This is a genomic window from Geothermobacter ehrlichii, from assembly GCF_008124615.1.
GTDB lineage: Bacteria > Desulfobacterota > Desulfuromonadia > Desulfuromonadales > Geothermobacteraceae > Geothermobacter > Geothermobacter ehrlichii.
Window position 1 is genome coordinate 1 of record NZ_VNIB01000017.1, and the last position, 57,332, is coordinate 57,332.

At 62.2% G+C, this 57,332-nt stretch carries 44 protein-coding genes; 34 read left to right on the forward strand and 10 right to left on the reverse strand.

The features are described 5' to 3' along the window. Positions 1 to 149 precede the first annotated feature (149 nt). Positions 150 to 1,124, forward strand: coding sequence for a reverse transcriptase domain-containing protein (locus EDC39_RS13925; protein ID WP_246140264.1), 975 nt, complete (start codon positions 150 to 152; stop codon positions 1,122 to 1,124). Positions 1,125 to 1,366: 242 nt separating this feature from the next. On the opposite strand, the gene EDC39_RS13930 is transcribed toward EDC39_RS13925, so the two are convergent. The 3 genes from EDC39_RS13930 to EDC39_RS13940 all read right to left on the reverse strand — a co-directional run bounded on the left by EDC39_RS13930 (position 1,367) and on the right by EDC39_RS13940 (position 4,586). After that, positions 1,367 to 2,023, reverse strand: a complete 657-nt coding sequence (locus EDC39_RS13930; RefSeq protein WP_148897006.1) for a HEPN domain-containing protein — start codon at positions 2,021 to 2,023, stop codon at positions 1,367 to 1,369. Positions 2,024 to 2,151: 128 nt separating this feature from the next. Beyond that, positions 2,152 to 3,021: a trypsin-like peptidase domain-containing protein gene (locus EDC39_RS13935; RefSeq protein WP_148897007.1), complete on the reverse strand. Its 870-nt coding sequence runs from the start codon at positions 3,019 to 3,021 to the stop codon at positions 2,152 to 2,154. A 416-nt stretch (positions 3,022 to 3,437) separates the two neighbouring features. Then, the gene (locus EDC39_RS13940; protein ID WP_148897008.1) at positions 3,438 to 4,586 is read right to left on the reverse strand and encodes an ATP-binding protein; all 1,149 of its coding nucleotides are present in this window, start codon (positions 4,584 to 4,586) and stop codon (positions 3,438 to 3,440) included. Positions 4,587 to 4,865: 279 nt separating this feature from the next. Between EDC39_RS13940 and EDC39_RS13945 the strand changes: the two genes are divergently transcribed. The 4 genes from EDC39_RS13945 to EDC39_RS13960 all read left to right on the forward strand — a co-directional run bounded on the left by EDC39_RS13945 (position 4,866) and on the right by EDC39_RS13960 (position 11,084). Then, positions 4,866 to 6,134 (forward strand): glycosyltransferase family 4 protein, encoded by a 1,269-nt coding sequence (locus EDC39_RS13945; protein ID WP_148897009.1) that lies wholly within the window; start codon positions 4,866 to 4,868, stop codon positions 6,132 to 6,134. Continuing rightward, positions 6,127 to 8,094 carry a glycoside hydrolase family 15 protein gene (locus EDC39_RS13950; protein WP_148897010.1) on the forward strand — a complete coding sequence of 656 codons (1,968 nt, stop codon included), beginning with the start codon at positions 6,127 to 6,129 and terminating at the stop codon, positions 8,092 to 8,094. The genes EDC39_RS13945 and EDC39_RS13950 overlap by 8 nt, the downstream gene beginning before the upstream one ends. A 403-nt stretch (positions 8,095 to 8,497) precedes the next feature. Then, positions 8,498 to 9,055, forward strand: a complete 558-nt coding sequence (locus EDC39_RS13955; protein ID WP_187426818.1) for a ferritin-like domain-containing protein — start codon at positions 8,498 to 8,500, stop codon at positions 9,053 to 9,055. An 88-nt stretch (positions 9,056 to 9,143) separates the two neighbouring features. Next, positions 9,144 to 11,084 (forward strand): aconitate hydratase, encoded by a 1,941-nt coding sequence (locus tag EDC39_RS13960; protein ID WP_148897012.1) that lies wholly within the window; start codon positions 9,144 to 9,146, stop codon positions 11,082 to 11,084. 91 nt (positions 11,085 to 11,175) lie between these two features. Here the strand turns inward: EDC39_RS13960 and EDC39_RS15395 are convergent, their stop codons facing one another. The 5 genes from EDC39_RS15395 to icmF all read right to left on the reverse strand — a co-directional run bounded on the left by EDC39_RS15395 (position 11,176) and on the right by icmF (position 18,059). After that, positions 11,176 to 11,313 (reverse strand): hypothetical protein, encoded by a 138-nt coding sequence (locus tag EDC39_RS15395; protein ID WP_187426819.1) that lies wholly within the window; start codon positions 11,311 to 11,313, stop codon positions 11,176 to 11,178. A 248-nt stretch (positions 11,314 to 11,561) separates the two neighbouring features. Then, positions 11,562 to 12,386: an amidohydrolase family protein gene (locus EDC39_RS13965; protein ID WP_148897013.1), complete on the reverse strand. Its 825-nt coding sequence runs from the start codon at positions 12,384 to 12,386 to the stop codon at positions 11,562 to 11,564. Between the two features lie 52 nt (positions 12,387 to 12,438). Next, complete coding sequence (locus EDC39_RS13970) at positions 12,439 to 13,554, reverse strand: oxidoreductase (protein WP_148897014.1); 1,116 nt, start codon at positions 13,552 to 13,554, stop codon at positions 12,439 to 12,441. Then, a complete protein-coding gene (locus EDC39_RS13975) occupies positions 13,551 to 14,741 on the reverse strand; it encodes a M24 family metallopeptidase (RefSeq protein WP_148897015.1) in 1,191 nt (396 codons plus the stop codon). Before EDC39_RS13975 ends, EDC39_RS13970 begins: the two co-directional genes overlap by 4 nt. Positions 14,742 to 14,825: 84 nt before the next feature. Continuing rightward, the gene (icmF, locus tag EDC39_RS13980) at positions 14,826 to 18,059 is read right to left on the reverse strand and encodes a fused isobutyryl-CoA mutase/GTPase IcmF (protein ID WP_148897016.1); all 3,234 of its coding nucleotides are present in this window, start codon (positions 18,057 to 18,059) and stop codon (positions 14,826 to 14,828) included. A 402-nt stretch (positions 18,060 to 18,461) separates the two neighbouring features. Here icmF and EDC39_RS13985 point away from each other — a divergent pair, with 402 nt between their 5' ends. From EDC39_RS13985 to EDC39_RS14030, 10 genes are all read left to right on the forward strand, one after another. Further along, on the forward strand, positions 18,462 to 20,237 hold the full coding sequence (locus EDC39_RS13985) for a sigma 54-interacting transcriptional regulator (RefSeq protein ID WP_148897017.1): 1,776 nt from the start codon (positions 18,462 to 18,464) through the stop codon (positions 20,235 to 20,237). Positions 20,238 to 20,549: 312 nt separating this feature from the next. Continuing rightward, positions 20,550 to 21,368 (forward strand): ABC transporter ATP-binding protein, encoded by an 819-nt coding sequence (locus EDC39_RS13990; protein ID WP_148897018.1) that lies wholly within the window; start codon positions 20,550 to 20,552, stop codon positions 21,366 to 21,368. Continuing rightward, positions 21,368 to 23,320 (forward strand): long-chain fatty acid--CoA ligase, encoded by a 1,953-nt coding sequence (locus EDC39_RS13995; protein ID WP_148897019.1) that lies wholly within the window; start codon positions 21,368 to 21,370, stop codon positions 23,318 to 23,320. The genes EDC39_RS13990 and EDC39_RS13995 overlap by 1 nt, the downstream gene beginning before the upstream one ends. An 84-nt stretch (positions 23,321 to 23,404) precedes the next feature. Next, complete coding sequence (locus EDC39_RS14000) at positions 23,405 to 24,298, forward strand: branched-chain amino acid ABC transporter permease (protein ID WP_148897020.1); 894 nt, start codon at positions 23,405 to 23,407, stop codon at positions 24,296 to 24,298. 3 nt (positions 24,299 to 24,301) lie between these two features. Next, entirely contained in the window at positions 24,302 to 25,369 is a 1,068-nt protein-coding gene (locus EDC39_RS14005; RefSeq protein ID WP_148897021.1) for a branched-chain amino acid ABC transporter permease, read from the forward strand. 86 nt (positions 25,370 to 25,455) lie between these two features. Beyond that, positions 25,456 to 26,700 carry an ABC transporter substrate-binding protein gene (locus EDC39_RS14010; RefSeq protein ID WP_148897022.1) on the forward strand — a complete coding sequence of 415 codons (1,245 nt, stop codon included), beginning with the start codon at positions 25,456 to 25,458 and terminating at the stop codon, positions 26,698 to 26,700. 197 nt (positions 26,701 to 26,897) lie between these two features. Next, a complete protein-coding gene (locus tag EDC39_RS14015) occupies positions 26,898 to 27,731 on the forward strand; it encodes an ABC transporter ATP-binding protein (RefSeq protein ID WP_148897023.1) in 834 nt (277 codons plus the stop codon). A gap of 233 nt (positions 27,732 to 27,964) precedes the next feature. Further along, on the forward strand, positions 27,965 to 29,203 hold the full coding sequence (locus EDC39_RS14020; protein WP_148897024.1) for a phenylacetate--CoA ligase family protein: 1,239 nt from the start codon (positions 27,965 to 27,967) through the stop codon (positions 29,201 to 29,203). A gap of 108 nt (positions 29,204 to 29,311) precedes the next feature. Continuing rightward, positions 29,312 to 29,899, forward strand: a complete 588-nt coding sequence (locus EDC39_RS14025; protein WP_148897025.1) for a DUF6125 family protein — start codon at positions 29,312 to 29,314, stop codon at positions 29,897 to 29,899. A gap of 15 nt (positions 29,900 to 29,914) precedes the next feature. Then, entirely contained in the window at positions 29,915 to 31,030 is a 1,116-nt protein-coding gene (locus EDC39_RS14030) for a CaiB/BaiF CoA transferase family protein (protein ID WP_148897026.1), read from the forward strand. 24 nt (positions 31,031 to 31,054) lie between these two features. On the opposite strand, the gene EDC39_RS14035 is transcribed toward EDC39_RS14030, so the two are convergent. Then, the gene (locus EDC39_RS14035) at positions 31,055 to 31,759 is read right to left on the reverse strand and encodes a Bax inhibitor-1/YccA family protein (RefSeq protein WP_148897027.1); all 705 of its coding nucleotides are present in this window, start codon (positions 31,757 to 31,759) and stop codon (positions 31,055 to 31,057) included. Positions 31,760 to 31,880: 121 nt separating this feature from the next. On the opposite strand from EDC39_RS14035, the gene EDC39_RS14040 reads away from it, so the two are divergent. The 7 genes from EDC39_RS14040 to EDC39_RS14070 all read left to right on the forward strand — a co-directional run bounded on the left by EDC39_RS14040 (position 31,881) and on the right by EDC39_RS14070 (position 37,576). Beyond that, on the forward strand, positions 31,881 to 32,696 hold the full coding sequence (locus tag EDC39_RS14040; RefSeq protein WP_148897028.1) for a crotonase/enoyl-CoA hydratase family protein: 816 nt from the start codon (positions 31,881 to 31,883) through the stop codon (positions 32,694 to 32,696). Positions 32,697 to 33,031: 335 nt separating this feature from the next. After that, complete coding sequence (locus EDC39_RS14045) at positions 33,032 to 33,619, forward strand: 2-oxoacid:acceptor oxidoreductase family protein (protein ID WP_148897029.1); 588 nt, start codon at positions 33,032 to 33,034, stop codon at positions 33,617 to 33,619. Next, positions 33,612 to 33,923 carry a 4Fe-4S binding protein gene (locus EDC39_RS14050; protein WP_148897030.1) on the forward strand — a complete coding sequence of 104 codons (312 nt, stop codon included), beginning with the start codon at positions 33,612 to 33,614 and terminating at the stop codon, positions 33,921 to 33,923. The genes EDC39_RS14045 and EDC39_RS14050 overlap by 8 nt, the downstream gene beginning before the upstream one ends. Next, on the forward strand, positions 33,916 to 35,127 hold the full coding sequence (locus EDC39_RS14055; protein WP_148897031.1) for a pyruvate ferredoxin oxidoreductase: 1,212 nt from the start codon (positions 33,916 to 33,918) through the stop codon (positions 35,125 to 35,127). Before EDC39_RS14050 ends, EDC39_RS14055 begins: the two co-directional genes overlap by 8 nt. Next, positions 35,124 to 36,032, forward strand: coding sequence for a thiamine pyrophosphate-dependent enzyme (locus EDC39_RS14060; RefSeq protein WP_148897032.1), 909 nt, complete (start codon positions 35,124 to 35,126; stop codon positions 36,030 to 36,032). Before EDC39_RS14055 ends, EDC39_RS14060 begins: the two co-directional genes overlap by 4 nt. Positions 36,033 to 36,053: 21 nt before the next feature. Continuing rightward, the gene (locus tag EDC39_RS14065) at positions 36,054 to 36,923 is read left to right on the forward strand and encodes an aminotransferase class IV (protein ID WP_148897033.1); all 870 of its coding nucleotides are present in this window, start codon (positions 36,054 to 36,056) and stop codon (positions 36,921 to 36,923) included. 68 nt (positions 36,924 to 36,991) lie between these two features. Beyond that, complete coding sequence (locus EDC39_RS14070) at positions 36,992 to 37,576, forward strand: cupin domain-containing protein (RefSeq protein ID WP_187426820.1); 585 nt, start codon at positions 36,992 to 36,994, stop codon at positions 37,574 to 37,576. A 98-nt stretch (positions 37,577 to 37,674) separates the two neighbouring features. On the opposite strand, the gene EDC39_RS14075 is transcribed toward EDC39_RS14070, so the two are convergent. Continuing rightward, the gene (locus EDC39_RS14075; protein WP_222862891.1) at positions 37,675 to 39,066 is read right to left on the reverse strand and encodes a malonyl-CoA decarboxylase; all 1,392 of its coding nucleotides are present in this window, start codon (positions 39,064 to 39,066) and stop codon (positions 37,675 to 37,677) included. Between the two features lie 173 nt (positions 39,067 to 39,239). Between EDC39_RS14075 and EDC39_RS14080 the strand changes: the two genes are divergently transcribed. The 12 genes from EDC39_RS14080 to EDC39_RS14135 all read left to right on the forward strand — a co-directional run. Further along, the gene (locus EDC39_RS14080; protein WP_148897035.1) at positions 39,240 to 40,808 is read left to right on the forward strand and encodes a sigma 54-interacting transcriptional regulator; all 1,569 of its coding nucleotides are present in this window, start codon (positions 39,240 to 39,242) and stop codon (positions 40,806 to 40,808) included. Between the two features lie 362 nt (positions 40,809 to 41,170). Continuing rightward, the gene (locus tag EDC39_RS14085) at positions 41,171 to 43,495 is read left to right on the forward strand and encodes an FAD-dependent oxidoreductase (RefSeq protein ID WP_187426821.1); all 2,325 of its coding nucleotides are present in this window, start codon (positions 41,171 to 41,173) and stop codon (positions 43,493 to 43,495) included. Positions 43,496 to 43,500: 5 nt separating this feature from the next. Further along, entirely contained in the window at positions 43,501 to 44,664 is a 1,164-nt protein-coding gene (gene porA / locus EDC39_RS14090; RefSeq protein ID WP_148897037.1) for a pyruvate ferredoxin oxidoreductase, read from the forward strand. After that, positions 44,661 to 45,557, forward strand: a complete 897-nt coding sequence (locus EDC39_RS14095) for a thiamine pyrophosphate-dependent enzyme (protein WP_148897038.1) — start codon at positions 44,661 to 44,663, stop codon at positions 45,555 to 45,557. The genes porA and EDC39_RS14095 overlap by 4 nt, the downstream gene beginning before the upstream one ends. Positions 45,558 to 45,738: 181 nt before the next feature. Then, positions 45,739 to 46,314, forward strand: a complete 576-nt coding sequence (locus EDC39_RS14100) for a helix-turn-helix domain-containing protein (RefSeq protein WP_148897039.1) — start codon at positions 45,739 to 45,741, stop codon at positions 46,312 to 46,314. Positions 46,315 to 46,333: 19 nt separating this feature from the next. Continuing rightward, positions 46,334 to 47,992 carry an AMP-binding protein gene (locus EDC39_RS14105; RefSeq protein ID WP_148897040.1) on the forward strand — a complete coding sequence of 553 codons (1,659 nt, stop codon included), beginning with the start codon at positions 46,334 to 46,336 and terminating at the stop codon, positions 47,990 to 47,992. A 1,174-nt stretch (positions 47,993 to 49,166) separates the two neighbouring features. Further along, positions 49,167 to 50,969, forward strand: a complete 1,803-nt coding sequence (locus tag EDC39_RS14110; protein WP_148897041.1) for a sensor histidine kinase — start codon at positions 49,167 to 49,169, stop codon at positions 50,967 to 50,969. Further along, on the forward strand, positions 50,966 to 52,336 hold the full coding sequence (locus EDC39_RS14115) for a sigma-54-dependent transcriptional regulator (RefSeq protein WP_148897042.1): 1,371 nt from the start codon (positions 50,966 to 50,968) through the stop codon (positions 52,334 to 52,336). Before EDC39_RS14110 ends, EDC39_RS14115 begins: the two co-directional genes overlap by 4 nt. 368 nt (positions 52,337 to 52,704) lie before the next feature. Further along, complete coding sequence (locus EDC39_RS14120; protein ID WP_407925440.1) at positions 52,705 to 53,727, forward strand: TAXI family TRAP transporter solute-binding subunit; 1,023 nt, start codon at positions 52,705 to 52,707, stop codon at positions 53,725 to 53,727. A 56-nt stretch (positions 53,728 to 53,783) separates the two neighbouring features. After that, positions 53,784 to 55,892, forward strand: a complete 2,109-nt coding sequence (locus EDC39_RS14125; protein ID WP_148897044.1) for a TRAP transporter permease — start codon at positions 53,784 to 53,786, stop codon at positions 55,890 to 55,892. 186 nt (positions 55,893 to 56,078) lie between these two features. After that, positions 56,079 to 56,657 (forward strand): TetR/AcrR family transcriptional regulator, encoded by a 579-nt coding sequence (locus tag EDC39_RS14130; protein WP_187426822.1) that lies wholly within the window; start codon positions 56,079 to 56,081, stop codon positions 56,655 to 56,657. Positions 56,658 to 56,895: 238 nt separating this feature from the next. Next, a partial coding sequence (locus EDC39_RS14135) for an electron transfer flavoprotein subunit beta/FixA family protein (protein WP_148897046.1) occupies positions 56,896 to 57,332 on the forward strand: 437 nt, incomplete at its 3' end.

A 57,332-nucleotide genomic window follows, 5' to 3' on the forward strand; every position in this document is an offset into this window, starting at 1 on the left:
CATAAGGCACCTCCTGAATAGGGGTTTGTGTGATCTTCCTAGCCTACCAGGATCGGCCTGGTAGGCAGGAGGTGCCTTTTTAGAGGATTATCAGGTCTTGAAATATAAGAAACTGACAATTCAAGACCTGACCCCTATCTCTCGTAAAGTTGGTCGTTGAGCCGATCTTCGAAGCGGACTTCTGCGACAGTTCCTACGGGTTTCGTCCAAAGAAGTCAGCCCATGACGCTGTCAATGATGTGGCGTACTCCATGAACAAGGGCTACACCGAAGTCATTGATGCTGACTTATCAAAGTACTTCGACACCATCCCCCACGCCAACCTTCTGGCTGTGGTCGCCGAACGCATCAGCGACGGTGCAATTCTGCACCTGATCAAGATGTGGCTTAAAGCGCCGATCATGGAAGTGGACAGGGATGGGACGAAAAGAAATGTCGGCGGTGGCAAGGGCAACCGCAAAGGTACGCCGCAAGGCGGAGTCATCTCACCGCTGCTCGCCAATCTCTACCTGCATATGCTGGACAGGATCTGGGAGCGGAACAAGCTGCAACAACGGTTAGGTGCCCGCATCGTCAGGTATGCAGACGATATTGTCATCCTTTGCCGGAGAAGTAAGTCCGGACGGGCCATGGCAGTATTGCGACAGATACTGGAGCGGATAGAACTGACCCTGAACGAGACAAAGACCAAACGAGTCAATGCCTACGAGGGAAAGTTCAATTTTCTTGGATTTGAAATCTGGATGGGCAAGAGCCGCAGAACCGGGGAATACTATGCCCACGTTCAGCCTTCGAAGAGAGCGATCAAGACGATCAAAGACCGTGTAACGGTCCTGACAAGAAGGGGGCGGACACTCGTGCCACTGGAAAGAGTGATCAACGAGGTCAACTCTGCACTGCGGGGGTGGGTAGGATACTTCCACATTCGCAACTGCAGCAAAACCCTTGAACACGTTCGGGGACACGTTGAACAGCGATTGCGGACCCACCTCAGCAAACGCCACAAGGTCAGAGATCGCAGAGCAGGATATGCTCGGTTTGGCAATGGAGTTCTGTACACGAAATACGGGCTCTACAAGGTGCCGACGACAGCGGGCTGGACGAGGGCGCATGCCCTGCGGTGAAGAACATCGGAAAGCCGTGTGCGGGAAAACCGCACGCACGGTTTGATGAGGGAGGGCTGGAGACGGAAACTATGGCCCGGCTATTTAGGCACCGGCAGACGAAAGGGCCGGAAACGGGTAAGCCGCGCCTGTGGTGAAAGGAACCAGCTCTCTACTCTACCCAGTTTTTGTGTTATGTCCCCGGAATTTACGCGTCACCCCGCCAAGGGCGGAAGTGCTAGGTGATAACTATCTCTGTACAGTTAGTGTATTTTTCCATGACGGTAAAGACGCCATGGCATAGTTTTTGTTCTCGCATAAATGAGTGCAATAGTTCGATTGTGCAATATTACCGCCAACCTCTTTATAAACTTTTGATAACCTTCCACATCCTTTTTGTATACCGACTTGCTTGACTCAACCCTATGGGCTATTTCACCTCGGAGATCTATTAAATCTTGTAACTTCTTCTTTGCCTTATCATTACTCATTCCAGGCCAATAGAATTCTCTGGAGGCCGATGTTAAGCCAATCAATTCAGAATAGAGCTTGTCGATATTCTTGCAGCTTGGCGTATTAAAACTTCCTTTTACGATATATTTATTAAGTATTTCATCCTTGTGGGCACTTAAAGCAGCTTTCCAGCCATCATCTGCTAACATCCATACATCTAAAGCACCTGCTTTGGCTATTCGTTTCCCTGCGACCGCTAAAACGTGATCAGGAAATATAGACGGTTCAGAAGCAACATTTAGCATGTACTCAAAAGCGTTTCTTGCAAGGTCTTCTACGTATGCCTCCCAACAAGCAAGAGTGATGATAATTGCACTTTTGTTGAGAACCTGAACATCCCGCTTCCTGCCAGGTCCTGCCCCTGCGACTATGGTGTGTATATCCATCAACCTGGCGACCTCACTCATGTTCTTTTGGATTCCTAGAACATGTGGGGCTGCAGGCCTTAGTCTCCTGCGGATTGCCACAATGACTTACCCTCCATACGCTAACGACAAAGCTCGCCTGCCGCTATGGAGCGCCAGCGAAATAGCGGTCAGGTGGAACGCCTTGTTCGGCCAAATTCTCCTAATATTTCATCAGCATACTGATGAACATCAATGTTGTTAATAGCGTCAATAACCAAATCGGATTTCCAGACATGACCAATCTCTAAAGACTCATAATCTTTTATTCCCAATTTCGTATTATGAACTATTTCTTCTAAGAATTTGTTTTTGCCAACCATTTGCATACTGGCATAAATGCCAATGAATTGCCGTACAACACCTGGCGAAACAGAGTTCCCATCCACGTTTTCATACATACCATTTGCTACTGCAAAAACTGGAGAACCTGACATGCCTGGAAATGCTGATACATCAACAAGAACTAAAGGTTTTTCTTCAAAATTTACACTTGGCTCGCTTGCTAAGGTGCCAGATTTCCATACAGGTAACGCATTTGCGGTGTCATAATACCCATAAGGATATCCAACTAATGATATATCAGTTGCAGGTCTAATTTTCATTCTTGGATTAGCCCATTCTTCTGAAAGACAAAAAACCTTGCAGTCTTTTGAACATTCTGCTGGTAGAGGGATTATTGCAAGGTCAGCTTCTGGATAGGTCATACTAGAAATCCATAACGGTCGCCCCGAAGGGGTAAATAGGGGAAGGACTGTATTTCTTACTCTACCTGTCTCTATTTCTGACTCATGAAACTGGAAAAGAATATTGTCCCCTATGGGAGGTTTTCTTTCATTTGGGGCCGACCCAGTTAACACATGATAGTTTGTTACTAAAAATAGGACTTGGTTTTCGTCATTTTTTTTAACGAAATAAAATCCTGTACCTTGCGAAACTACTTGTTCACCTTGTCGTAGAAAGATAGGTGTCGTTGAAAGCGATATGTGATCAATTATCATTGGTTTCCTCAGCCGAACTCTTTATTATCTCTCCCCATCCTTTATCCCGAATGGCAGACGCTAACTCCATTCCCAAACCACATCTGGCACCATTGGATGCCTTCGTAATCAATGTGTTAGACAATCTTGCACCCTAATTACCCTGTTATGTCTGCTCATCCATAGCAACGGATTCCAATATCTGTGCACTTTTGCAGTTCGGAGAAAAAACAAAAAGCCGCCCGGTTGGGTTTTTCCCGGACGGCTTTTGTTCTTTGTGTCATGTCCCCCTCCTATATAACGGCTTTTTGTTAGCGTCTTTTTATCGCATTGTCAAGGCTGTCATCGTCACACCAGTCGTTCCAGAAGTCCCAGAGCGAGGGCGCTGGAGGGACGTTGTTTAAAAGGTGAATTAACGGCCCCGCCCTCTGTCAGATTCAGCCAATCCCCGCCAGCTCCGCCACGTCCCGCAGGGGAAGCATGGTCACTTTTTCATCGACGGCAAACGGCTGCCGGCCGGGATAGACCACCCAGAGGTGTTCCAGCTCGAGATCTTTCAGGGCGCTACGCATCGAGCGGGTTATCTTCGGCGCTTCGTTGAACTTGAATTCCACTCCGTAACGGCGCCCGCCGCGGAAGAACAGCAGGTCGAGTTCGGCGCCGCTGTAGGTCGCCCAGAAGTAGGTGTCGGCCGAACCGATGCGGGCCAGTACCTGCTCCAGGGCAAACCCTTCCCAGGAGGCGCCAAGCCGGGGATGGCCGAGCAGCGTGTTGCGATCGGGGATACTGAGCAGGCTGTGGACGATGCCGGAGTCGCGCAGGTAGATCTTGGGGGCCTTCACCTGCCGTTTGGCAAGATTTTCGTGCCAGGGCTGTAACTGCCGCACCATGTAGGTTCCGGTCAGAATATCGAGATAGTGGCGAACGGTCTTGTCTGACAGGCCCATCGACCGCCCCAGCTCGGAAGCATTCCAGGTTTGCCCGTGCGAATGGGCAAGCATTGTCCAGAAACGCCGCATCGCCGCGGCGGGAATGTTGATGCCGAGTTGTGGGATGTCGCGCTCCAGGAAAGTGCGGATGAACCCTTCGCGCCAGGCCACGCTGTCTTCATCCGTCCCGGCGAGAAAGGAACGCGGAAATCCACCCCGCAGCCAGAGCCTGTCATGATCGGCAGCGGGGATTTCACCCGTGTGGAACCCGGCCAGTTCGACAAACTCGACCCGGCCGGCCAGGCTTTCGGAAGCGCTGCGAATGATTTCCGGCGATGCACTGCCGAGGATCAGGAAGCGGGTGGAACTGTCCGCCCGGTCAGCCAGGACCCGCAAGATGCCGAAAAGTTCCGGGTTGTGCTGAATCTCGTCGAGAACAACAAGTCCGTCAAGAGAGGACAGATAGAGTTCTGGATTCTGCAGACGGGCCTGATCGGAGGGCGATTCCAGGTCAAGATAGTGGACGGTTTTTCTTTCCCTGGCAATCTGCCGGGCCAAAGTGGTTTTGCCACATTGCCGGGGCCCGAGAATGGCCGTGATCGGTGATCGGTTCAGGGCCTGGTTGACGGCGGCCTTATATGGTGTCCTGGCAATCATGCGAAAAGATTATCATTGAAAATTCGGAGCGTCAATCCGAATTTTCAATGATAAGAAGCAGGGTCGGGTCTTGAATTGTAAGAAACTGATAATTCAAGACCTGCCCCCAGTCTTTGCTTCGTCAATGGCCATCGTCCCTCCTGTGGCGGGAATTGTAACCCCAAGCTATGGCCATTTACGCAGAATTCTTACACCCTCGTTGTAAAATTTCTTTTTTCATGTATTGTTTTATAAGTGCTTGAAAAATAATAGCTGTTGCTTTTTTCTACAGGATCTATCGTGACAACAAAGGCGAAGCATAAAAAACTGACAGTGCTGCAAGTAGCAACAATCAACAAGCCAATCAAACCGGATCTCGGTTATGGCCCAATAGAAACTGTTATTTACAATATTGATAAAGGACTTCGATCTTTAGGTCATCGGTCCATCGTTGCTTGTTCCGCTGATTCCTGTGTTACTGGGGAACAACACGTGACTGTTCAGCGAAGTCTCGGTGACTATGTGCGTGAAGGCACACAGGAACAAAAAAAAATCGTTAAGACGCACCTTTCGAGGGCACTGAAAAGGGCAAAGATGGGCGACATTGATGTCATTCACATGCATGGATGGTTGGATTACATTTATGACGGTATATTCAGTCCGCCTCTGCCAATCGTGATGACTCTTCATGTGCCCGCAAATGACAGTTTGATTAAAAAAGACCACTGTCAGCGGTTCAACACCATGCAAAACCCTTACATGCATTTCGTAGCAATAAGCGAATACCAAAAACAGCAATATAATGGCTTGATGAATATTAAGACTATCCATCATGGAATTGAAATACGAGACTGGCATTTTAAAGAGCAGCCGGTCAAAGGTAGCTATTTATTCACTATAGGCAGGATAACCCAGGTCAAGGGGCAGGATAAAGCCATAGAAGTTGCGAAAAAGACAGGTTTCAAGCTCATCATTGCCGGTTGTGTCCAGAACAAATTCGCAGACCAGGAGTTTTTCGAAAGCTTGAAGGGCTCTATCGACCTATTTGTTGACATTGGTAAACATCGTGTTGATAAGGACTATTATGAGAAGGTAATGAAGCCTTTACTGGACTGCGACAAACAGATTATATACCTCGGAGAGCTCAGCAGCGAGCAAAAAAAGCAATGGTATCTGCATGCATGGGCCACCTTGTTTCCTATACAGTGGGGAGAGCCATTTGGACTCGTTCTGATCGAATCAATGGCGTGCGGCACTCCAGTCCTGGCATTCAAAGAAGGAGCCGTTCCAGAAATTGTGGTGGACGGTAAAACAGGGTTCGTGATGAATTCTCTAGATGGCATGATTGGGGCAGTTGACCGCATCAACAGCATCGATCCTCGTGAATGTCAGAGGCACGTGCAGAATCATTTCTCCATTACAAGTATGGCCCAAAAGTATTCAGAGTTGTATCAGCAGATACTCGACAAGTATAAAACATCAGTCAACTTTGGCAGGTTACCGATCGACAATATTTCGAAACCTCTTCCCCCTGGCAATATAGCCTCGGAAGGGAACTACTATGCCTAAAGACATTCCGGTAAGCAACGGCAATCTCCTTTTTAATTTTGACTCGGATTACCGAATTCGGGATGTGTATTTTCCTTTGATAGGCCAAGAGAATCATTCAAAGGGACATCCCTTTCGGTTCGGGGTATGGGTGGATGGACGCTTCTCCTGGATAGGTTCGGAATGGAAAAGGGATCTGAGATATCATGATGACAGCCTCGTGACTGATGTTTTCCTGAAAAGCGACGTTTTGTGTTTGGAGCTTCGCTGCAGTGACGCGGTTGACTTAGACTTGAACGTATATATCAAAAAAGTCGAAGTGACAAACCTGGAGGGGAAAGATCGTCAAGTGAGACTCTTTTTCACTCACGACTTTCACCTTTATGGCAATGATATTGGAGACACGGCTTATTTTGATCCGCGAACCCGTTCCATCATCCATTATAAAGCTAACCGGTACTTTCTCATCAATTGTTCCGGGGCCGAAAAGGGGGGTGTCGAGCACTACGCTTGCGGGATCAAGGGGATGGAGGGACAGCAGGGAACCTGGAAAGACGCTGAGGATGGCGAACTTAGTGGACATCCGGTCGCCTGGGGCTCTGCCGACTCCACGATCGGAATACGCCTGCACGTGCCCCCAGGCGGGAGAGCAACGGCCTTTTACTGGGTGGCTGCAGGCACGGGGTACCATGAGGTAGCTCAACTCAACCAGGCTGTTTTGGAGAAGACGCCGACAGAGCTGATTAATCAAACGTCGGATTACTGGACAGCGTGGGCTCAAAAAGAGCCCAGGTACTTTGGGGATCTGCCCAAAACGGTCACCGACATTTTCAACCGAAGTCTCCTCGTTTTGAGAACGCAGATTGACAACCGGGGAGCAATCATCGCCGCAAATGACTCAGATATCGTTCGTTTTGGGCAGGATACTTATTCTTACATGTGGGGCCGCGATGGGGCCTTTGTCGCCGCTGCGCTGGCGAAGGCCGGCTACCTGAATGTATGCAGGAAATTTTTCGACTTTAGCGCCCAAGTTCTGTCCGAGGAGGGATATCTTTTCCAGCATTATAATCCGGATGGCTCGCTGGCCAGCAATTGGCACTCTTGGTTAGTGGATGGAGAGGAGGTTCTCCCCATACAGGAGGATTCGACAGCTCTGGTGCTCTGGGCGCTATGGATACACTACCAGTGTTCGAGGGACGTGGAATTCATAAGGCCTCTCTACAAGAAGCTTATTCAAAAGTCCGCCGACTTTTTGCTAGCGCACCGCGATTCTGAAACCTTGCTGCCCATCCCCTCCTTTGATCTCTGGGAAGAGCGTTACGGAGTGCACTCCTTTACCGTTGCAGCAGTGATTGCCGGCCTCAGAGCGGCGGCGAATTTTGCAAGACTCTTTCAAGATACCTCCTTGGCCGAGACATATGACACAGCGGCCGGTCAAATGAAGCAAGGGCTTACTGAGCACCTATACCACACTGGTCTAAAGAGGTACGCCCGCTCAGGTTACCGGAAGGGCAATGGCTATGAACTCGATGAAGTAATCGACGTCAGCCTTTTGGGACTCATAACTCTGGGAGTATTTTCACCCCAAGACCCGAGGATGATCGAAACGATGAAGGCCATACGCCAGCAATTATGGCTTAATACTCCTGTTGGGGGTTGTGCCCGGTACCAGGATGATGTCTATCAACGGCCAGGTGATAGCCCAGAGAATATCCCTGGCAACCCATGGTTTATCTCAACGCTCTGGTTGGGAGAATGCTTCATCGCTCGAGCCGAAAATCTTCAGGAGCTTCATGAAGCACTACCTTACCTCGAATGGTGTGCGAAAAATGCACTTCCTTCTGGTGTGCTTGCAGAGCAGGTGCACCCTGCAAACGGTTGCCCTCTTTCTGTTTCCCCGCTCACATGGAGCCATTCCGCCTACGTGTGGGCAGTACTGCAATACACGGAAAAGTTCAACTCTTTACAAAAAAGAGGCTAACGGGGTCACCTATTAAAAGGCTGTCCGTCTAAGAATAGGGACGTTGTTGCTTTGTTGCTTTAGCCTGCTACACTCCAACTTATGCTCCCCCGCAAAAATTCCAAAAAACCACCCCTCCTGCGCAGAAAAGGGGTCGAAAAGGGGTCGTGCTTGACAAATTGACAAAAGCGCCTTTTCCGCAATTGAGGTAGAACCTGCCGCTGGTCATTCCAGTCGCGCACGACCAATTGCACCACCCTGTTAATCACCAGGGCCGAATCGGCCCCGGTTCTTTTTTCTGACCGGAGAGCGGATTCCTTCCTTTCTTGCGCGCCGCCGCTTTACCAATCGTGGTATTATTGATCAAAGAATTGTGAGATAGACGTGGTGTCCTGCGGGCACCGACAGCAAGAAGGAGTCCATGATGAATCTGTATGCATACGCATTGAACATAGAAACCAGCGGCATCACGTTTTACCGGCAGATGGCCACCCGGGCGCAGGGCGAGGGCATCCGGAAGATTTTCACCCTGCTGGCCGAGGACGAGGAAACCCTGCTGCAGAAACTGCGACTGATCAACAAGCGTTTCCCCGAGTTTGCCAGGCTCGACTGTTCCGGTCTCGACGGGGATGACAATCCCTTCGCGCGCCTGAACGGCTCGAGCGATGCTCCCGCAGTCGCCAACGACCTGGAAGCCTACCAGCTGGGCATCGCCATCGAGCGGGAGATCGTCGACCACTACCAGCATCTCGCCGAGGCCGAAGGCGATCCGGACACCGCCCGCCTGCTCTTCTGGGTCGCTGCTCTGGAGCGCGTCGAGCTGAGAGAGATCGAGAGCCTGTTCGATTTTGTCAACGCCCCGAACGAATCGCTCGAGTGGGGCGAGTTCAGCAATCTCGACGAGTTCCACAATTTTGGCCGCTACGAGGATCTGCGACAGGGGGATCTCGATCTGCCCGTCATGCCCGAAGTTAAGCACTGAGTTTTCGCACGGCGGCATCCGGAACGCTTCGACCACCTGGCCCGTCACCTCGCCCGGGCGCCTCGCGCGAAGGGAAAGGGGGGCTTTCATGGCCCAGAACATCACGCAAAAAATTCTCTCCACCCACCTGGTCGAGGGTGAACTGATTCCCGGCGAGGAGATCGCCATCCACATCGATCACACGCTGCTGCAGGACGCCACCGGGACCATGGCGATGCTCGAATTCGAGGCTCTTGGAATCGACCGGGTCAAGGCGGATCTGGCCGTGCAGTACGTCGACCACAACCTGCTGCAGACCGACTTCAAGAACGCCGACGATCACAAATACCTGCGCACGGTCAGCGCCCGCTACGGCGTGCACTACTCGCAACCGGGCAACGGCATCTCGCATATCGTTCATCTCGAACGTTTCGGGCGGCCGGGGCTGACCATGCTGGGCGCCGACAGCCACACGCCCGGGGCTGCCGGCGTGTCCATGCTGGCCATCGGCGCCGGAGGGCTTGATGTCGCCCTGGCGATGGCCGGGCATCCCTACCATCTCCCCTGTCCCGGGGTCCTGGGCGTCAGGCTGACCGGCCGGCTGCCCGACTGGGTCAGCGCCAAGGACGTCATTCTCGAAATGCTCCGGCGCTACGATGTCAAGGGATGTGTCGGCATGGTGGTGGAATATTTCGGTCCGGGGGTGAAAACCCTCTCGGTGACCGACCGGATGACGATCGGCAACATGGGTACGGAGCTCGGAGCGACCTCCACGGTTTTTCCCTCCGACGAGCGAACGCGCCGGTTTCTGACGGCCCAGGGACGCGAGGACGACTGGCGCGAGCTGCAGGCCGACCCCGGCTGCGGCTACGACGAGCTGGACGAGATCGATCTTTCTCGGCTCGAGCCCCTGATCGCCTGCCCGACCTCGCCGGGAAACATCAGGACCGTGCGTGAAGTGGCCGGGACTCCGGTCGACCAGGTCATCGTCGGTTCGAGCGTCAACGGCAGTTATCGCGACCTGATGGTCACGGCCTGCATCGTTGACAAGCGCCATTCGGCGGCGAATCTGTCCTTTCACGTCAATCCCGGCAGCCGGCAGGTGCTGGAAAATGTCGCCGAAAACGGCGGCGTGATGATGCTGCTGCTGGCCGGCATCCGCATCCATCAGTCCGGCTGCCTCGGCTGCATCGGCATGGGCCAGGCGCCCGGAACCGGACAGGTCAGCCTGCGCACCTTCCCGCGCAATTTCCCGGGTCGCTCGGGGACCGAGGGCGATCAGGTCTATCTCTGTTCGCCGGAGACGGCGGCGGCGTCGGGCCTGAAGGGAGTGATCACCGACCCGAGAGATCTTGCGGCCGAGATGGACTATCCGCGGATCAGCGATCCGGAGACGTTCGTGGTCGATACCTCGTCGATCCTCTTTCCTGACGAGGAACGCTTTAGCACCGAGGTGGTCCGGGGGCCGAACATCAAGCCGTTTCCACGGCTCGAACCCCTGCCGGGAACCCTGGAAGGAACGGTCGTCATCAAGGTCGGGGACAACATCTCCACCGACATCATCATGCCGGCCGGCAGCAAGGTTCTGCCGCTGCGCTCCAACATCGAGGCGATCAGCGACTATGTCTTTTACCAGATCGACGAGGACTTTTCCCGCCGCTGCCGCGAACTCGGCGATACGGTCGTTGTCGGCGGCGACAACTACGGCCAGGGATCCAGCCGCGAACACGCGGCCCTGGCCCCGCGTTATCTCGGCGTGCGGGTGAAAATCGCCAGGAGCTTCGCCCGCATTCACCAGGCCAATCTCTGCAACTTCGGCATCCTGCCGCTGACCTTCAAACATGCCGAAGATTACGACCGGATCGAGCCGGGCGACCGACTGGTCGTCAGCGACGTTCGCCGGCTGCTGGAAAAGGGCGCGCGGGAGATTCCGGTCACCATCGGAAAGCGTCAGATTGTCACCCTGCTCGACGTCTCCGAGCGCCAGCGCCGCCAGCTGCTGGCCGGGGGGACGCTGAACGAGGTGCGCGACCGGCTGAGGACTGCCTGAAGGGGGAGGGGGCGTGAGGCGTGACGGGCGGCATGAAAAAACGGCCAACCAGCGAGTGCTGGTTGGCCGTTTCCGCTCAGGGGTTGCGGGTTCAGTTCTTCGTGCCCTGTCGCCTGACGAAGAACAGCCGGCGGATCCAGGGGTGTCTGCCGGTTGCCGGTGGCTGTTGTCCGTCGCGGGGCGGGGTGAGCAGATGGTCGAACAGGTCGTGATAGCCCATGTAGTCCATGATTTCCTCCTTTGTCTGCTGACCGCGGTTGTCGTCCCGTCGCCGGCTGCCGGCGGCGGGGGCGCGTACCCTCACGGGGAGGGGATGGTACGGGGGCGATTCTAGCGGTGCGGGACGGCGAAGGGCAGGCAGCTTTGCGCAGGATCTGCTGACGTACCGAGCCTGTACCGAACGGGGATCGGCACAGGGAGGGTCCGGGAGGATGCGGACGGGGCGAAGGCGAGGGTGTGCGGAGGACTGCAGCGGTTTCAGCCGGGCAGCAGCAGCCTTTCGGCGTTGCGATGGCAGATCAGCTCCTTAGCCTCCGGACAGAGGTCGAGCCGGCAGACGGCCTCGGCGTTCGCCCTGATTCCCGGCACGCCGGGAAAGTCGCTGCCGAAGAGGAACTTGTCGGCAAGCCGCGGCAGCGAGGGATAGAGCTGCAGCAGGTTCTGCGGCGGCAGTCCGCAGATGTCGATGTAGACGTTCCTGTGCCGTTTGACCATGAATTCGGCCTGCTGGTACCAGAAGCCGCGCCCGCCGTGCGCCAGGATGATGGTCAGTCCGGGAAAATCGGTGGCGACGTCGTCGTAGGTGTAGGGATCGGCGTAGCGCATTTTCGCGCCGGTGAAGATGGAGGTGCCGGCGTGCATCATCACCGGCATGTTCAGCTGCATGCAGCGCTCGTAGACCGGGTAGAGGTTGCGGTCGTTGACGTAGTGCTCGCAGTGGACGGGATGGATCTTCAGCCCCTTTATGCCGAGGGCGAGCTGCCGCTCGAATTCCTCCACCGGGTGGTGCAGCAGCGGGTTGATAAAGCCGAAGGGGATGAAGCGCCGGAAACGTGCGGCGATGGCGACGACCCGTTCGACCGGGTGGACGCCGGCGATTTTCGGGGCGTATTCCGGCAGCAGCACGGCGTGTTCGACGCCCTCCTCGACCAGGATGCGGTGCAGTTCGTCGTCGACCTGGTTGCCATCGTGGTCGTACAGCCGCTTCTGGTAGCGCGAGCCGAGCGACATCAGAAAGGTGAACGCCTCTTCGGTCCACTCGTGCCGGTCGCCGCTGTGGATGTGCACGTCGAAAATCTTCATTGGGCATTCCCTTTCCGGCTCCGTCGAAGGGCCGTTTCCGCCGGCGCGGGATTCAGCCGGCGTCTCTGTCCGTCCGCACGCAGCGCAGCCTCCCCCGGAAGGCGGTCTTGAAGCAGCCGTTGCAGGAGATGCAGGCGGCGACGGCCAGGCTCTCGCCCTGCCAGCGCCGCGCCAGGTCCGGCTCGCAGATGAAGGGACGGCAGAGGGAGATGAAGTCGGCGCTGCCGCAGCGCAGGATGCTTTCGGCCCGCAGCCGGTCGCGGATGCCGCCCACCAGCAGCAGCGGGCAGCGAACGACGGGTCGCAGCCGTTCGGCCAGTTCCAGGTTGTACGGCTGCAGCGGCGGATCGTCGGCGCGGCGCCGTCGGACCGGGGTGCGGTCCCCGGAGGCCGGGGTGCCGCTGCTGATCTCGATGCCGTCGATGCCGGCGGTGTCGAGGGCGCAGGCCACCTGCAGGGCGTCGTCGCAGCACAGGCCGCCTTCCAGGTGGTCGTCGAGACTCAGCTTGACCAGCAGCGGCAGCCGGGAGCCGACGGTCTGCCGGACGGCGGCGTAGACCTCGAGCAGAAAGCGCATCCGGTTGTCCGGATCGCCGCCCCAGGCGTCGGTGCGCCGGTTGCTGAGCGGCGAGAGGAACTGGTTGATCAGGTAGCCGTGGGCGGCGTGCAGCTGGATGGCGTCGAAACCCCAGCGGCGGGCGCGGTCGGCGGCGGCGGCGAAGGCGTCGATGACGCGGGCGATGTCGTCGGCGGTCATCTCCAGGGGGCGCTGCGGATACTGCTCCAGCTCGATGGCCGAGGGGGCGATCGGGGTGCAGCCGCAGACGTCGCTGCGGGTCTGGCCGCCGGCATGGCCGATCTGGGCGCAGATCCGGCCTCCTTCGGCGTGCACCGCGTCGACCAGCCGGCGCACCGCATCGGCCGGCGCCTCGTCCTTCAGGCTGAGGGCGCCGGGCAGCAGTTTTCCTTCCTGGGCGACGTAGGCGAAGCCGGTGATGAGCAGGCCGGTGCCGCCGGCCGCCAGGGCGCGGTGCAGCGCGATCAGTTCGTCGCCCGGCACCCCTTCCGGATCGCACATCCCTTCCCAGGTTGCCGAGCGGACCAGCCTGTTGCGCAGCTGCAGCTCGCCGAGCCGCGCCGGGGCGAACAGTTGTCGGGCATGAGTCACGACGGTTCTCCTTGCGCCGGCAGGGTGACGATCCGGTCGTCGGCCGGCGAAAGCCGGATGCCGCCCTCGGGGTCGACCGCCCAGGTATTTTCGATGCCGACCACGCCGTGACCGTCGAGCAGGAATTTCGGCTCGATGGCGATGGTCTGGTTCTGCTGCAGTGGCACGTCGAAGCCCTTGGCCAGCACCGGCATTTCGTCCAGCTCGAGTCCGACGCCGTGGCCGACGAACTTGGCCTGCTCGCCCGGAACGCCCATGAAGCATTCCCCCAGCCCGGCCTCGGCGGCGATACTGCTGGCCAGGTCGAACAGCTCCGAGGCGATGGCGCCCGGACGCAGGGCGGCGATGACCTGCCGCTGGATTTCAAGGGCGGTGTCGAAGGCGTGCTGGACGTCGGGATGGATGCTTCCGGGGACGAAAATCCGGCTCATGTCGACGATGTAGCCGTCGTAGACCGCGGTGTAGTCGACCATCAGCGGCATGTCCGGCCGGATGACGGCGGTCGAGGCACCGTGGGGGGAGGCGGCGCTCAGGCCGCAGCCGGTGACGGCACCGTCGAAGAATCCCGGCTGGTTGGCGCTGCCGCCGGCGACCAGCAGCCCCTGGAAGAGCTCCTGGTTGTAGGCGCGCATCCTGACGTAGCCCTCGCTGCCGAGCTTGCGCGAACGGCATTCGAACTCGGCCGCCAGGTCGACCTCGCGCATTCCCGGCTGGTAGAAATCGGGCACCTGGGCGAACACCTTGCTCAGCTGCTCGCCGGCGTGGCGGATCTTCTCGACCTCGAAGGGCGACTTGACCGAGCGCAGGTTGCGGTTGATGCCGGAGATGTCGACAAACTCGCGTTCGGGCAGCACCTTCTTCAGATAGTCGAGCTGGGCGATCGGCAGCACGTCGCAGGTCAGGCCGATGCGCTGCCCCGGCCGGCCGACCAGCTCGGTCAGCTGGCGGCTGGAGGGGAAGGGACGCAAATCGTCGATGCAGCTCTCCTGCCGGGCGCGGGTCAGGCTCTTGCGGATCAGCAGCAGCGGCTCGCCGCTCTGCGGCACCCAGAGCATGCCGTTCTGCCGGGTGCCGGCGAAGTAGTAAAGGTCGATCGGGTAGAGGATCAGCGCCCCGTCCAGCTCCTTGCGCTGCAGCTGTTGCTGGAGGTTGGCGATGCGGACCTGGCATTCGGTTTTCAGGGCCATGGGAACATCCTTTCGGGGGAGTCGGAAGTCAGAATTTGAAGCCTCTGCTGCATTCTGACTCCTGTCTCCTGGATTCTCAAGATGTTACATGTTTCTCCGGTACTGTCCTCCCACCTCGTACAGGGCGCGGGTCATCTGCCCCAGAGAGGCGACCTTTACCGTCTCCATCAGCTCGGCGAAGATGTTGCCGCCGCTGACCGCCACCTGCTTGAGCCGCTGCAGTGCCTCCGGCGCCTTGTCGGCGTTGCGCTGCTGGAAGGCGCGCAGATTGGTCAGCTGCAGCTGTTTCTCCTCTTCGGTGGAGCGGGCCAGCTCGCCCGGAATCTCGTAGCCCTCTTCCTCGACCCGCGGGTTGAGGTAGGTGTTGACGCCGATGATCGGCAGCTCTCCGGTGTGCTTCTTGTGCTCGTAGAGCATCGATTCGTCCTGGATCTTGCCGCGCTGGTACTGGGTTTCCATCGCTCCGAGCACGCCGCCGCGCTGGCTGATGCGCTCGAACTCGCACAGCACCGCCTCTTCGACCAGGTCGGTCAGCTCCTCGATGATGAAGGAGCCCTGCAGCGGGTTCTCGTTCTTCGCCAGGCCGAACTCCTTGTTGATGATCATCTGGATCGCCATCGCCCGCCGCACCGATTCCTCGGTCGGGGTGGTGATCGCCTCGTCGTAGGCGTTGGTGTGCAGCGAGTTGCAGTTGTCGTAGATCGCCATCAGCGCCTGCAGGGTGGTGCGGATGTCGTTGAAGGCCATCTCCTGGGCGTGCAGCGAGCGGCCCGAGGTCTGGATGTGGTACTTGAGCATCTGGCTGCGCTTGTTGGCGCCGTACTTGTCGCGCATCACCACCGCCCAGATGCGACGCGCCACCCGGCCGATCACCGAATATTCGGGGTCGAGGCCGTTGCTGAAGAAGAAGGAGAGGTTGGGCGCGAAATCGTCGATGTGCATGCCGCGGGCGAGGTAGTACTCGACGTAGGTGAAACCGTTGGCCAGGGTGAAGGCGAGCTGGCTGATCGGGTTGGCGCCGGCCTCGGCGATGTGGTAGCCGCTGATCGACACCGAGTAGTAGTTGCGCACATTGTTGTCGATGAAATACTGCTGCACGTCGCCCATCATGCGCAGGGCGAACTCGGTGGAGAAGATGCAGGTGTTCTGCCCCTGGTCTTCCTTGAGGATGTCGGCCTGCACCGTGCCGCGCACCGTCTGCAGGGTCCAGGCCCTGATTCTGTGGTACTCGTCGGCGTCCGGCTCGCGGCCGTTCTCCTTGCGGAACTTCTCCACCTGCTGGCGGATGGCGGTATTGAGGAACATGGCCAGGATCATCGGCGCCGGACCGTTGATGGTCAGTGAAACCGAGGTCATCGGATCGCACAGGTCGAAGCCGGCGAAGAGCTTGTCCATGTCGTCGAGGGTGCAGATGGAGACGCCGCTCATGCCGATCTTGCCGTAGATGTCGGGCCGCTCGTCCGGGTCTTCGCCGTAGAGGGTGATGCTGTCGAAGGCGGTCGACAGGCGCTTGGCCGGATCGTCCTTGGTCAGAAAGTGGAAGCGGCGGTTGGTCCGCTCGGGCGTCCCTTCACCGGCGAACTGCCGCTTGGGGTCTTCGGCGGTGCGCTTGAAGGGGAACAGGCCGGCAGTGTAGGGGAAGAAGCCGGGGGCGTTCTCCTTCATGCACCAGCGGACGATCTCGCCGTAGTCGGCGAAGTCGGGCAGGCAGACCTTGGGAATGCGGGTGCCGGAGATGGTGGTGGTGAACAGCTCGTTGCGCAGCTCCCTGTCACGCACCCTGGTCACCATGACATCCTGGCGGTAGGCCTTTTTCAGCTCCGGCCATTTCTCCAGCGTCTGCCGGGTTTCGGCGGACAGCCTGTCGCGGGTCTGCTCGATCAGCTCGTCGAGGCTGGCCGCCGGATCGGGCAGCAGCTTTTTCGCCCCTTCGAGCTGGAAGAGCTGGCGGGCGAGCTCGGTCTGCCGCTCCACCTGTTGCCGGTAGTTGCGGATGGTGTGGGAAATCTCGCCCAGGTAGCTGGTCTTTTCCGGCGGGATGATGCGCTGGGCGAGGCTGTCCTGGTCGCCGATCTCGATCCGGCTCTGCCAGCCGGTTCGGCACTTCTCGTTCAGCTTGTCGATCAGGGCGCGGTAGAGGCGGTTGGTGCCGGCGTCGTTGAACTGACTGGCGATGGTGCCGTAGACCGGCAGCTCCTCGTCGGCCGCCTCGAACAGCTTGCGGTTGCGGCGCACCTGCTTGCGCACGTTGCGCAGGGCGTCCTCGGCGCCCCGCTTTTCCATCTTGTTCAGGGCGACCAGATCGGCGAAGTCGAGCATGTCGATCTTTTCCAGCTGGGTCGGGGCGCCGAACTCGCTGGTCATGACGTAGAGCGAGACGTCGCAGACCTCGATGATGCCGGTGTCGCCCTGGCCGATGCCGCTGGTTTCGACGATGATCAGGTCGAAGTTGGCGGCCTTCAGAACGGTCATCGCCTCGCGGATGGCGGCCGACAGTTCGCTGCGCGAATCGCGGGTCGCCAGCGAGCGCATGTAGACGCGCGGGTTGTTGATGGCGTTCATGCGGATGCGGTCGCCGAGCAGGGCGCCGCCGGTCCGCTTGCGGGTCGGGTCGACGGAGAGGATGGCGATGTGCTTGTCGGTGAAGTCGTTCAGAAAGCGCCGCACCAGCTCGTCGGTCAGCGAGCTCTTGCCGGCGCCGCCGGTGCCGGTGATGCCGACCACCGGCACCTCCCTGGCCAGCTCCTTCACCCGGTCGTGGGCCGCCTGCAGCTCGCCGTTCGCTTCGGTGACCAGCTGCTCGGCGCAGGTGATCATGCGGGCGATGGCCTGGTGGTCGCCGGCGGGAAGCATCTCCAGGTCGCGGCCGATTCTCCGCGGCGGTGCGAAATCGCACTGCTGCAGCTTGTAGTTGATCATTCCCTGCAGGCCCATGCGGCGGCCGTCCTCGGGCGAGAAGATCTTGCAGATGCCGTAATCCTCCAGCTCCCGGATCTCGTCGGGAATGATGACCCCGCCGCCGCCGCCGAAGATCTTGATGTGGCCGGAACCGTATTCCTGCAGCAGGTCGTACATGTACTTGAAGAATTCGAGATGCCCGCCCTGGTAGGAGCTGACGGCGATGCCCTGCACGTCTTCCTGGATGGCGGTCAGCACGATTTCCTGCGCCGACCGGTTGTGCCCCAGGTGGACGACCTCGGCGCCGGAATCCTGCAGCAGCCGGCGCATGATGTTGATCGACACGTCATGCCCGTCGAACAGGCTGGTGGCGGTGACGAAACGTATGTGATGTTTGGGGCGATAGGGTTCCTGTTCCATGTCGCGGCTCCTTGCGGAAATTGATGAATTTGTCCAAACGACGTTTTAGCAACCTTTGTGCCACGCCCGTCGCCGGGCGGCCCGGATGCCGGGCCGATGACTCCGGACCGGTCCCCGGGGGGATGGCGCAAGGGGGCAATGTCGATAACGGGAGTGACGAATCTGTCTACTTTTGTTGACACCCGGGAGCTTCCTTGTTGAAAAATCTTGGAAAAATGGTGGCTTCTCGTCATGACGGCACAAGGGCAGGCTGGAGGCGGCGCCAGAGCGCGTCTGGTGCCGTTAAACATTTCTTTTGCGTTAAAATATAAAACACTGTATTATTTTTGTTCGCATCCGGGCGCGGGGCCCGGCACTGCCGCCGACGGTCGCCATTTTGCCTGTCGACTGGAGGAGTTGGTCATGGATTTCGTGTTGCAGGCCCGGGAAGCCGGGTTCGATGTCGGTTCGCTGGAGTTGCCGGCCGAGAGCTGGCTGGTCGTTCTCGACGAAGAGCAGCGCATCGTGCTCAGCAACGAGGATTCCTTTGCCTTTGTCGGCAAGCGGCCGGAAGAGCTCGTCGGCAAGCGCCTCGGTCACGTCATTTCTCTCGGTTTTCTTCTCCCTTTCATTGTCCGGGGGGTCAGTTTCCAGGAACAGCCGGTCTGGATCGACGGCGCCAAGTATTACTGCAATTACATGCCGTTCGGCCGGAACGGACAGGCCACCGGCGGCTGTTTCTGTCTGCTGCGCCGGGAGCAGGTGTCGGACGGACTGCTCGAGCTTCCGGGGCTTGTCGGCAGCCTGCCTGCCGGCGTCGACATGTCGGGTGACAGCCTGATCATGGTCAACACCGAGGGAGTGATCACCATGATCAGCCAGCCTTTCGCCGATGTTCTCGGCCTGGCGGCGGGAGAGATGCTCGGCCGGCACGTGCTGCAGGCCTATCCCAATTCCAATCCCTCGCGCCTGCCGTCGGTCATGGACAAGGGGCTGGCCGAAGAGGCCGAACCTCACCTGCTCAACGGCCGTCACGCCATCGTCAGCCGCTATCCCCTGTTCCGCGACGGCGAGGTGGTCGGGGGCTGGGGCAGGATTCTGTTCAGTGATGCCCGCGAGCTGTTCCAGATGGCGGAAAAGGTCCAGGCCTATGTCCGGCCGCCGGCACGCAGGAAGGTGTCCCGGCGAGGCGGCAACGCCCACTGCTTCAAGTACGACTGCAACAGCATCATCGGCCAGAGCCGGGTGATGAAGGATCTGAAGGAGCGTCTGTTGCGCATCGCCCGACGGCCGTCCAACGTGTTGCTGCTGGGGGAGAGCGGCACCGGCAAGGAGCTGTTCGCCCATGCCGTTCATGCCGCCAGCCAGCGCCGCTACGGGCCTTTCGTCCGGGTCAACTGCGCCGCCATTCCCGATCATCTGCTCGAGTCGGAACTGTTCGGCTATGTCGAGGGAGCCTTCACCGGGGCGCGCAAGGGTGGCCAGGTCGGCAAGTTCGAGCAGGCTGACGGCGGCACCATCTTTCTCGACGAGATCAGCGATATGCCGCTGGTGATGCAGGCCAAGCTGTTGCGCGTGCTGCAGGAGAAGGAGGTGACGCCCCTGGGCGGCACCGGCACCCGCAGCATCGACATGCGGGTGATCGCCGCCACCAACGTCGACCTCGAGGAGCGGGTGCGGGAGGGGCGGTTCCGCACCGACCTCTATTACCGGCTCAACGTCATCTCGCTCGAGATCCCGCCGTTGCGCAACCGGCGGGAGGATATCTATTTCATCGCCAAGCACCTGATCGACGACTTCAACGCCGAATTCGGCATGGCCATTCAGGGGCTGGACGACGAGGCGTGGAAGCTGCTGGAAAGTTACGACTTTCCCGGCAACGTCCGTGAGTTGCGCAACATCATCGAAAGTGCCTTCAACATGACGGACGGACCGCTCATCAGGGCCGCCGACCTGCCTCCGACCATCCGCCGGACCCGGCCGGGCGCCGCCGGCGGCAAGGCGGTGATTCCGGCTCGCGACGAGCTGCTGAGCGCCATCGGGCAGAAATCCCTCCAGGAAATCCTGGAGGAGATGGAGCGCCAGCTGATCGAGGCATCCCTCGAGCGGGTGGGTGGGAACAAGCTCAGTGCCGCCAATGTCCTGGGTATCTCCCGGCCCGGACTCTACAAGAAGCTGAACAAGTACAACATCCAGTAATGTCGGCAGTGCCCGCCGGTTTTTTGGGGTGAGATGTCGCTGTTGGTTTGGATTGGCGGAAAACACTGTTAACAAAGATGACAGACGATGCCCTCGATTATTGTTTGCTTCAATTAAGTATTGTTCTTTAATCTGTAAAAAGTTCTTTTAAAAACAACATGTTATCATTTATATGTGTGGCGTTTTCGTTTAAAAACAGTGTTTGGTATTCTGGTTGCAAAAGGGCGGGGCAGGGATTTCGTCCCATTTCGGGAAGAGTGCCGGTTGCCACCGGCGTCTTTTCCATCCCATTTCGACTGACGAGGAAGCCACATGTCTGAAACAGCCCCACTTCTCGAGGTTCGAGGCGTTTCGCTCTCCTTCGGCGGCGTCCACGCCCTGACCGATGTCAGTTTCCAGGTCCGCAAGGGTGAGATCTTCTCCATCATCGGCCCCAACGGCGCCGGCAAGACCTCGATGCTCAACTGCATTTCCGGTCGCTATCAGCCCAACCAGGGCTCGATCGTCTTCAAGGGCAAGGAGCTGATCGGGCTGCGTCCCAACGACCGCTGCAACCTGGGCATCGGCCGAACCTTCCAGAATCTCGCCCTGTTCAATCACATGACGGTGCTCGACAACATCATGGTCGGCCGTCATCACCTGCTGAAGAACAATTTTCTCACCGGATCTATCTACTGGCTGACCGGCGCCCGCAGGGAGGAGCTGCGACACCGGGCCGAGGTCGAGGACATCATCGATTTTCTCGAGATCGCCCATATCCGCAAGTCGGTGGCCGGCACCCTCTCCTACGGGTTGCGCAAGCGGGTGGAGCTGGCCCGCGCCGTCGCTCTGCGTCCCGACCTGATTCTGCTCGACGAGCCGATGGCGGGAATGAACCTGGAAGAGAAGGAGGACATGGCCCGCTACATCATCGATCTCAACGAAGAGTGGGGGATGACGGTGGTGATGATCGAGCACGACATGGGCGTGGTGATGGATATCTCGCACCGGGTGATGGTGCTCGATTTCGGCAAGAAGATCGCCGAGGGTCTGCCCGACGAGGTGATGGCCGATCCGCGGGTGCGCAAGGCCTACCTGGGCGAGGACGATGTGGAAGACGGCCGGGAGGCCCGGGCCGGGGAGGTCGCCTGATGAAAGTCGAATACGCCGATGTCAAGCGCTACGATACCTTTCCCAAGCTGCTGGCCTACAATGCCGCCAACTGGCCGGACGAGATTGCCCTGCGCGAGAAGGAGTTCGGCATCTGGAACGCCTTCACCTGGGCCGACTACCAGAAGATGGTGCGGCGATTCGCCCTCGGCATGCACAAGCTCGGCATCGGCCAGGGCGACGCCGTCGGCATCATCGGCGACAACCGTCCCGAATGGGTGGCCGGGGAGATCGCCTCGCACGCGTTGCGGGCGATGATCTTCGGCATCTACCAGGATTCCCTCAACGAGGAGGTCGCCTACCTGATCAATTACGCCGGGGCGAAGATCATTATCGCCGAGGACGAGGAGCAGGTCGACAAGGTGCTGGAGATCACCGAGCAGTGCCCCTGCGTCAAGCACATCGTCTATTGCGATCCGCGCGGCATGCGCAAGTACGACGATCCGCGCCTGCTCAGTCACACCGAGCTGATGCGGCTGGGGGACGAGCTCGACGCCGAGCAGCCCGGACTCTACGATGAGCTGGTCGCCGCCGGCCGTGCGGAGGATGTCGCCATCCTCTGTCCGACCTCGGGCACTACCTCCAATCCGAAGCTGGCCATGCTGCAGTGCGGGCCGATGCTCGAGCACTGTTTCGACTACCTGCAGAACGACCCGAAATACCCGACCGACAACTACGTTTCGGTGCTGCCCCTGCCCTGGATCATGGAGCAGGTCTATGCCGTGGCGCAGGCGCTGATCAGCCGGCAGATCGTCAACTTCGTCGAGGAGCCGGAAACGATGATGTCCGACCTGCGCGAAATCGGGCCCAATTTCGTGCTGCTGGCGCCGCGTGTCTGGGAGAGCATCGCCGCCGACGTCAAGGCGCGGATGATGGACGCCACCCCCTTCAAGCAGCGCATGTTCAACCTCGGCATGCGGCTGGCGGAAAAGGCGGCCAGGGAGGGCAAGGGGCAGTCGAAGCTGGCCTACTGGCTGCTGTTCCGGGCGCTGAAGGACCGTCTCGGATTCAGCAACCTGCGCTCGGCCGCCACCGGCGGCGCCGCCCTCGGCCCCGACACCTTCAAGTTCTTCCTCGCCATGGGAGTGCCGTTGCGCCAGCTCTACGGTCAGACCGAACTCGGCGGCGCCTACACCATCCACCAGGCCGACGACGTCGATTTCGATACGGTCGGCGTTCCCTTCTCCACCGCCGAGGTCAGGATCGACAATCCCGACGCCAACGGGGTCGGCGAGGTGGTGGCCCGGACCCGCGGCATGTTCCTCGGTTACTACAAGAACGAAAAGGCGACCGAGGAGACCCTCGAAGACGGCTGGATGCACACCGGCGATGCCGGCTACTTCAAGAAGGAGAACGGCCACCTGGTGGTGATCGACCGCATCTCCGACCTGGCCGAAACCTCAACCGGCAGCCGCTTCTCGCCGCAGTTCATCGAGAACAAGCTGAAGTTCTCCCCCTTCATCGCCGAGGCGGTCATCCAGGGCGACGGGCGCCCCTACCTGGCGGCGATCATCTGCATCCGCTACGAAATCGTCGCCAAGTGGGCCGAGCAGCGCGGCATCGCCTTCACCAACTACATCAACCTGTCGGCCCAGCCCCAGGTCTACGATCTGGTGCGCAAGGAAGTCGAGCAGGTCAATGCCACCCTGCCGGAGGCGCAGCGCATCCGCAAGTTCCTGCTGCTCTACAAGCAGCTCGACGCTGACGACGGCGAGCTGACCCGGACCCGCAAGGTGCGCCGCGGGGTGATCCGCGAAAAATACGCCGACATCATCAATGCCATCTACTCCGACCTGGAGACCGTCCATATCGACACCATGATCACCTTCCAGGACGGCACCAAGTCACGGGTGCAGACCGACGTGCGGGTGGTCGACCTGGGGCGGGATGGCGATGCGGGCTCGGTGGACGGCAGGCTGAAGTCGGCAGTGTGAATCGAAGGCACCGGGCGTTGGGCGTCGGGCCTCGGGTTCAAATCCCGGCGCCTTGCGCCTCGAACCTGATTTTTAGGAGTCTTTATGAACTTTGAACTTCTGACCCAGCTGATTGTCAACGGTCTGATCGTCGGCACCCTCTACGGGGTGGTGGCGATGTGCTTCGTACTGATCTACAAGTCGACCCAGGTGGTCAATTTCGCCCAGGGGGAGTTTCTGCTCATCGGTGCCTGGACCTGCTGGGCGTTGCTGGTCAAGTTCCACCTGCCGTTCTGGATCGGTTTTCCCGTTACCCTGGCCTTCATGGTGGTCTTCGGCATCCTGCTGCAGATGGTGGTGCTGCGGCCGCTCATCGGTGAGCCGATCATCTCGGTGATCATGGTCACCATCGGTCTGTCGATGTTCTTCCAGTCGCTGATGGGCTGGATCTTCGGGGTCTACGCCAAGCCGTTTCCGCAGGTGTTCGAGATCCAGTCGGTGAGTTTCCTCGGACTGCAGATCCAGACCGCCTACATCATGAGCCTGGTGATCTCGATCATCATCATGATCGGCTTCTACTACTTCTTCAAGCATTCCCGCCTCGGCCTGGCAATGCGTGCCACCGCCTTCGACCAGCAGGTGGCGCAGAGCCTCGGCATTTCGGTCAAGAAGGTCTTCGCCGCCGCCTGGGCCATCTCGGCCCTGGTCTCGGCCCTGGCCGGGGTGGTGGTCGGCATGGTCAACGGCGTCTCCTCGGCCCTCTCCTTCTTCGGCATCAAGGTCTTTCCGGTGGTCATTCTCGGAGGACTCGACTCGATCGTCGGCTCGATCGTCGGCGGCCTGATCATCGGCGTGCTGGAGAATCTGGCCGAGTTCGTCGACAGCCAGTGGCTGCACCTGGGCAACATGTACACCATCGCTCCCTTCTACGCCCTGGTGGTGATCCTGATGATCAAGCCCTACGGCCTTTTCGGAACCAAGGATATCGAGAGGATCTGATCCATGTCTTCTTCAGCTCATGCCCGGATGAACTGCGGTGAATTCCGCACCACCTACGAGCAGGACACGACCATCTTCCCGACTCCCCTGTCGCGGCGGATGGTGATCGCCGCCGTTGTCTTCCTCTGTTTCGCGCCGTTTGTGCTCAACGCCTATTTTCTCAACCTCGGCATCCAGATCGGCTACTATGCCGTCGCCGCGCTGGGGCTGAACATCGTCGTCGGCTTCACCGGGCAGATCTCCCTCGGTCACGCCGCTTTCTTCGGTTTCGGCGCCTTTGCTTCGGCCTGGCTCAACAACTCCACCGGCATTCCGGTCTTCTTCTGCATTCCCCTGGCGGGCATGATGACCATGGCTCTCGGCCTGCTCGTCGGCATTCCGGCCGGGCGCATCAAGGGACTCTACCTGGCCATAGCCACCCTCGCCTCGCAGTTCATTCTCGAGGACTTCTTCGCCCGCGCCGAGTGGTTCACCGGCGGCGTCGCCGGCGCCATGGCCAATCCCTTCTCCATGTTCGGCTACGAGTTCAACACCGACCAGAGCTACTGGTACGTGGTTCTCGTCTACCTGGTGGTGATGTTCCTCATGGCGACCAACCTGCTGCGCACCCGCGACGGCCGCGCCTTCGTCGCCGTGCGCGATCACTACCTTTCCGCCGAGATCATGGGGATCAACCTGACCAAGTATCGGATCCTCTCCTTCGGCATCTCCTCCTTCTACGCCGGCGTGGGCGGCGCCCTGTTCGGTCACTACCTCGGTTTCGTCTCTGCCGAGGGTTTCAACATCCTGCTGTCGATCCAGTTTCTCGGCATGATCATCATCGGTGGTCTGGGCTCGGTCATGGGCAGCCTGATGGGTACGGTGTTCATGGTGCTGCTCCCGGAAGTGATGGAGGCGGGAGTCTCCCTTGCCGGCGGCTTTTTCCCCGGAGTGACCCAGGCGCTGGCCTACATCAAGGAGATGTCGATCGGCCTGGCGATCATTCTCTTTCTCATCTTCGAGCCGGACGGACTCGCCCATCGCTGGCGGATGATCAAGGCCTACTGGAAGCTCTATCCATTTTCCTATTGATGGATTTATTGAGGATGTGTCGTGCAGGATCACTCCATGTCAACGTCCCGCGTTGCGGGCCCGTTTCCAAGCAAGGGAGGAAAACCATGCGCAAATCGTTGATTCTCGGATCTCTGTTACTGGCTTCGCTGGCGATTGTCGGGGTCGCTACCGCCGCCGACACCATCCCTGTCGGCCACCTGGCCGCCTACACCGGACCGACCTCGGGGGTTGGCATCCCCTACGGCAACGGCATTGATGACGCCCTCGCCTACATCAACAAGCACGGCGGCGTCAACGGCAAGCAGATCAAGTTCGACACCGTCGACTATTCCTACAACGCGCCGCGGGCGATCGCCACTTACAAGAAGTGGATGTCGTCGCTGAAACCGGTCGCCATCCAGGGCTGGGGCACCGCCGACACCGAGGCGCTGGTCAAGTTCATCGCCCGCGACAAGATCGCCTACATCTCGGCATCCTACTCCGGACACCTGACCGACCCGACCGGCAAGTCGCCGAAGACAAAGTCCCCGGCGCCCTACAACTTCTTCTACGGTCCGTCCTATTCCGATGCCTGCCGAGGCCTGGTGCAGTGGGCGGCCGAAGACTGGAAGGCCAAGGGCAAGTCGGGCAAGCCGAAGTTCATCCACATGGGTGACAATCATCCCTATCCGAACGCACCCAAGGCTGCCTGTGCCGAGTACGCCAAGGAGCTCGGCTTCGAGGTGCTGCCCTCCATCGTCTATTCGCTGAAGCCGGCCGACGCCAAGGCCCAGTGCCTGTCGCTGAAGGAGTCGGGGGCCGACTACGCCTATCTGGCCAACACCTCGAGCTCGAACATCTCGCTGCTCAAGTCGTGCGGCACCGTCGGCGTCAAGACCCAGTTCCTGACCAACATCTGGGGCTGGGACGAAAACTCCATCAAGGCGACCGGCGATGCCGGTGACGGCATCGTCTGGGTGGTCGGCGCCGCCGCCTGGGGGGACGACGTGCCCGGCATGAAGACGCTGAAGGAGATCTCCAAGATGTCCGATCCCAGCGGCACCAAGCGGCGCATGCTGCACTATGTCCGCGGCGTCTGCGCCACCTTCTACATGAAGGAGGCGATGGTCAAGGCTGAAGCCATGGGCGGCATCACCGGCGAGAACATCAAGAAGGGCTTCGAGCAGATGAAGGACTTCGTGCCGCCGGGACTGGAAGGGGTCTGCACGCCGTCGACCTGGACGGCCGAGGACCATCGCGGCACCACCCTGGTCAACGTCTACACCAGCAAGTACAACGGCGGCGACTTCAAGATGACCAAGCTGGCCACCGTGGAAGTGCCGCGGCGGCCTGAATGGCTTGGCTGGTGATTGTCAGCGGAAGCTGACAGCCACAGGTTAAAGGCTTGAGACTGGAGGTTCTGGCGGGGGCGGTTGCCGCCCCCGCCGGGAACCGCCGGGATCCAGACTTCAGACGCCAGGTCGCGGCAGAAAGACTTTGCTCCTGACTCCTGAATTCTGACTCCTGGCTCCTGAGTTCCGTATTCAGTCCAAAAACGGAGATTCCCATGTCCGAACCGGCCGTCAAAGTGACAGAAAAACCTGAAGAGAAGGAAATTCTCCTTTCGGTCAACAATATCGAGGTGGTCTACGACGAGGTCATCCTGGTGCTGCGCGGCATCAGCCTCGACGTGCCGAAGGGCGAGCTGGTCACCCTGCTCGGGCCGAACGGCGCCGGCAAGTCGACCACCCTCAAGGCCATTTCCGGGCTGCTCAAGACCGAGGATGGCGAGGTGACGCGCGGCACCATCACCTACAAGGGCGAGAACATCGCCAACAGTTCCCCGGACGACATCGTGCGCAAGGGGATCTTCCAGGTCATGGAGGGGCGGCGCATCGTCGAGGACATGACCGTCATCGAGAACCTGCGCCTCGGCGCCTTTACCCGCAGGGACCGCGAAATCAACGACGACATCGAGAAGGTGTTCCATTACTTTCCGCGGCTGAAGGAGCGAACCGGCCTGGCCGGTTACCTCTCCGGCGGCGAGCAGCAGATGCTGGCCATCGGTCGCGCGATCATGGCCCGGCCCGAGATGATCCTGCTCGACGAACCCTCCATGGGCCTGTCGCCGCTGCTGGTCAAGGAGGTGTTCGGAATCATCCGCAACATCAACAAGGAGCAGGGGATCACCATGCTGCTGGTCGAGCAGAACGCCAACATGGCCCTGCACAGCGCCAGCTACGGCTATGTGATGGAATCGGGCAAGATCGTCCTCGACGGCACCGCCGAAGAACTGCTCAGCAACGAGGACATGAAGGAGTTCTATCTTGGCGGCGGAAGCGGCGAGCGCAAGTCGTTCAAGAACATCAAGTCGTACAAGCGACGGAAGAGGTGGATGTAAAACCGGCGGCCGCCAAAGGCTCATCTGCTGCGTTACGCTCGGTCTTCGGGCTTCGACGTAGCTCCGCTACGACTCAGCCCTCAGCCTTTCGCAAGCCTTGCATCTGAACCTTTATCGACCGCCGGAGAGACCGGATGCAAGGGAAAGGTCCTGCACCACTGGCGTCCTGAGCGGGCACAGCGGGCGGGTGGCCACTGTTTTTCCCCTCTGACTTTTTTCAAACGGAGATCCCCATGCCCCAGTACTACGACGATCTCGAAACCCGCAGTCCCGAGCAGCGCGAGGCGGACCTGTTCGCCCGGCTGGGCGAACAGATCGAGCACGCCAGGCGAACCGCACCCCATTTCGCCGAAACCCTCGCCGGTGTCGACGGCCGGCAGATCGGGGACCGGACGGCGCTGGCCGGCCTGCCGCTGCTGCGCAAGTCGGATCTGATCGAAAAGCAGCGCTCGGCCCCGGTGTTCGGCGGACTGACCGGCATCGCTCCGCCCGAGCTGCGCCAGATCTTCGCCTCGCCGGGCCCGATCTTCGAGCCGGGCAGCGACCGGCCGGACGCCTGGCGTTTCGCCCGCGCCCTGTTCGCCGCCGGCGTGCGGCGGGGGGATATTCTGCACAACTGCTTCTCCTATCATTTCACTCCCGCCGGCATGATGGTCGAATCGGCGGCGCGTGCCCTGGGCTGCGCCGTGGTGCCGGCCGGGGTCGGCCAGACCGAGCTGCAGGTGCAGGTGATGGCGCATGTCCGGCCGCAGGGTTATGTCGGCACACCGTCCTTTCTCAAGCTGATTGTCGACAAGGCGACCGAGCTCGGCAGTGACCTGTCGAGCCTGAAAAAGGCGCTGGTTTCGGGGGAATACCTGCCGCCGAGCCTGCGCGAGGCCATGGCAGAGCGCGGCATTGCCGTCCGCCAGTGCTACGCCACCGCCGATCTTGGCCTGATTGCCTACGAGTCGGAGGCCCTGGAGGGGATGATCGTTGACGAGGGGATCATTCTCGAAATCGTCCGCCCCGGCACCGGCGAGCCGGTGCCGGAGGGGGAGGTCGGCGAGGTAGTGGTGACCCGTCTCGATCCCGACTATCCCCTGATCCGCTTCGCCACCGGCGACCTGTCGGCCATCCTGCCCGGAGCCAGCCCCTGCGGCCGCACCAACATCCGCATCAAGGGATGGATGGGGCGTGCCGACCAGACCACCAAGGTGCGCGGCATGTTCGTGCATCCGAGCCAGGTCGACGCCATTCTGAAGCGTCATTCCGAGCTCGGACGCGGCCGGCTGGTGGTGACACGCGAGAATGATCTCGACGCCATGTGCCTGCAGGTCGAGCTGGCCGGCGAGCCGCCCGCCGGCCTGGCGGAGGCGGTTGTCGGCAGCATCCGCGAGGTGACCAAGCTGCGCGGCGAGGTGGCGTTCGTCGCGCCGGGAAGCCTGCCCAACGACGGCAAGGTGATCGACGATCAGCGTCAGATCGAGTAATTCTGTTTGCCACTGAGGCACTGAGAGCCAGAGGTAATTCCAATCTTATGCTTTGTGCCTTCGTGGTGAGATTCCAGATTTTTCCAAACTGAAACGAAGGGGGAATCCATGTCCACCCAGACCAAAACCGAAACCGGAACCGAAACCGGAACCGAAACCGGAACCGAAGCTCTCGACGAGGGGATCCAGCTGCTGCATCGCCTCAGCAAAGAGGAGCTGATCGCCATCATCATCGACGACGCCAAGAACTGGCTGGCGCACGACGGGCTCTGGTTTCAGGCGATCGAAAGGGCCCACGGCATGGAGGCCGCCATCGAGGCCGACCGGGCCGCCTGGGAGAAGTTCACCGTCATCGAGGCCAAAAGGATCATGGCGCGGCTCGGCATCGAGCCGGGCGGAGGGATTCCGGCCCTGCTCGAATGCCTGAAGCACCGCATGTACGCGCGGCTGAACCTGCAGCAGGCGATCGAGGTCAGCGACACCCGGGCCGTTTTTCGCATGGTCGACTGCCGGGTGCAGTCGGCGCGCAAACGCAAGGGACTGGACGATTTCCCCTGCAAGTCGGTGGGTATCGTCGAGTACAGCGAGTTCGCCCGCACCGTCGACCCGCGGATCCGGACCCGCTGCGTTGCCTGTCCGCCCGATGCGCATCCCGATGATTACTGGTGCGCCTGGGAATTCACCCTCGAGGGCTGAGGCGGCTGCGGTCCGATGCTCGGTGACTGTCTCGTCGGCATTCGTGTTCTCGACCTCAGCCAGTACCTGCCGGGGCCTTTCGCCACCCAGCTGCTGGCGGATCTCGGTGCCGAGGTGCTCAAGGTCGAGCCGACGGCCGGCGATCCGATGCGCCGCTTCATGCTGGCCGACGGCGATGGCGTTTCCCCTTTCTACAAGCAGGTCAACGCCGGCAAGTCCGTGGTCGAAATCGACCTCAAGAAGGCGGCCGGAAAACAGACTCTGACCGAACTGGTGCGGGCGGCCGACGTGCTGCTCGAGTCCTACCGTCCGGGAGTGCTCGAGCGCCTCGGTTTCGGCCGCGAACGGCTAGAGCAGATCAACCCGCGCCTGATCCATTGCGCCCTGTCCGGCTTCGGCCAGACGGGTCCCTGCCGCCAGCGGGCCGGACACGACCTGACCTACCTCGCCATGAGCGGCATGCTCAGCCTGACCGGAACCGGCCAGACCCCGGTCATCCCCTTTCCGCCGATCTGCGACTATGCCGCCGGCAAGCAGGCGGCGACCTCCATCCTTGCCGCCCTGCTGCGGCGCGGCCGCACCGGCCGGGGAGCCTTCATCGACGTCAGTCTGTTCGAAATGGCCCTCTCCTGGCAGTCCTTCGGCCTGACCGCCGCCTGCCGCCCCGGTGAGGCCTTCGGCCGCGGCCGCGATCTGCTCACCGGCGGTGCGGCCTGCTACCAGGTCTATCGTACCGCCGATGACCGTTTTGTCGCCCTGGGAGCCATCGAGGAGAAGTTCTGGCGGGCGTTCTGCGAGACGGTGGGACGGCCGGACTGGATCGCCCGCCAGCACGAGCCGTTGCCGCAGAAGGAGCTGATCGCCGAGCTGCAGGCCCTGTTCGCCTCCGCTGACCGGGACGAATGGCAGCGCCGCCTCGCCCGGGTCGACTGCTGCTTCGAGCCGGTCCTCGAGCAGGACGAGGTCCCCGGCCATCCGCATGTCCGGCAGCGTCGGCTGCTGCAGATTCACGACCGGGAACGGCGCATCGAGGTGCTCTTCCCCGCCTGGGTCGACGGTGAGCCGCCCCGGCAGCGCCGACCCCTCGAACGGGTGTCGGCGGCCGAGGCGCTGGCGATGTGGAAGGGGTGAGGGCGGCTGCCGCGGGAAAGGTGCTTACCGGCGATTGCCGAGAATGCGCAGCAGCATCAGGAACAGGTTGATGAAATCGAGATACAAGCGCAGGGCGCCGATGATGGCGGCTTTCTTGCGGCCGTCCTCGCTGGCGAAACCGGCCTCGCCGATCTGCTTGATCTTCTGGGTGTCGTAGGCGGTCAGGCCGACAAAGACGAAGACGCCGATGTAGCTGACGACCCAGGTGATCATCGCGCTTTGCAGAAAGATGTTGACCAGCGAGGCGATGATGATACCGACCAGGCCCATGAAGAAGAAGCTGCCCCAGCCGGTCAGGTCGCGCCTGGTCGTGTAGCCGTAGACGCTCATGGCGGCGAAGGTGCCGGCGGCGATGAAGAAGGTGCTGGCGATGGAGCTGCTGGTGTAGACCAGGAAGATGGCGGCGAAGGTGACGCCGTTCAGCGCCGAGTAGAGCAGGAATATCAGGGTGGCGGTGGTGACGCCGATGCGGTTGATGGCCGCCGACAGGGCGATGACCAGGCCCAGCTCGCCGAAGATGAGGACGTAGAAGACCATCCTGTTGCCGAAGATCAGCCGCAGCAGGTCGGGGCTCGACAGGGTCAGCAGGGCAGCCAGGGCGGTCAGGGCCAGTCCGGCGGTCATCCAGCCGTAGACCCTGGGCAAAAAGCGGCTGGCGCTGCCGACGGTCGCGGTGGCGGTGATGATGGGCGGTTTCGGGTTCAGCATTGCTCAGGCTCCTTCTCGCTGCCCGTGACCGGATATCGCCGGTCCGGGGTTCATTGGCATCCGGCAGTGAATCTGCTAACGTCATTTCGTTGCCATTCTACACCTTCGAGGAGGAGCTGCAATGACTGAAATGCCGCGACTGACCGATGCCCGGCTGACCTGCGAGAACCGGGTGGCCGAGCTGACCTTCGATCGAGATGACGTTCGCAACGCCCTGACCGGCACCACCCTGGTCGAGGACATTATCGCCACCATCGACTGGGCCAACCGCAATTCCGACCTGTCGGTCCTGATTTTGACCGGCGACGGCGCCGCCTTTTCGGCCGGCGGCAACGTCAAGCAGATGCGCGACCGCGAGGGGATCTTTTCCGGTTCGGTGCTGCAGATCCAGGACCAGTACCGGCGCGGGATCCAGCAGTTGCCGCTGGCGATGCAGCGGGCGGAAATCCCGGTCATCGCCGCCGTCAACGGCCCGGCCATCGGCGCCGGCATGGATCTGGCCTGCATGTGCGACCTGCGCATCGGTTCCACCCGCGCCCTGTTCGGCGAAACCTTCCTCAATCTCGGCATCATCCCCGGTGACGGCGGCGCCTGGTTTCTACCCCGACTGGTCGGCGCCCAGCGGGCGGCCGAGCTGATTTTCAGCGGCCGCCTGGTCAAGGCCGACGAGGCCCTGGAGCTGGGACTGCTGCTGGAAGTGGTCGACCAGGAGGAGCTGCTGCCGCGCGCCCGCGAGCTGGCGGCGCGCATCGCCGCCCAGCCGCCGCAGGCCTTGCGCCTGGGCAAGCGGCTGCTCAGGCTGGGGCAGAAGATGGACTTGCCCGAGTTCCTCGACCTGTGCGCTGCCTTTCAGGCCATGGCGCACCAGACCGAGGACCATATCGAGGCGATCAACGCCTTTCTGGAAAAGCGGCCGCCCCGTTTTCGCGGCTGCTGAAGCGGGAAAATTCCGGCCGACGAATCTGTCATTTGGTGGAGCGAAACAGGCGCCGTTGCCGGCATGGCGGGGGCGCAAGAGGTCTTTTAATGTCGGGCGGAATGGACTAGAATGCTCCCTCGTTTCACATGGACCTGACTCAGTGGGTTCATGCCGGACGAAGAGTGCACGTGCTTGGCCTGAACGCGTTTTCAGAAAATCCGAGGCGCACCCACAGGTTCGCCGGCGGTTTCTTGGAACCGCAGGCAGGTCAATGACGCGCGCTATTCGCCGGCGATGAGCTCACTGAATTCAGGTTAAAGAAACACCCGGTACGGGTGCACGACGAGGGGCAGATGGAAGACACGACATCGATGATCCAGATCCGCTGGCACGGCCGCGGCGGTCAGGGGGCGATCACCGCCGCCAAGGTGGTGGCGAAAGCCGCGTTCGCCTCCGGTTACGGCGGGGTGGTGATGGCGCCGACCTTCGGCACCGAGCGCCGCGGCGCGCCGGTCAGCACGTCGCTGAAGATCGCGCGGGAGACGATCCACGACCTGTCGCCGATCCGCGAGCCGGATATCGTGGTGGTTCTCGATCACCTGATTCTCAACGAGGTTGACGTGACCGTGGGGCTGAAGCCGGGCGGGCTGCTGGTGATCAACTCGCCGCATCCGCCAAGCCGGCACCGGCAGAAGGACTTTCGCGTGGCAGTGGCCAACGTCGCCCGCATAGGGGAGGAGGCCGGGTTGCGCAAGGGGATCGTCAACAGCGGTATCATCGGCGTTCTCGGTCGCGCCAGCGGGCTGCTCGCCATTGACCGCCTGGCCGAATACATCGCCGAGGAGTTCGCCGACCGCCGGCCCGAACAGAACGTTCGTGCCGCCCGTCTCGCTTTTGAGGCGACCGAGATCTGCGAACCTGAGGGAGGCGCCCATGCCTGATTCCCGTTTCAAGATCATGACCTCCGCGGCGACCTCCGGCCCCGGCGACGCCGGCCGTACCGGCTCCTGGCGGGTGGAGCGGCCGGTCATCGACTACAGCCGCTGTACGCCGGCCAGGACCGGCAGGCACGCCTGTCACCTGTGCTGGTTCTATTGCCCCGACGTCGCGGTCAGCAAGACCATCGAGCCGCAGTTCGATCTCGACTACTGCAAGGGATGTGGCATCTGTGCCGAGGAGTGTCCGGTCGGCGCCATCACCATGGTCGCCGAGGAGACCTTCGCCGAAGGAGGGGCCGATGAGTAACAAGTGCATCGATTCCGGCAACAATGCCGCCGCCCACGCCGCCCGCCTGGCCGGCGTCGAGGTGGTGGCCGCCTATCCGATAACGCCGCAGACGCCGCTGACCGAAAAGCTGTCGGAATGGGTGGCCAGCGGCGAGATGGACGCCGAGTACGTGGCGGTCGAAAGCGAGCACAGCGCCCTGGGGGTCTGCATCGGCGCCGCCAGTGCCGGCGTGCGGGCCTTTACCGCCACCTCGGCCAACGGCCTGCTCTACATGAGCGAGCAGTTGCACTGGGCGGCCGGCGCCCGGCTGCCGCTGGTAATGTGCGTGGTCAACCGCGGGGTCGGAGCCCCCTGGTCGGTCTGGAACGACCATCAGGACGCCATGAGCCAGCGCGACACCGGCTGGATTCAGTTGTTCGTCAAGGATCACCAAGAGATCGTCGATGTCACCATCAAGGCCTTCCGCCTGGCCGAGGCGGTGCACATTCCGGTGATGGTCAATTACGACGGCTACTATCTGTCGCATACCTACATGCCCTTCGAGCTGCCCGACGCCGAGGCGGTGCGCGCGTTTCTGCCGCCTTACGTCTACAAGCACGCCCTCGATCCGCAGCGGCCGGAAAACCTCAATTCCGTCACCCTGCCCGATGCCCGGCGCGACGCCGGCGGAGTGCTGCGCGGCGGCTACATGGACATCCGCCACAACCTGCAGCAGGAGATGCACCAGGCCCTTGCGGTCTGGGAAGAGATCGACGCCGACTACCGGCAGCGTTTCGGACGCGGTGGGGCGCCGGTGCTCGAGGCCTACCGCCTGGAGGATGCAGAGTTCGTGGTCGTGGCCATGGGGACGCTGGCCAACCAGTTCCGCGACGTGGTCGACCGCCTGCGCCAGGAGGACGGCATCCGCGTCGGGGTGCTGGCGGTTCAGGTCTACCGGCCGTTCCCGGCCCGCCAGCTGGCGGAAGCCCTGCAGGCGGCCAGGGGCGTGATGGTTTTCGAAAAGGGACTCAGTTACGGACATCAGGGGGCGCTGTTCGCCGACGTCAAGTCGGCTCTCTATCCCTGGCCGGCCCGGCCGGTTCTGCGCAACTTCATCGTCGGCATTGGCGGCCGCGAAATTCCCACCAACGAACTCTGCCGGAACCTGAAGCAGGCCTGCGGTCAGGATGAACTGCCGCCCGAGGTGGCCGATACCCCCAACTGGATCGGATTGCAGCTATGAGTGATACGCCAAAGACAACGGTCCTCAGCCTGACCGAAGAGGAATTCGTCCATCCGGGCAACCGGGCCTGCTCCGGATGCAGCATGGGGCTGCTCTACCGCATCGGGGCCAAGGCCCTGGGGCGGGACTGCATCTTCGTCGTTCCGCCGAGCTGCATGACCGTCATGCAGGGCCTCTACCCGGTTTCCGCCTCGCAGTTCCCGATCTTCAACTGCACCTTCGCTTCCACCGCCGCCGTCGCCACCGGCGTGCGCGCCGCCATGAAACGGCTCGGCAGGACGACCCAGGTGGTCGCCTGGGCCGGCGACGGCGGCACCTCGGATATCGGCATCCAGGCCCTTTCCGGGGCTCTCGAGCGGGGCGAGGACATCATCTACATCTGCTACGACAACGAGGCCTACATGAACACCGGAGTGCAGCGCTCCGGCACCACTCCCTGCAGCAGCCTGACCACCACCACGCCCTTTACCGGCAAGGCGCAGGCGGCCAAGGACGTACCGGCCATCGTCGCCGCCCACAACCCGACCTTTGTGGCCACCTGCTCCGCTTCCTATCCGCTCGATTTTCACGACAAGCTGCTCAGGGCCAAACAGATGCGCGGTCTGAAGTATTTCCACATCCAGACTCCCTGTCCGCCCGGCTGGGGCTGCGAGGAGCGGCTGACCATCAAGATCGGGCGCATGGCGGTCGAGAGCGGACTGTTTGTCCTCTACGAGATCGAAAACGGTGTGAAGCGTCTCTCCGAGCCCTCGGCCCGGCTGCTGAAGAAGGGGCGGCGTCCGGTGCGCGACTATCTCAAGTTGCAGGTGCGCTTCAGGCACATGAGCGACGAACAGATCGCCGCCCTGCAGGCGCAGGTCGACGCCAGGTGGGACGATTACCGGGAGGCTTTCGCCGACGACTGACGCGAGCAGCGAACCATCGCCATGAGCACTGTCTTTCTGAACGGAGAATTCATTCCCGCCGAACAGGCGAAGATTTCGGTCTTCGACCAGGGATTTCTCTACGGCGATGGCATCTACGAAAGCTTCCGTTCCGTCGGCGGGCGGCTCTACCAGTTTCCCCGCCATTACCAGCGTCTGCGGCAGTCGGCGGAGGCGCTCTGCTATCCCATGCCCTACAGCGAGCAGGAGCTGGAAAACATCCTGCTCATGCTGCGCCGCCGCAACCGCCTGCAGGACGCCTACTTTCGCATCACCATCACCCGGGGGCCGGGTCAGGTCGGCTTTCAGCGCCGGCTCGAAGGCGAACTGACCTGCCTGATCGTCGCCAGGGAGTTCCGGGAGTTTCCCGAAGAATGCTACCGGCAGGGCATCGCCCTGCGGGTCGCCCGCACCCGCCGCAACGCCCCCGAGGCGATCAATCCGAAAATCAAGTCGATCAGCAATCTCAACAGCCTGCTCGGCAAGCTCGAGGCGAAGGAGGCGGGCGTCTTAGAGGTGATCATGCTCAACAGCCGGGGGGAGGTCTGCGAGGGATCGGCCTCCAACATCTTCTGGACCCGTGACCACTGGGTCTTCACCCCCTCGGCGGCGACCGGGCTGCTCGAGGGTGTGACCCGCTCGACCATCATCCGGCTGTGCGAACAGGAGCTCGACCTGCGGGTCATCTGCGGCGAGTACCGGCTGCAGGACCTGCTCTTTTCCGACGAGGTCTTCATCACCTCCACCTCGCTGGAGGTGATGCCGGTGGTCCGGGTCGACGATTTCACCATCAACCAGGGGCGGGTCGGCCCCATTGCCCGCAGGCTGCGGCAGGCGCTGCACCGGGACATGGGCAAGACCGAACCCGCCTGACAGATTGTTCTTTCACGGAGCTGGCGGCGGCGATGCCGGCAGACAGGATTTCCGAAGGGAGGAGAACCATGGCGGACGCAAGAGTGGCAATCGGGCAAAAGATCAGGCAACTGCGCGACAAGAAGGGGCTTTCCCTCGAGCAGACGGCTGAAAAGGCGGAGATGTCGCCCGAGCTGCTGGCCGAAATCGAGGCGGGCAGGGTTTCACCGCCGCTGGGGCAGATCGTCGCTCTGGCCAATGCCTTCAAGGTGTCCCTCGGCGATCTCTTCGGCGACAGCGCCGACGCTCCCTACTGCATAGTCCGCAGCGAGCAGGGGCGGGCCGTGTCCCGTTTCGGCGAAACCCGCGACACCGCCGCCGGCTACAGCTACCAGTCTCTCGGTTTTCGCAAGCAGAACCGGCACATGGAGCCGTTTCTGGTCACCCTGACTCCGGGGCAGGCGCCGAAGGAGCCGAACGGACATGACGGCGAAGAGATTCTGTTCGTGCTCGAAGGGCAGGTCGAGGTCAGCCTCGCCGGCCATACCGACATTCTCAACGCCGGCGATTTCATCTACTACGATTCGACCCTGCCGCACATCGTTGCCTGCCACGGCGACCAGCCGGCGACGCTGTTTGCGGTGATCTACGCCCGCAGGGACATGATTCTCTAGCCGGGCCCAGACGTTGGATTGGCCGCTCTGCGTGGCCGGACAAGGCTAAAAAGGCCGCTTCGACCTGAAAGGCGAAGCGGCCTTTTTTCTTCCCGGCCCTACTTCCCCAGCGCCTTGACGGCGGAGGAGACCACGATCTTGCGTTTGGTGGCGTAGAGCTCGTGGTTCTTCTCGATATCCCTGATCGGATAGAGATAGTTGACCATGAAACCGCAGGACTGTGCCAAGCCCTTGTCGGAAATGTCGCCCAGCCAGTTGACCCGTTCGATGCGGGCGCCGTTGCCGAGGTGGAAGCGCTCGACCGGGTCGATCGGCTGTCCGTCCTCCCGGAAAGTGTGGAAATAGTGGTAGAGCAGGTGCTCGATCAGCGGCCGGAGCACGTCGGTGATCTGCCGGTCGCGGTGCCAGCCCGGACGCTGCAGCAACGAGCGCAGCCCGCCTTTCACCTCCAGCGCGGCGCAGAGCGCCGCCAGGCGGTTCATCTTTTCTTCCCCGAGGTATTCGGCCATCTTTTCGTCGTTCAGCCCGTCGAGCCAGCGGGCGAAGCCGGGTATCGGCGAGAGGGTGGCGAAGGTCCTGATGTTGGGTAGCTCGGCCCTGAGGGTGTCGACCACCCGCTTGATCAGGAAGTTGCCGAAACTGATGCCCTTGAGCCCCTGCTGGGCGTTGGAGATGGAGTAGAAGATCGCCGTGTCGGCCTTTTCCGGCGGCACGTCGGGCGTCGATTCGTCGAGCAGGGTCTGGATGCTGTCGGCGATGCCGTTGGTGAGGGCGACTTCGACGAAGATCAGCGGTTCGCCCGGCATGTTGGGGTGAAAGAAGGCATAGCAGCGCCGGTCGAGATGCAGGCGGTGGCGCAGGTCCTGCCAGGAATGGATTTCGTGCACCGCCTCGTATTCCACCAGCTTTTCCAGCACCGCCGCCGGCGATTGCCAGTCGATCTGGTGCATGTGCAGCATGCCGACGTCGAACCAGGTCGCCAGCAGGTGGCGGATTTCGCCGTCAAAGGCCCGCAGCTCGGGATCTTCCCTGCTGAAGGCGATCAGGTCGCGGCGCAAATCGACCAGAAACTTGATGCCGTCCGGCAGGGTGTTGAACTGGCGCAGCAGCTTCAGGCGCGGCGGCACCAGCAGGTCGCGCAACTGTTGCTCGACGGCGGCGTGGTCTGCGTCGGGGGCGAGATAGGCCTGGCAGTGCCAGCTCAGCGCCGCCCGGTCGATGCCGAATTCCCGCGCCAGCATCGTCAGGAAGCGTTTTCTGCCGGCGGTCGACAGGTTGCGGTAGAGGCTGCCGATCTGCATGGCGTGATTGCGGGCCGACACCTCGCCGCCGCGGGCGTCCAGCCACTTTTTCAGCTGCCGGCGCAACAGCTCCTCGTCGCCGTTGGCCAGGTCGATGTCGGTCTTGCCGAGCAGGCCGCCGAGCAGGCTTTCGGTCAGGTTCGTCCAGCTGCGGCCGAGCGATCTGAGGCTGTCTTTCAGGATGGGCATGGAGACTCCCCCGCGGTGATGTGAAGCCGGCACTCGGGTGCCGGCATGGAAGCGTTTAAAACTATAGCAGAAGGCGGAGGAGAGGGCCGTTTTGCAAGCCGGGACAAACGTGGTAACGTCACCCTGAATCAGGATCACGACCCGTTTCCGGAACCTTTCCCGGCGAGGTGCGCATGAGATCGAACATCAAGCTCAGATTGCAGGTTGTCGACCGGGTCGGCGTGATGGCCGAAATCGCCCGGGTGCTGGCCGAGGACGACGTCAACATCCTCAGCATGGAGGTGGAAAAGAACGCGGGTCTGACCCATGTCTTTCTCGAGCTGGAAACCGGGGACGGCTCCCCCGGCGAGGCCGCGATTCTCGATGCCCTGGCCGCCCTGCCCGAGGTGGAGGACCTTGCCGGCATCCGCACCATGCCGCAGGAGAGGCGGCAGCGGCGCTTTCAGGTGGTGCTCGACAGCGTCAGCGACGGCATCCTGTCGATCAACGAGGACGGCGAGCTGACCACCATCAACCGGGTCGCCCGCGCCATGCTCGGCCTGGGGGAGGCCGATGTCGTCGGCCGCAACCTGCGCGATCTCGATCTGTCCGACACCAGCCTGCTGGCCTGCCTGGAAGGGCGGACCTACCGCAACGTCAAGCGCAGCATGACGCGCGGCCACCGGCGTTACCAGTATCTGGCCAGCGGTGAGGTGATCCGCGATTCCCGCGGAAGGATCGTCGGCGCCGTGGAGGTGCTGCAGGATCTGCGGGGCCTTCGCGAGGTCGCCAGCGCCGTCGCCAGCGAGCCGCAGGTCACCTTCGACGACATGGTCGGCCAGAGTCCGGGTCTGCGGCAGGCGATCGTCTTCGCCGAGAAGATTGCGCCGACCGACGGCATCGTCTGCATCCGGGGCGAGAGCGGCACCGGCAAGGAGCTGTTCGCCAGCGCCATTCATGTCGCCAGCGGTTGCCGGGGGCCGTTCATTCCGGTCAATTGTGCCGCCCTGCCGGAAAACCTGCTGGAAAGCGAGCTGTTCGGCTATGTCGGCGGCGCTTTTTCCGGGGCGCGCAAGGAAGGGCGGGCCGGTCTGTTCGAGGCGGCCAGGGACGGGACCATCTTTCTCGACGAAATCGCCGAGATGCCGCCGGCGCTGCAGGCCAAGATGCTGCGGGTCATTCAGGACGGCAAGCTGCGGCGCATCGGCAGCAACGAGGAGATCACCGTCAACGCGCGGGTCATCACCGCCACCAACCGCGACCTGGAGCAGCTGGTCAGGGAAGGCCGGTTTCGTGAAGACCTCTTCTACCGCATCAATCTCTTTCCCATCCACATTCCGCCATTGCGTGAACGGCGGGAGGACATCCCCCTGCTGGCGGAGCATTTCCTGTTTCAGGTCAACGCCCGTCTCGGGCTGCGTGCCCGGCGGCTGACCGAGGACGCCCTGGCCAAGCTGACGGCACATCGCTGGCCGGGCAACGTCCGCGAACTGCGCAACGTCATCGAGCGGGCGGCGATTCTCAGCGGCAGCGAGCGCATCAGCAGCGACAGCATCCGTTTCAGTTACGAGCTCGGGCATGCGGACGGCGCGTCCCCGCCGGAAATGGGGCGGCAGTCCCTGGCCGAACAGGTCGGACAGCTGGAGCGGCGCATCATCGCCGAGGTCCTGCGCCTGGCGCCGAGCAAGCGCCAGGCGGCGCGAATGCTGGGGCTGTCGCATACCGGCCTGCTGAAGAAGCTGAAGAAGTACGGCATGGGATGAACCCCGACAGGAAGGCATGGAGGTCATGGAACCTAAGGTTTCCACTGGAAACCAGCCTTTCATCCCCCCTTCCGGCCTCTGCTTTCGTCGGCTTAGCTGTTTCTGCCGTGCAGCCTGGAACCTCTGGTTTCCATTGTGCCGGGCCGTGGCGTCCGCCCGGCCCGTTCGACTGGATGGCCCTTTTCGCTCGCAAGTGTCTGATCTCTGCCAAAAATAATGTAAAATCAACCTGTTGCAGGTCGCAAAAATAAAATAGAACAAAATTTTAGAATTTTGCCCCTTCTGGCAGGTTGCTTGCTCTTCTGATTCCGTCGTCCGGACTTGAGGTCCGGTCCATGCCAGCGACAAAAGGAATCAGAGATATGGGCCAGTCGAATCCGAATCTGCCGGGCAGCTCTCTTGCGGGCGGACTTTTGCCGTCATCGGTGCTGTCGGACGGCAAGTTCGCCGTCGGCCCCACCGCCGACATTCCTTCCGAACTCGAAATCAGGGTTCATGGCCGTGGCGGCCAGGGCGGAGTGACCTGCGCCAAGCTGATCGCCATGCTCTTCGCCGGCCGGGACCGGTTTGTCCAGACCTTCGGCGACTACGCTTCCGAGCGTTCGGGGGCGCCGGTCAGGGCCTACACCAGGGTCAGCGACCGGCCGGTACGTAACCGCAACAAGGTCTACCGTCCGGACCAGCTGCTGATTCTCGATTCCGGCCTGGTCGGCCCGGACATCCTGGCCGGGCTGTCGCCCGGCGCCCTGGTTCTGCTCAACGGCGACGGGGGGCTGGATGCCATCGACGATCTGTTCGCCGAGTATCGTGTGGCGGTGGTCGACGCCACCGCCATCGCCCGCGAATACGGCATCGGCAGCCGGTCCGTGGTGATTGTCAACACCACCATGGTCGGTGCCTATGCCCGCCTCGTCGGCTTCGGGTTCGACGATGTCGAACGGGCCTACCGCAGTCTCGGTCTGGAAGCGGACCTGGAGGCGGCACGGCGCGCCTACCGTGAGGTGCGGCTGCGGGATGTCTTCCGCCTGCCGGAAAAGACCGCCGAGCCGTCGCCGGTGGCCGTTCCCCGGGTGCCGCCGCTGACCGGGCAGGTCTGTGATCCGCCGATGCCGCTGAAGACCGGCTCCTGGCGTACCCAGCGGGTCGAATACCAGGAGCGGCCGGCACCCTGCAGTGTCGGCTGTCCGGCCGGCAACGACGTGGTCGGTTTCATCCAGGCCCTGCGCAGCGACGGCATCGAGGCCGCCGCCCGCATCCTGCAGCGGACCCAGCCGTTGCCTTCGGTCTGCGGCCGGGTCTGTCCGGCGCCCTGCATGAGTCGCTGCAATCGCATCGAGTACGACGGGGCGGTCAACATCCGCAGCCTCGAGCGCTGGGTCGGCGATCACCATGCCGGATTGCTGCTGCAACCCGAGCGGCCGAAGGTGAAAAAGTCCTTTGCAGTGGTGGGAAGCGGGCCGGCGGGGCTGAGCGCCGCCTGGACCCTGGCCCTGGCCGGGCATGACGTCACCCTCTACGAGCGGGAAGATCAGCTTGGCGGGCTGCTGCGTTACGGCATCCCCGCTTACCGGCTGCCGCCGGAGCGGCTCGAGCGGGACATCGCCCGCATTCTCTCTCTCGGCGTCGAGGCGCGAACGGGCTGCCGGATCGACAAGACGGCCCTGCGCGAGCTGCTGGCGGAGCATGACGGCCTGCTGCTGGCGACCGGTCTCGATGTCTGGCGGCGGGCGGCGGTGCCCGGCGAGGATCTTGCCGGTGTCGAGCAGGGGCTCGCCTACCTGGCGCGTGCCAGGCAGGGCGGCGATGTCCGCCTGTCGGGGCACGTGGTAGTCGTCGGCGGCGGCAATTCGGCGATCGACGCCGCCCGGACCGCATTGCGCAACGGGGCCGACCGGGTGACCCTGGCCTATCGCCGCGGCCGCGCCGAGATGCCGGCGATCGACTCGGAAATCGAGGAGGCCGTCGAGGAAGGGGTGGAGCTGCTGCTGTATCGCCAGCCGGTGGCCTTTGCCGGCGACGGGCGGGTGCAGGCCGTGGAGCTGGCCGAAGTCGAGCTGGGCCCCAGGGGAGAGGACGGCCGCCGGAAGCCGGTGGTGACCGACCGCGTCGCCCGTCTCGATTGCGACCGGATCCTGCTCTGCCTGGGACAGAGCGCCGATCTCGGCCTGCTGCCGGAGGACTGGCGGCCGGCGGGGCGGCGCGTGGTGAGCGGCGGTTCCGTTCTGCCGGTGGTCTGCTGCGGCGATGTCGCCATCGCGGCCGGAACGGTGACTCACGCCATCGGCGATGGCCGACGCGCCGCCCGCGCGCTGCTGGCCGGAACCGGCATCGAGGCCGTCGAGGCGGCGGAGCGGGAAGACGGCATCGCGGTCACCGCCGAGGAGATCCATTTCGATGCCTTTGTACGGACACAGCCGGCCCACGAGAGGCATCTGCCGCCGGCCGAACGGCTGTCGGGACGGGAGGCCAACCTGGGCCTCGCCGACCCGGCCGAGGCCGATCGCTGCTTCTCCTGCGGCCATTGCACCCGCTGTGACACCTGTCTCATCTACTGCCCTGAAGGGGTCATCTGCCGGGATGGCGGTGGCTACGCCATCGACGGGGAGCAGTGCAAGGGCTGCGGCATCTGCGCCCAGGAGTGCCCCCGTCACGCCCTTCGGGCCGCCGCCATGCCGAGCCGGAGCTGATAGCGATGCGAAACGAACTGATCAGCGCCAATCATGCCGCGGCGATGGCCGCGATCCTGGCCGCCCGGGCCAACCGGAGCGGACGCGGTTTCTGTGCCGGCGTCTATCCGATCACGCCGTCGACCGAGTGCATGGAGCTGCTCTGCTCCCGGCAGATCGAAAAGGGGCAGGTGGTTCGCGTCGAGGGCGAACACAGCGCCATGGCGGTCTGCATCGGCAGCGTCGCCGCCGGTGCCCGCTCCTTCACCGCCACCTCGTCCAACGGTCTGGCCTACATGGCCGAGAACGTGGTCACCGCCGCCCTGTTGCGGCTGCCGATGGTGATGATGGTCGCCAACCGCACCCTGGGACCGCCCTGGAACATCTGGGCCGATCATGGTGACAGCCTGCTGCTGCGCGATTCCGGCTGGCTGCAGTTCTACTGCGCCGACAACCAGGAGGTGCTCGACACCATCCTGTTCGCCTACCGGCTCGGCGAGGACCCCCGGGTGATGCTGCCGGTGATGGTCTGCCAGGACGGTTTCGTCCTCTCCCACACCATGGCCCAGACCCTGGTGCCGGAACAGGAGCTGGTCGACCGTTTCCTGCCGCCGCTCGAGGTGCCGCACCGCCTGAACGAGCAGCCGCACGCCCTGGGCTCGGTGGTGCTGCCGCAGCAGACCGAGGTGCTGCGTCGCCAGCACCACGAAGCGATGAACACCGCCCTCGCCATCTATCCGCAACTGCAGCGCGAGTTCGCCGCCGTCTTCGGCCGGCCGATCGCCGATCCGCTGGTCGGCTACCGGTACGAGGACGCCGAACTGCTGATCCTGTCGATGGGAACCCTGGCCAGCACCGTGGAGCGGGCCGTGGACCGGCTGCGAGAGCGGGGCGTGAAGGCCGGCGGCCTGCGGGTCCGCCTGTTCCGTCCCTTCCCGGCGCGGCAGCTGCGCGAGCTGCTCGGCCGGCCGGCCCGGGTGGCGGTGCTCGACCGGGACATCAGCCCCGGCTTCGGCGGTGTGCTCTGGGGTGAGTGCCGCAGCTGCGTTTCCGGGGATGTCCTGATGCAGAACTACATGCTCGGTCTTGGCGGCGGCGACGTCAGGCCGGAGCACGTCGAACAGCTGGTCGACGATCTGCTGGGCCGCGAGACGGCCGGCGAGCCGATGGTGATGGAGGTGGGCGCATGACTGAAGTTGCGGAAAGAACGATTCCCGTGCAGGAGCGTCCTGCGGGTCGTCCCCTGTTGCGTCCCGGCAATACCAACTGCGGCGGCTGCGGCATGTCGATCGCCCTGCAGATGTTCGGCCGCGAGCTGGCCGGGCAGCCGGTGCAGCTGGTGATCCCGGCCTGCTGCGGCGCCGTGGCGGCCGGCTCCTATCCCTTCACCGCCTTCGGCGTGCCGGTGGTGCTGTCGACCTTCGCCTCGCCGGCGGCGGTCGCCACGGGACTGGCCAGGGTGGCGGCCCTCAACGAGGAACCGATCCGGGTGGTCTGCTGGGCCGGCGACGGCGGCACCTATGACATCGGCATGGGGACCCTGTCGGCGGCGGCGGAACGGAACGAGGATGTCCTCTACATCTGCTACGACAACGAGATCTACGGCAACACCGGCGGCCAGCGCTCCTCGGCGACGCCGCTCGGCGCCGCCACCACCAGCACGCCGGTCGGCAAACCGGAAGTGAAGAAGGACATTCTCGCCGTGATGGCGGCGCACCGCATCCCCTACGCGGCCAGCGTCTCGCTGGCGCATCCCGAGGACGCCGGCCGCAAGTTCCGCCAGGCGCTGGCGGCCCGCGGTTTCCGCTTTCTGCACATCCTCTCTCCCTGTCCCACCGGCTGGAAATCTGAGCCGGCGCACGGCATCCAGCTGATCCGGCTGGCGGTGCAGTCCGGACTCTACCCGGTGCTGGAAATCCGCGACGGGCGGCAGGTCACCATCAACGTCGAGCCCGACTTCTCCGACCTGGCCCTGGCCGAATATCTCGCCATGCAGGGGCGTTTCCGCAAGTCGGGGGTGACCGCCATGGTGCTGCGCGACGCCATCCGGCAGCACTGGGAGCATCTGCGGCGCCAGGCCTGAAGCAGGCCTTCGTCATCCCGAGTTGCCTTCCCGTTTTCCCGTCGTCTTCGGCCGGCGCCGGCTTTTTGCGCCGGGCCGGCCGGCCAAGCTTTGCCTCTCCCCTGAAACTGTGCTAATCTGCGCACCGTTTTCTGGTCTGCCAGAATCCCATAACATCCCGATGTTAAAGGAGAATCAACCCATGTCTGCTGACAGTAAACTTGCGGGCCGCGTTCGCCAGCTGCGCGAAGAGCGGCAGCTGACCATCGAACAGCTGGCCGAGCAGAGCCGGTGCCATGTCGACGTGCTGACCCGTATTGAGGCCGGGGAACTGGTCCCCTCGCTGACGCCGCTGATGAGCATCGCCCGCGCCCTCGGCGTCCGGCTCGGAACCCTGCTCGACGACGAGCCGCATGACGGCCCTGCCGTGGTGAAGAAGGGGCAGTCGCCGGCCGTGATCCGCTTTTCCGGCAAGGACCCGGAAGCCCGCCGGAGCAATCTCGATTTCTACGCCCTGGGAGTGGGGAAGAAGGACCGGCACATGGAGCCCTTCGTCATCGACGTGCAGCCGCGCGAGGGGGACGAGCCGCCCCTGTCGTCGCACGAAGGAGAGGAGTTTCTCTATGTGCTTGAGGGCTGCATCGAGGTGAGGCTGGGCAAGACCGGCTACCGGCTGGAGGCCGGCGAGAGCATCTACTACGACTCGATCGTGCCGCACGACGTGCACGCCGTTGGCGGCCCGGCCCGCATTCTCGCCGTGGTCTACGCCCCGTTCTGACGATCCGGAGGTCGCCATCATGCCATTTACCGAACTGACCATCGGCGATTATCTCGAAAAGCAGGTGCGGCAGCTTCCCGACCATGAGTTCATCGTCTATCCCGACCGCAACCTGCGCTGGACCTTCAGCGAGTTCAACCGGCGGGTCGACGACCTGGCCAGGGGGCTTCTGGCCATCGGCATCGGCAAGGGGGACCATGTCGGCATCTGGGCGCGCAACGTTCCCGACTGGATCACCTTCATGTTCGCCACCGCCAAGATCGGCGCCGTGCTGGTGACGGTCAACACCCTCTACCGCAAGTTCGAGCTGGAATACGTGGTCAGGCAGGCCGACATGAAGGCGCTGGCGATCATCGACAGCTTCCGCGACCACAATTACCTGGACACGGTCTACGAGCTGATTCCCGAACTGCGTACCTGCCAGCGCGGCCATCTGAGAAGCGAGCGTTTTCCCGAGCTGCGCAGCGTCATCTACATCGGCCAGGAGAAGCACCGGGGAATGTACAACACCCGCGAGCTGCTGCAGCTCGGCCGCCAGTGCGACGATACGGACCTGGACCGGGTCCGGCAGAGCCTCTCCTGCCACGATGTCATCAACATGCAGTACACCTCCGGCACCACCGGCTTTCCCAAGGGGGTGATGCTGAGCCACTACAACATCCTCAACAACGGCTATTTCATCGGCGAGCGGCAGAAGTTCTCCACCGCCGACCGGCTCTGCCTGCCGGTGCCGCTGTTCCACTGCTTCGGCTGCGTTCTCGGCGTCATGGCCGCCCTGACCCACGGCGTTACCCTGGTGCCGCTGGAAACCTTCGATCCGCTGATGGCGCTGGCCGCGGTGCAGAAGGAGAAGTGCACCGCCATCTACGGCGTGCCGACCATGTTCATCGCCGAGCTCGACCACCCGATGTTCGACATGTTCGATCTCTCCACCCTGCGCACCGGCATCATGGCCGGCTCGCCCTGTCCCATCGAAACCATGAAGCAGGTGATGGAGAAGATGCACTGCTCGGAGATCACCATCGCCTATGGTCTGACCGAGGCATCGCCGGTCATCACCCAGACCCGCACCGACGACAGCATCGAGTACCGGGTCGCTTCGGTGGGGGCGGCCCTGCCGCATATCGAGGTGAAGATCGTCGATCCGGAAACCGGGGAGATCTGCGGTCCCGGCCAGCCGGGAGAACTCTGCTGTCGCGGCTACAACGTGATGAAGGGCTACTACAAGATGCCCGAGCAGACCGCCGCCGCCATCGATGCCGATGGATGGCTGCACAGCGGCGACCAGGCCGAGGTGGACGAGAACGGCTACTACCGCATCACCGGACGGATCAAGGACATGATCATCCGCGGCGGCGAAAACATCTATCCGCGCGAGATCGAGGAATTTCTCTACACCATGCCCGGCGTACTCGACGTGCAGGTGGTCGGCATCCCCGACGCCAGATACGGCGAGGTCGTCGGTGCCTTCATCATTCCCCGACAGGGGGCCGAGCTGACCGAGGAAGACGTGCAGGATTTCTGTCGCGAGCGCATCGCCTCCTACAAGAAGCCGAAGTACGTCTTTTTTGTCGAGGAGTTTCCGCTGACCGCCAGCGGCAAGGTGCAGAAGTACAAGCTGCGGCAGATGGCGCGGGAAAAGTTGGGGATTGATGCGCAGGCGGAACAGGACGGCTGAGCTTGTTTTCTCGACGTGAACAGCTGCGGGCGGGGAAGGCCGGGGGGCCTTCCCCGTTTTTTTTAGCTTGCGACCTTCGGTCGGTTGACGTGGATCCCGGGGTTGCGGCCCCGGACGACGCCGTCCTCTTTTGCCGGCCCAAAAGAGGACGCAGAAAAGGGCCCTGCGCCTGCGGCGGGCATTTCTGTCGCGAGTGTTTGGCAGGTCGATCTTCCGCTTGTCCCATCGAAGAAGCGCCAGCTCTTCGCAACAGGCAGAAAAAGCTTCCCAGCGAGCGGCAGGCCGCTCGATGGGCCAGGCCGCATCGCCGTTGTCGCGACAGGAACCGTTGTTCTCGGGACGAACGTTTCACTCTGTGGAAGCTCCGGACAATTTGGCCCGTGTGAGCGCAGCGAGCCCGGGATCGATGCTTTTCCTGCTGCCACGAAGAGCGGACAGTTCTCATTTGGCTGTCCGGGCAAAAGAGGCAACGAACCTTCGCGACAGCAATAAAAGAAAGCGTTTTTGCTTACTTTTTTCGCGCTGAAAAAAGTAAGGCGCCTGGCGGGGCGCGTCCCGCCGGTTTGGGTTTTGATTTTGCTTGCGACCTTGCGGTCGATGGATGTCGATCCGGGGTTGCGCCCCCGGACGGCGCCTTACTCTTTGGCGCTCCAAAGAGTAAGCAGAAAGAGCGTCGCCTGCGGCGGGCATTTCTGTCGCGTGGGTTTGGCAGGTCGAGGTTCCGAATGTTCCATCAAAGGAGCGACAGCTCTTCGCAACAGGCAGAAAAAGCTTCCCAGCGAGCGGCAGGCCGCTCGATGGGCCAGGCCGCACCGCCGCGGCCTTGACGGAGACGTTTCCGGATTGAACAGCCGCTTCCGTCGAGGCAGCTTTGGGCCGTTTGGCCCGTGTGAGCGCAGCGAGCCCGGGATCGATGCTTTTCCTGCTGCCACGAAGAGCGGACGGTTCTCATTTGGCTGTCCGGGCAAAAGAGGCAACGAACCTTCGCGACAGCAATAAAAGAAAGCGTTTTTGCTTACTTTTTTCGCGCTGAAAAAAGTAAGGCGCCTGGCGGGGCGCGACCCGCCGGTTTTGTTTTTTTGCCCTGCCGCAGGAATGATGGCAATCTATTTGCTGTCGAACAGTTGTTGATGGACCGGGATCGGCCCGGACGCCGTCGTGAGGGTGTTGTCCCGTGACGAAACGGCCGGAAAAGATGAAGGCGATCGGCAGACTTTTTCCCCTGTGGGTGGTTCTTCTTGCCCTGCTGCTGGCCGGCGGTGTCTGGCAGGCCAGCCGCTGGGCCGGCGACGTCGAGCTCGAGGCGATGACGGCGACCGGCCAGGAACGTCTGACGCTCTACGCCAGCACCCTGCGCGGGGCGTTGAACCGCTATGCCTACCTGCCCTATGTGCTGGCCCGCAATGCCTCGGTGCAGAACATGCTGGCACAGGGGAAGCCCTCCGTCGACGTCAGTCGCTACCTTGAAGAGCTGAACCGGGAGGCCGGCAGCGAAGCCCTGTATGTGATGGATGCCGCCGGCGATACCCTGGCTTCGAGCAACTGGCGCGAAACGACCAGTTTCGTCGGCCGCAACTACGCCTTTCGTCCCTATTTCACCGCCGCGCGGGAAGGGCGCCAGGGACGTTTCTTCGCCATCGGGGTGACGACCGGGCGGCCGGGTTTCTTCATGTCCCACCCGGTTCGCCGGGACGGCCGGTTCGCCGGGGTGGCGGTGGTCAAGGTCGACCTCGATCCCCTGCAGGACGACTGGCGGGAAGGTGGCGAGACGGTGCTGGTCAGCGACGCCAACGGCGTCATCTTCCTTTCCAGTCGCAGCGACTGGAAATACACCACCCTGGCGCCGCTGAGCGCCGAGCAGCGCCGGCGGATCCGCGCCGGGCGACAGTACGGTGACAAGCCCCTGCGGCTGAGTCCGCTGCGGACGGTCGAGGTCATGGGCGAGGACCGGCGGATCGTCCGTGCCGCCGGCGAGCGTTATCTGCTGCTTTCCCGATCCCTGCCCGGGCTCGGCTGGAAGCTGTTCTATCTGGCTTCGCTGGCGCCGGTGCGGGAGCGGAGCCGGGCGGTAACGGCCATCGGCACCGTCCTGGTCCTGCTGCTGTTTTCCTGCGCCATGTACATGCGCGAACGACGCCAGAAGCAGCTTTCCCGGCGCAAGGCCCGGGAAGCCGAGGCGATCAAGGCGATCAACCTGCGGCTGCAGGAGGAGATCGAGGAACACCGCCGGACCGAGCAGGCCCTGCGCGATGCCCAGGCCGAACTGGTGCAGAGCAGCAAGCTGGCGGCGCTCGGCCAGATGTCGGCGGGCATCGTTCATGAACTGAACCAGCCGATCGCTGCCATGCGCACCTACGCCGCCAGTGGGCGCCTGCTGCTCGATCGCCACGAGGAAGAGAAGGTCCGTGAAACCTTCGCCGCCATCTCCCGGATTACCGACCACATGGCCTCGGTTACGGCCCAGCTGAAGATTTTCGCCCACAAGGCACCGCAGCAGCGTGAACGGGTGGTGATCCAGTCCTGTCTCGACGAGGCCCTGACCCTGACCGCTCCGCTGTTCGACGAACACGGCGTCGAGCTGGTCAAGGAGGTCCCGGACGACGCCGTGGCCGTCTCCGGTGGCAGCGGCCGGCTCAGGCAGGTTCTGGTCAACCTGATCCGCAACGGCATCGACGCCATGCGCGACAGCGAACGTCGCGAATTGCGCATTCGGGTGGCCGCCCGGGCCGAGACGGTCGAAATCGAGGTCCGGGACAGCGGTACGGGGATCGCCGAGCAGGATCTGGACGAACTGTTCAATCCCTTCTTCACCACCAAGGAAGTCGGCAAGGGGCTGGGGCTCGGACTGTCGATCTCCTACCGGATCGTCACCGATCTGGGTGGAACCATTCGTGCAACGAACAATCCGGACCGGGGAGCCCGTTTCATTGTGCGACTGCCGCTGCTGGCGGATCGGACCGCGGGGGAGGAGCAATGACGAAAAACAGTGGAAAGGTTTTTCTGATCGACGACGATGCCGACATGCGTGCCTCGACGGCGCAGTGGCTGGAACTGGCGGGGTATCAGGTGCGGGTCTTTGTCGACGCGCCGAGCGCCCTGGCCGAAATCGACGCCGGTCTGGACGGGGTGGTGGTGACCGATGTGCGGATGCCGAAGATGGACGGAATGGCCTTTCTTGCCCGCCTGACCGAGCTCGACCGGGATCTGCCGGTGATCCTGGTGACTGCGCACGGCGATGTCCAGATGGCGGTCGAGGCGATGCGCCGGGGCGCCTACGACTTCATCGAAAAACCCTTCGAGCCCGAGCGGCTGCTCGACATCATCCAGCGGGCCGGAGAAAAACGCCGCCTGGTGCTTGAAAACCGCGAACTGCGCCGCCGGCTGGCCGGTCCGGACGATCTCGAACAGCGCCTTATCGGCAACTGCCCCGGCATTCGTCGGCTGCGCGAGGAGATTCTCGATATCGCCGCGACCGACGCCCCGGTTCTGATCCAGGGAGAAACCGGGACCGGCAAGGAAGTGGTCGCGCGCTGTCTGCACGATTTCAGCGCCCGCAAGCAGGGCCGTTATGTCGCCGTCAACTGCGGTGCGCTGCCGGAAAACATGTACGAAAGCGAGCTGTTCGGCTATGAGCGGGGCGCCTTTACCGGCGCCGACCGCCTTCGCATCGGCCGCTTCGAATATGCCCACGGCGGGACCCTGTTTCTCGACGAGATCGGCACCATGCCGCTGCCGCTGCAGGTCAAGGTGCTGCGCGCCCTGCAGGAAAGGGAGGTGGTGCGGATCGGCGGCAACGAGCCGCGGCCGATCGATGTGCGGCTGATCAGCGCCACCAATGCCGACCTGCTGGCCGAATGCGCCGCCGGCCGCTTCCGCCGGGATCTCTACTACCGGATCAACGTGGTCGAACTGCGCGTGCCGCCGCTGCGCGAGCGGGGCGGCGACATTCTGCTGCTGTTCGACTACTTCTGCGCCCGGGCAGCAGAGACCTACCGCCGCCCGGCGCCGCCGCTTCATTCGGGCGCCGCCGGGTTGCTGATGGCCCACGACTGGCCGGGCAACGTACGCGAGCTGAAGAATATCGCCGAACGTTACGTCCTTTCTTCCCTTCCCGGGGAACAGCGCCTGGCCGCGGTTCTCGGGGCGTCGCGGCCGGTTGCGTCACAGGCGTCACGGGTCGGGTTGCGGGAGCAGCTGCGCCAGTACGAGCGTCACCTGCTGGAACAGGCGCTGGCCCGGCACAGGGGAGATGTCCAGGCCGTGATGGAAGAACTCGACCTGCCCCGCCGCACTCTGAACGAAAAGATGGCCCGCCATCGTCTCGACCGCAGGGATTTCACCTGAATCAGTGAGTTCATCGCCGGCGAATAGCACAAGCCATTAACCTGCCTGAGCTTTTCAAAAATCACCGATGAACCTATGGGTGCGCCTCAGGTTTTTAAAAAGCTCATTCAAGGTCAAGCGCTTGCACTCTTCATCCAGCATGACCCCACTGATTCAGGTATACCTGAGCCGTCCTTTCCCTTCGGCAAAACTTTGCCGAAGGGGATCTTTTCGTCAGCAAGATCTTGCTTAAATTCTCCTCCTCTCCGTTCGCCAGTGCGGTTTTTCCCGCCATTTTCCTTGGCACGGCCCTTGCGCTGTCCGTTCGGGCAGAGTCAACGGGACGCACGTCCCTTCACCCCATCGAGGAGGAGAGAAAAATGAGAAGCATGATGCGTATCAGGCAGGTTGCCCTGGTTGTTGCGGCGCTGTCGCTGCTGTTCGGTTCGGTTTCGCCCGCGGCGGCCAAGCCCACGGAGCGCAACTATCTGCTGGCGACGGCCTCGACCGGCGGCACCTATTATCCGGTCGGCGTCGCCCTGTCGACCCTGGTCAAGGTCAAGCTGCAGCCGAAGCAGAAGATCGGCATGTCGGCGATCAATTCCGCCGGATCCGGCGAGAATGTCAAGCTGCTGCGCGACAACGAGGTCCAGTTCGCCATTCTGCAGGGACTGTACGGTTCCTATGCCTGGAACGGCACCGGGCCCATCGCCAAGATCGGCCCGCAGAAAGAGCTGCGGGCGGTGACCATGCTCTGGCAGAACGTCGAGCATTTCACGATCCTGAAGAAGTTCGCCAAGACCGGCACCGTGGCCGATCTCGCCGGCATGAAGGGCCAGGCGATGGCCCTGGGCAAGAAGAATTCGGGCACCCTCGGCTCGAACAAGGTGCTGCTGAAGAACCTCGGGCTCGATGCCGAGAAGGACTTCAAGCTCGTTCATGTCGGTTACGGTCCCTCGGCCGATGCCCTGCAGAACGGACAGGTGGCCGGCATGAGCACCCCGGCCGGCGTTCCGGTCAGCGCCGTCACCAAGGCCTTCGCCAACATGGGCGACAAGATCACCGTTCTCGATTTCACCGACGAGCAGATGAAGCAGGCTGACGGCGGTTTCGGACTGTGGACCCGGTATGTCATCCCCGCCGGCACCTACCCCGGACAGACCAAAGAGATCCGCACCATCGCCCAGCCCAACTTCCTGGCCGTGCGGGCCGACGTGGACGAGGACGCCGTTTACCAGATCACCAAGACCATCTACGAGAATCTTCCCTTCCTCAACGCCATCCACGGCGCCACCAAGGCCATGGCCATCGAGAAGGCGATCGTCGGGCTGCCTCTGCCCCTGCATCCCGGCGCCGTCAGATACTACCGGGAAGTCGGCATCGCCATTCCCGAGCATCTGATCGCCAGGTAGTCGTTCCCGAGGCGGTCGCCCGCCGGGGCGGCCGCCTCCCTTTCGGAGTCAAGCCCATGATCACGTCCGAAACCGAAGTCCATCCCCTGCATGCCGGCCTGCTGCTGGTGCTGGGGGTGGCCGTTTCCGTACTGCACATCTGGTTCAACGTCTTTTCGGTGCTGCCGACTCTCTGGCAGAACGCCCTGCATTTCGCCGGGTTCGCCCTGATAGCGGCGGTGGTCTATCCCCTGCGCAAGGAAGGGGCGGCCTGGTGGCGGGTTCTCGACGCCCTGCTCGGTCTGCTGGCGGCCGGCTCGGCGATCTTTCTGATTGCCAGGGAAGACGCGATCTACGACCGGGGGGTGAGCCTGCTGCCATCGGAATGGGTGGCCGGAATCGTCCTGATTCTTTGCGCCCTGGAACTGACGCGACGGGTCGCCGGCTGGTTCATCCCGTTGATGATCATCATCGCTCTGACCTATGTCGGCTGGTGGGGAGGGCTGATCGGCGGGGTTTTCAAGTTCGCCGGCCTCAGCCCGGAAACCATCCTCTTTCGCAGCATCTATGGCGACGACGCCCTGTTCGGCACCATCGCCCGCATTTCGTCGACCTACGTCTTCATGTTCATCCTGTTCGGCGCCTTTCTGCTCCGTTCGGGAGCCGGGGAATTCGTCATCGACCTGGCGCGGGCGGTGGCGGGGCGATTTGTCGGCGGGCCCGGCCTGGTCGCGGTGATGGCCTCCGGCCTGATGGGCACCATCTCCGGTTCGGCGGTGGCCAATACCGCCTCGACCGGGGTGATCACCATCCCGCTGATGAAGCGCGCCGGCTTTCCGGCCAAATTTGCCGCCGGGGTCGAGGCCGCCGCTTCCACCGGTGGGCAGCTGATGCCGCCGATCATGGGAGCGGGCGCCTTCGTCATGGCCACCTACACCCAGATTTCCTACAACACCATCGTCCTGGTCAGCATCCTGCCGGCGATCCTCTATTTCGCCACCGTCGCCTTCTTCGTGCGCATCGAGGCCAAACGCAGCCTGGTCCACGCTATCGACGACGAAAGGGTTTCCGCCGTCGATGTGATCAAGAAGGGCGGCATCGTCTTTCTGTTGCCGATCGGCGTGCTGATCGGCCTGCTGATCTACGGCTTCACCCCGACCTATGCCGCCGGTATCAGTATCATCGCCGTGGTGGTCGCCTCCTGGTTCAGCCCCAACCGCATGGGCCCCCGGGCGATCGTCGAGGCTTTGGCCATGGGGGCGAAAAACATGGTGATGACGGCCATTCTGCTGTGCAGTGTCGGCCTGATCGTCAACGTCATCGCCACCGCCGGCATCGGCAACACCTTTTCCCTGATGATTACCGAGTGGGCGGGACACAGCCTGGTCATCGCCATCCTGTTGATCGCCCTGGCGTCCCTGGTGCTGGGCATGGGGCTGCCGGTGACCGCCGCCTACATCGTGCTCGGCACCCTCTCGGCGCCGGCGCTGCACGGCCTGATCGCCGACGGCATGCTGGTCGATGCGCTGGCCAGCGGCCAGATCCCCGAGGCGGCCAGGGCCCTGTTCATGGTTGTCGCTCCCGAGCATCTGGCCGAGATCGGCAACCCGATGAGTCACGCTGCGGCCCGGGCCATCGTTGACGCGGTGCCGGTCGACATGGCGAGCATGGTGCGCGAGGCGGTGCTGAGCAAGGATGTCCTCTCGTTCGCCCTGCTTTCGGCGCACCTGATCATCTTCTGGCTCAGCCAGGATTCCAATGTCACACCACCGGTCGCCCTGGCCGCCTTCACCGGCGCCGCCATCGCCGGGACCAAGCCGATGGCCACCGGGCTGCAGTCGTGGAAGATCGCCAAGGGACTGTACGTGGTGCCGCTGCTGTTCGCCTATACCCCCTTTATCGGCGGTTCGTGGAGAGAAGATTTCATGATCTTCTTCTTTGCCCTGTTCGGTCTCTATGCCTTTACCGCCGCCCTGCAGGGCTTCATGGAGGCTAGGCTCAACCTGCCGCTGCGGCTGGTTTCCCTCGGCCTTGCCGCCAGCCTGTTGTGGCCCGCCCCCTGGTGGGTTCATGTTGCCGGCCTGGCAGGGCTGGCGGTGCTCTTCAGTTTCAACTTTCGGCAGTCGCGACGGAACAGCGCACCTGCCGGGAATCCCGGGGTCCTGTCGGCGGAGCTGAAATCCTGAAATCAAACCGGGTTGTTGCAGGCCCGAATGCGCAAGCCATTTCCATCCGTCGCCGATCGACGCGGGCGTGAAGGAAATGGCTTGCGTTTTTTTTGGGGGGGCGGTGGGACAACTTTTCCCTTGACAGTAGAATGCTGTTTGTTAATCTGCCTAACAAACGTTAGGTTGTCTATGGGGAGAGTGTGCATGACCGAACGGATTTCCCGCCGCGACCTGATCCTGCAGGAGGCCGCCCACCTGTTTCGCGAAAAGGGCTATCTCGGAGCCAATCTGCGGGAGCTCGCCGCCAGGGTCGGCATCAAGGGAGGGAGCATCTACCATCACTTCGCGTCCAAGCAGGAGATTCTGTTCGAGGTGATGGACCAGACCATGACCGAGATGATCGAGCGGTTGAGTGCGGCGCTGGAGGGCGCGGAGTCGCCCTCGGAAAAGTTGCGGCGCATGGTTCGTTTTCATGTCGACTACATCGTGACCGGCGCCGATCGCGCCTATGTGACCGACGACGAACTGAAGAACCTGGAGCCGGACAACTACCGCGCCGTCATCGCCAAGCGCGATCGCTACCAGCGGCTGATCGAGCAGATTCTCGAGGAGGGACAGCGGCAGGAAGGCTGGCGGGTGCCGGATGTCAAGCTCTGCTGCCGGGCGCTGATCAAGGCCTGCGCCGGGGTCGCCACCTGGTACAAGCCGGACGGAGCGCTGAGCCTGGCGCAGATCGCCGAAGTCTACGCCGACCTGTTCCGCAACGGCCTGTTGCCGCGCTGAGCGTCGCCGTCCGCTGTAAACGACGGGATAAGGTGTCACGGACGGGACAGTCGGCGCCGACGCTGCGGAGGCGCGCAACATAGTGAAAAGACAGAGATAAAACCTGGCATGGAGGCGCCTTGCGGACTGGTACTCTCCTTGCTGTTGAACTGACTTTGCCACCGGGCCGTACCGGATTGCGGACAAAGGCCGTACCGGGGCTTGTCGTGGTGAAGCAAAAATCCAACCGGAGGTAAAGATGAACATTCTGGTCTGCATCAAGCAGGTTCCGGACATGGAGTCGCGGTTCAAGGTGGCGGCGAACGGGACCTGGATCGAAGAGAGCGATCTGGCCTGGCGGATGAACGAGTACGACGAGTACGCCGTGGAGCAGGCGGTCCAGCTCAAGGAGCAGGTCGGCGGCGCCGATCTGACGGTGCTGTCGATCGGCCCGGCGCGGGTCAAGGAAGCGATCAAGAAGGCGCTGGCCATGGGCTGCGACCGCGGCGTGCAGGTGGTCGACGACGCCACGCACGAAAAGGATCCCTTCCAGATCGCCTCGGTCATCGCCGCCTTCGCCAGAGAGAAGAATTTTGACGTCATCTTCACCGGCATGCAGTCGCAGGACCGCGGCAGCGGCCAGGTCGGCGTGCTGCTGGGCGAGATGCTCGGCATTCCGGTTCTGACCACGGCGGT

Excerpts from the sequence above, each read along its gene's own strand:
- EDC39_RS14085 (WP_187426821.1), top strand. The coding sequence starts at position 41,171 with ATGGGCCAGTCGAATCCGAATCTGCCGGGCAGCTCTCTTGCGGGCGGA.
- EDC39_RS14120 (WP_407925440.1), top strand. The coding sequence starts at position 52,705 with ATGATGCGTATCAGGCAGGTTGCCCTGGTTGTTGCGGCGCTGTCGCTG.
- EDC39_RS14035 (WP_148897027.1), bottom strand. The coding sequence starts at position 31,759 with ATGCTGAACCCGAAACCGCCCATCATCACCGCCACCGCGACCGTCGGC.
- EDC39_RS14010 (WP_148897022.1), top strand. The coding sequence starts at position 25,456 with ATGCGCAAATCGTTGATTCTCGGATCTCTGTTACTGGCTTCGCTGGCG.
- EDC39_RS14125 (WP_148897044.1), top strand. The coding sequence starts at position 53,784 with ATGATCACGTCCGAAACCGAAGTCCATCCCCTGCATGCCGGCCTGCTG.
- EDC39_RS13960 (WP_148897012.1), top strand. The coding sequence starts at position 9,144 with ATGGCCCAGAACATCACGCAAAAAATTCTCTCCACCCACCTGGTCGAG.
- EDC39_RS14130 (WP_187426822.1), top strand. The coding sequence starts at position 56,079 with ATGACCGAACGGATTTCCCGCCGCGACCTGATCCTGCAGGAGGCCGCC.
- EDC39_RS13940 (WP_148897008.1), bottom strand. The coding sequence starts at position 4,586 with ATGATTGCCAGGACACCATATAAGGCCGCCGTCAACCAGGCCCTGAAC.
- EDC39_RS13985 (WP_148897017.1), top strand. The coding sequence starts at position 18,462 with ATGGATTTCGTGTTGCAGGCCCGGGAAGCCGGGTTCGATGTCGGTTCG.
- EDC39_RS14070 (WP_187426820.1), top strand. The coding sequence starts at position 36,992 with ATGGCGGACGCAAGAGTGGCAATCGGGCAAAAGATCAGGCAACTGCGC.
- EDC39_RS14050 (WP_148897030.1), top strand. The coding sequence starts at position 33,612 with ATGCCTGATTCCCGTTTCAAGATCATGACCTCCGCGGCGACCTCCGGC.
- EDC39_RS14100 (WP_148897039.1), top strand. The coding sequence starts at position 45,739 with ATGTCTGCTGACAGTAAACTTGCGGGCCGCGTTCGCCAGCTGCGCGAA.
- porA (WP_148897037.1), top strand. The coding sequence starts at position 43,501 with ATGCGAAACGAACTGATCAGCGCCAATCATGCCGCGGCGATGGCCGCG.
- EDC39_RS13950 (WP_148897010.1), top strand. The coding sequence starts at position 6,127 with ATGCCTAAAGACATTCCGGTAAGCAACGGCAATCTCCTTTTTAATTTT.
- EDC39_RS14105 (WP_148897040.1), top strand. The coding sequence starts at position 46,334 with ATGCCATTTACCGAACTGACCATCGGCGATTATCTCGAAAAGCAGGTG.
- EDC39_RS14095 (WP_148897038.1), top strand. The coding sequence starts at position 44,661 with ATGACTGAAGTTGCGGAAAGAACGATTCCCGTGCAGGAGCGTCCTGCG.
- icmF (WP_148897016.1), bottom strand. The coding sequence starts at position 18,059 with ATGGAACAGGAACCCTATCGCCCCAAACATCACATACGTTTCGTCACC.
- EDC39_RS14055 (WP_148897031.1), top strand. The coding sequence starts at position 33,916 with ATGAGTAACAAGTGCATCGATTCCGGCAACAATGCCGCCGCCCACGCC.
- EDC39_RS13935 (WP_148897007.1), bottom strand. The coding sequence starts at position 3,021 with ATGATAATTGATCACATATCGCTTTCAACGACACCTATCTTTCTACGA.
- EDC39_RS13990 (WP_148897018.1), top strand. The coding sequence starts at position 20,550 with ATGTCTGAAACAGCCCCACTTCTCGAGGTTCGAGGCGTTTCGCTCTCC.
- EDC39_RS14040 (WP_148897028.1), top strand. The coding sequence starts at position 31,881 with ATGACTGAAATGCCGCGACTGACCGATGCCCGGCTGACCTGCGAGAAC.
- EDC39_RS14060 (WP_148897032.1), top strand. The coding sequence starts at position 35,124 with ATGAGTGATACGCCAAAGACAACGGTCCTCAGCCTGACCGAAGAGGAA.
- EDC39_RS14065 (WP_148897033.1), top strand. The coding sequence starts at position 36,054 with ATGAGCACTGTCTTTCTGAACGGAGAATTCATTCCCGCCGAACAGGCG.
- EDC39_RS14115 (WP_148897042.1), top strand. The coding sequence starts at position 50,966 with ATGACGAAAAACAGTGGAAAGGTTTTTCTGATCGACGACGATGCCGAC.
- EDC39_RS15395 (WP_187426819.1), bottom strand. The coding sequence starts at position 11,313 with ATGGACTACATGGGCTATCACGACCTGTTCGACCATCTGCTCACCCCG.
- EDC39_RS13965 (WP_148897013.1), bottom strand. The coding sequence starts at position 12,386 with ATGAAGATTTTCGACGTGCACATCCACAGCGGCGACCGGCACGAGTGG.
- EDC39_RS14005 (WP_148897021.1), top strand. The coding sequence starts at position 24,302 with ATGTCTTCTTCAGCTCATGCCCGGATGAACTGCGGTGAATTCCGCACC.
- EDC39_RS14000 (WP_148897020.1), top strand. The coding sequence starts at position 23,405 with ATGAACTTTGAACTTCTGACCCAGCTGATTGTCAACGGTCTGATCGTC.
- EDC39_RS14020 (WP_148897024.1), top strand. The coding sequence starts at position 27,965 with ATGCCCCAGTACTACGACGATCTCGAAACCCGCAGTCCCGAGCAGCGC.
- EDC39_RS13930 (WP_148897006.1), bottom strand. The coding sequence starts at position 2,023 with ATGAGTGAGGTCGCCAGGTTGATGGATATACACACCATAGTCGCAGGG.
- EDC39_RS13955 (WP_187426818.1), top strand. The coding sequence starts at position 8,498 with ATGAATCTGTATGCATACGCATTGAACATAGAAACCAGCGGCATCACG.
- EDC39_RS13995 (WP_148897019.1), top strand. The coding sequence starts at position 21,368 with ATGAAAGTCGAATACGCCGATGTCAAGCGCTACGATACCTTTCCCAAG.
- EDC39_RS14030 (WP_148897026.1), top strand. The coding sequence starts at position 29,915 with ATGCTCGGTGACTGTCTCGTCGGCATTCGTGTTCTCGACCTCAGCCAG.
- EDC39_RS13975 (WP_148897015.1), bottom strand. The coding sequence starts at position 14,741 with ATGGCCCTGAAAACCGAATGCCAGGTCCGCATCGCCAACCTCCAGCAA.
- EDC39_RS14015 (WP_148897023.1), top strand. The coding sequence starts at position 26,898 with ATGTCCGAACCGGCCGTCAAAGTGACAGAAAAACCTGAAGAGAAGGAA.
- EDC39_RS14045 (WP_148897029.1), top strand. The coding sequence starts at position 33,032 with ATGGAAGACACGACATCGATGATCCAGATCCGCTGGCACGGCCGCGGC.
- EDC39_RS14080 (WP_148897035.1), top strand. The coding sequence starts at position 39,240 with ATGAGATCGAACATCAAGCTCAGATTGCAGGTTGTCGACCGGGTCGGC.
- EDC39_RS14025 (WP_148897025.1), top strand. The coding sequence starts at position 29,312 with ATGTCCACCCAGACCAAAACCGAAACCGGAACCGAAACCGGAACCGAA.
- EDC39_RS14075 (WP_222862891.1), bottom strand. The coding sequence starts at position 39,066 with ATGCCCATCCTGAAAGACAGCCTCAGATCGCTCGGCCGCAGCTGGACG.